This is a genomic window from Clostridia bacterium (assembly GCA_035628995.1).
GTDB lineage: Bacteria > Bacillota > Clostridia > Lutisporales > Lutisporaceae > BRH-c25.
The window spans coordinates 1-57671 of record DASPIR010000027.1 but is presented as its reverse complement, the minus strand read 5'-3'; the positions used below and the strand labels follow the sequence as shown (position 1 = coordinate 57671).

At 41.5% G+C, this 57671-nt stretch carries 53 protein-coding genes and 1 tRNA gene (1 of these 54 running past the window's edge); 18 read left to right on the top strand and 36 right to left on the bottom strand.

The genetic code is table 11. The annotated features are described in order from the left end of the window. Positions 1 to 712 carry the 3' portion of a DMT family transporter gene (locus VEB00_12320; protein ID HYF83800.1) on the top strand. Its footprint begins 227 nt before the window's first position, so only the last 712 of its 939 coding nucleotides appear in the window; its start codon lies off the left edge, out of view; the stop codon is at positions 710 to 712. Here the strand turns inward: VEB00_12320 and VEB00_12315 are convergent. The 4 genes from VEB00_12315 to VEB00_12300 all read right to left on the bottom strand — a co-directional run bounded on the left by VEB00_12315 (position 707) and on the right by VEB00_12300 (position 5066). Continuing rightward, the gene (locus tag VEB00_12315) at positions 707 to 1576 is read right to left on the bottom strand and encodes a radical SAM protein (GenBank protein HYF83799.1); all 870 of its coding nucleotides are present in this window, start codon (positions 1574 to 1576) and stop codon (positions 707 to 709) included. The two genes, VEB00_12320 and VEB00_12315, sit on opposite strands and share 6 nt — an antisense overlap. A 75-nt stretch (positions 1577 to 1651) precedes the next feature. Next, positions 1652 to 2857, bottom strand: coding sequence for a trypsin-like peptidase domain-containing protein (locus tag VEB00_12310; GenBank protein ID HYF83798.1), 1206 nt, complete (start codon positions 2855 to 2857; stop codon positions 1652 to 1654). Between the two features lie 119 nt (positions 2858 to 2976). Next, on the bottom strand, positions 2977 to 4386 hold the full coding sequence (locus VEB00_12305) for a HAMP domain-containing sensor histidine kinase (protein ID HYF83797.1): 1410 nt from the start codon (positions 4384 to 4386) through the stop codon (positions 2977 to 2979). Then, positions 4386 to 5066: a response regulator transcription factor gene (locus VEB00_12300; protein ID HYF83796.1), complete on the bottom strand. Its 681-nt coding sequence runs from the start codon at positions 5064 to 5066 to the stop codon at positions 4386 to 4388. The genes VEB00_12305 and VEB00_12300 overlap by 1 nt, the downstream gene beginning before the upstream one ends. A gap of 214 nt (positions 5067 to 5280) precedes the next feature. On the opposite strand from VEB00_12300, the gene VEB00_12295 reads away from it, so the two are divergent. After that, positions 5281 to 5574 (top strand): YmaF family protein, encoded by a 294-nt coding sequence (locus VEB00_12295; protein HYF83795.1) that lies wholly within the window; start codon positions 5281 to 5283, stop codon positions 5572 to 5574. A 36-nt stretch (positions 5575 to 5610) separates the two neighbouring features. Here the strand turns inward: VEB00_12295 and VEB00_12290 are convergent, their stop codons facing one another. After that, the gene (locus VEB00_12290) at positions 5611 to 6162 is read right to left on the bottom strand and encodes a hemerythrin domain-containing protein (protein ID HYF83794.1); all 552 of its coding nucleotides are present in this window, start codon (positions 6160 to 6162) and stop codon (positions 5611 to 5613) included. A gap of 25 nt (positions 6163 to 6187) precedes the next feature. Next, entirely contained in the window at positions 6188 to 6322 is a 135-nt protein-coding gene (locus VEB00_12285; protein HYF83793.1) for a hypothetical protein, read from the bottom strand. Positions 6323 to 6683: 361 nt separating this feature from the next. On the opposite strand from VEB00_12285, the gene VEB00_12280 reads away from it, so the two are divergent. Next, positions 6684 to 8819, top strand: a complete 2136-nt coding sequence (locus tag VEB00_12280; GenBank protein HYF83792.1) for a CocE/NonD family hydrolase — start codon at positions 6684 to 6686, stop codon at positions 8817 to 8819. A gap of 336 nt (positions 8820 to 9155) precedes the next feature. On the opposite strand, the gene VEB00_12275 is transcribed toward VEB00_12280, so the two are convergent. Further along, entirely contained in the window at positions 9156 to 12209 is a 3054-nt protein-coding gene (locus VEB00_12275) for an AAA family ATPase (GenBank protein ID HYF83791.1), read from the bottom strand. 360 nt (positions 12210 to 12569) lie between these two features. Here VEB00_12275 and VEB00_12270 point away from each other — a divergent pair, with 360 nt between their 5' ends. Further along, positions 12570 to 13061 (top strand): prolyl-tRNA synthetase associated domain-containing protein, encoded by a 492-nt coding sequence (locus VEB00_12270; protein ID HYF83790.1) that lies wholly within the window; start codon positions 12570 to 12572, stop codon positions 13059 to 13061. A gap of 31 nt (positions 13062 to 13092) precedes the next feature. Here VEB00_12270 and ftcD read toward each other — a convergent pair whose 3' ends face one another. The 12 genes from ftcD to VEB00_12210 form a co-directional block, all read right to left on the bottom strand. Further along, positions 13093 to 13989: a glutamate formimidoyltransferase gene (gene ftcD / locus VEB00_12265; protein HYF83789.1), complete on the bottom strand. Its 897-nt coding sequence runs from the start codon at positions 13987 to 13989 to the stop codon at positions 13093 to 13095. Between the two features lie 22 nt (positions 13990 to 14011). Continuing rightward, complete coding sequence (locus VEB00_12260; GenBank protein ID HYF83788.1) at positions 14012 to 16039, bottom strand: urocanate hydratase; 2028 nt, start codon at positions 16037 to 16039, stop codon at positions 14012 to 14014. A gap of 52 nt (positions 16040 to 16091) precedes the next feature. After that, complete coding sequence (locus tag VEB00_12255; protein ID HYF83787.1) at positions 16092 to 17774, bottom strand: formate--tetrahydrofolate ligase; 1683 nt, start codon at positions 17772 to 17774, stop codon at positions 16092 to 16094. 130 nt (positions 17775 to 17904) lie between these two features. After that, a tRNA-Val gene (locus VEB00_12250) sits at positions 17905 to 17981 on the bottom strand. Between the two features lie 75 nt (positions 17982 to 18056). After that, positions 18057 to 19229, bottom strand: coding sequence for an ABC transporter permease (locus tag VEB00_12245; GenBank protein HYF83786.1), 1173 nt, complete (start codon positions 19227 to 19229; stop codon positions 18057 to 18059). Continuing rightward, entirely contained in the window at positions 19192 to 20577 is a 1386-nt protein-coding gene (locus VEB00_12240) for an ABC transporter permease (GenBank protein HYF83785.1), read from the bottom strand. Before VEB00_12240 ends, VEB00_12245 begins: the two co-directional genes overlap by 38 nt. Positions 20578 to 20588: 11 nt before the next feature. Next, positions 20589 to 21518, bottom strand: a complete 930-nt coding sequence (locus tag VEB00_12235; GenBank protein ID HYF83784.1) for an ABC transporter ATP-binding protein — start codon at positions 21516 to 21518, stop codon at positions 20589 to 20591. An 18-nt stretch (positions 21519 to 21536) separates the two neighbouring features. Beyond that, on the bottom strand, positions 21537 to 22535 hold the full coding sequence (locus VEB00_12230) for a hypothetical protein (GenBank protein HYF83783.1): 999 nt from the start codon (positions 22533 to 22535) through the stop codon (positions 21537 to 21539). A 385-nt stretch (positions 22536 to 22920) separates the two neighbouring features. Continuing rightward, the gene (locus VEB00_12225) at positions 22921 to 23568 is read right to left on the bottom strand and encodes a response regulator transcription factor (protein HYF83782.1); all 648 of its coding nucleotides are present in this window, start codon (positions 23566 to 23568) and stop codon (positions 22921 to 22923) included. A 40-nt stretch (positions 23569 to 23608) separates the two neighbouring features. Beyond that, on the bottom strand, positions 23609 to 24835 hold the full coding sequence (locus VEB00_12220) for a sensor histidine kinase (protein HYF83781.1): 1227 nt from the start codon (positions 24833 to 24835) through the stop codon (positions 23609 to 23611). Between the two features lie 144 nt (positions 24836 to 24979). Next, on the bottom strand, positions 24980 to 25420 hold the full coding sequence (locus tag VEB00_12215; protein ID HYF83780.1) for a hypothetical protein: 441 nt from the start codon (positions 25418 to 25420) through the stop codon (positions 24980 to 24982). Between the two features lie 239 nt (positions 25421 to 25659). Continuing rightward, entirely contained in the window at positions 25660 to 30054 is a 4395-nt protein-coding gene (locus VEB00_12210) for a M6 family metalloprotease domain-containing protein (GenBank protein ID HYF83779.1), read from the bottom strand. Positions 30055 to 30386: 332 nt separating this feature from the next. Between VEB00_12210 and VEB00_12205 the strand changes: the two genes are divergently transcribed. Then, positions 30387 to 31325: an alpha/beta hydrolase gene (locus VEB00_12205; GenBank protein HYF83778.1), complete on the top strand. Its 939-nt coding sequence runs from the start codon at positions 30387 to 30389 to the stop codon at positions 31323 to 31325. On the opposite strand, the gene VEB00_12200 is transcribed toward VEB00_12205, so the two are convergent. The 3 genes from VEB00_12200 to VEB00_12190 form a co-directional block, all read right to left on the bottom strand. After that, a complete protein-coding gene (locus VEB00_12200) occupies positions 31300 to 31503 on the bottom strand; it encodes a DUF3006 domain-containing protein (protein ID HYF83777.1) in 204 nt (67 codons plus the stop codon). The two genes, VEB00_12205 and VEB00_12200, sit on opposite strands and share 26 nt — an antisense overlap. Before the next feature lie 102 nt (positions 31504 to 31605). Further along, positions 31606 to 32691, bottom strand: a complete 1086-nt coding sequence (locus tag VEB00_12195) for a ComEC/Rec2 family competence protein (protein HYF83776.1) — start codon at positions 32689 to 32691, stop codon at positions 31606 to 31608. 291 nt (positions 32692 to 32982) lie between these two features. Then, positions 32983 to 33267, bottom strand: coding sequence for a hypothetical protein (locus VEB00_12190; GenBank protein ID HYF83775.1), 285 nt, complete (start codon positions 33265 to 33267; stop codon positions 32983 to 32985). Between the two features lie 153 nt (positions 33268 to 33420). Here VEB00_12190 and VEB00_12185 point away from each other — a divergent pair, with 153 nt between their 5' ends. The 7 genes from VEB00_12185 to VEB00_12155 all read left to right on the top strand — a co-directional run bounded on the left by VEB00_12185 (position 33421) and on the right by VEB00_12155 (position 39286). Further along, entirely contained in the window at positions 33421 to 33780 is a 360-nt protein-coding gene (locus tag VEB00_12185) for a helix-turn-helix transcriptional regulator (protein HYF83774.1), read from the top strand. 27 nt (positions 33781 to 33807) lie between these two features. Continuing rightward, the gene (locus VEB00_12180) at positions 33808 to 34359 is read left to right on the top strand and encodes a flavodoxin family protein (GenBank protein HYF83773.1); all 552 of its coding nucleotides are present in this window, start codon (positions 33808 to 33810) and stop codon (positions 34357 to 34359) included. Between the two features lie 346 nt (positions 34360 to 34705). After that, on the top strand, positions 34706 to 35914 hold the full coding sequence (locus tag VEB00_12175) for an ABC transporter substrate-binding protein (protein HYF83772.1): 1209 nt from the start codon (positions 34706 to 34708) through the stop codon (positions 35912 to 35914). A 128-nt stretch (positions 35915 to 36042) separates the two neighbouring features. Next, a complete protein-coding gene (locus tag VEB00_12170; GenBank protein ID HYF83771.1) occupies positions 36043 to 36918 on the top strand; it encodes a branched-chain amino acid ABC transporter permease in 876 nt (291 codons plus the stop codon). Between the two features lie 13 nt (positions 36919 to 36931). After that, positions 36932 to 37834: a branched-chain amino acid ABC transporter permease gene (locus tag VEB00_12165; GenBank protein ID HYF83770.1), complete on the top strand. Its 903-nt coding sequence runs from the start codon at positions 36932 to 36934 to the stop codon at positions 37832 to 37834. Next, complete coding sequence (locus VEB00_12160) at positions 37827 to 38588, top strand: ABC transporter ATP-binding protein (protein HYF83769.1); 762 nt, start codon at positions 37827 to 37829, stop codon at positions 38586 to 38588. The genes VEB00_12165 and VEB00_12160 overlap by 8 nt, the downstream gene beginning before the upstream one ends. Next, a complete protein-coding gene (locus VEB00_12155) occupies positions 38582 to 39286 on the top strand; it encodes an ABC transporter ATP-binding protein (protein ID HYF83768.1) in 705 nt (234 codons plus the stop codon). The genes VEB00_12160 and VEB00_12155 overlap by 7 nt, the downstream gene beginning before the upstream one ends. 217 nt (positions 39287 to 39503) lie before the next feature. On the opposite strand, the gene VEB00_12150 is transcribed toward VEB00_12155, so the two are convergent. Next, positions 39504 to 40316, bottom strand: a complete 813-nt coding sequence (locus tag VEB00_12150; GenBank protein ID HYF83767.1) for an ATP-binding protein — start codon at positions 40314 to 40316, stop codon at positions 39504 to 39506. A gap of 268 nt (positions 40317 to 40584) precedes the next feature. Between VEB00_12150 and VEB00_12145 the strand changes: the two genes are divergently transcribed. From VEB00_12145 to mutT, 4 genes are all read left to right on the top strand, one after another. Continuing rightward, a complete protein-coding gene (locus VEB00_12145; protein ID HYF83766.1) occupies positions 40585 to 40788 on the top strand; it encodes an NAD(P)H-dependent oxidoreductase in 204 nt (67 codons plus the stop codon). 261 nt (positions 40789 to 41049) lie between these two features. Continuing rightward, the gene (locus tag VEB00_12140; protein HYF83765.1) at positions 41050 to 41292 is read left to right on the top strand and encodes a helix-turn-helix transcriptional regulator; all 243 of its coding nucleotides are present in this window, start codon (positions 41050 to 41052) and stop codon (positions 41290 to 41292) included. 11 nt (positions 41293 to 41303) lie between these two features. Next, positions 41304 to 43265 carry a DUF2075 domain-containing protein gene (locus VEB00_12135; protein HYF83764.1) on the top strand — a complete coding sequence of 654 codons (1962 nt, stop codon included), beginning with the start codon at positions 41304 to 41306 and terminating at the stop codon, positions 43263 to 43265. Further along, the gene (mutT, locus tag VEB00_12130; GenBank protein ID HYF83763.1) at positions 43262 to 43654 is read left to right on the top strand and encodes an 8-oxo-dGTP diphosphatase MutT; all 393 of its coding nucleotides are present in this window, start codon (positions 43262 to 43264) and stop codon (positions 43652 to 43654) included. The genes VEB00_12135 and mutT overlap by 4 nt, the downstream gene beginning before the upstream one ends. Before the next feature lie 104 nt (positions 43655 to 43758). On the opposite strand, the gene VEB00_12125 is transcribed toward mutT, so the two are convergent. Beyond that, positions 43759 to 44094: a helix-turn-helix transcriptional regulator gene (locus VEB00_12125; GenBank protein HYF83762.1), complete on the bottom strand. Its 336-nt coding sequence runs from the start codon at positions 44092 to 44094 to the stop codon at positions 43759 to 43761. A gap of 165 nt (positions 44095 to 44259) precedes the next feature. Here VEB00_12125 and VEB00_12120 point away from each other — a divergent pair, with 165 nt between their 5' ends. After that, positions 44260 to 44625, top strand: a complete 366-nt coding sequence (locus VEB00_12120; protein ID HYF83761.1) for a helix-turn-helix transcriptional regulator — start codon at positions 44260 to 44262, stop codon at positions 44623 to 44625. A gap of 54 nt (positions 44626 to 44679) precedes the next feature. Here the strand turns inward: VEB00_12120 and VEB00_12115 are convergent, their stop codons facing one another. Next, on the bottom strand, positions 44680 to 44973 hold the full coding sequence (locus tag VEB00_12115; protein ID HYF83760.1) for a hypothetical protein: 294 nt from the start codon (positions 44971 to 44973) through the stop codon (positions 44680 to 44682). A gap of 116 nt (positions 44974 to 45089) precedes the next feature. Between VEB00_12115 and VEB00_12110 the strand changes: the two genes are divergently transcribed. Further along, positions 45090 to 45308 carry a helix-turn-helix transcriptional regulator gene (locus VEB00_12110; GenBank protein ID HYF83759.1) on the top strand — a complete coding sequence of 73 codons (219 nt, stop codon included), beginning with the start codon at positions 45090 to 45092 and terminating at the stop codon, positions 45306 to 45308. A 369-nt stretch (positions 45309 to 45677) separates the two neighbouring features. Here VEB00_12110 and VEB00_12105 read toward each other — a convergent pair whose 3' ends face one another. From VEB00_12105 to VEB00_12055, 11 genes are all read right to left on the bottom strand, one after another. Next, positions 45678 to 47492 (bottom strand): hypothetical protein, encoded by a 1815-nt coding sequence (locus VEB00_12105; GenBank protein HYF83758.1) that lies wholly within the window; start codon positions 47490 to 47492, stop codon positions 45678 to 45680. 46 nt (positions 47493 to 47538) lie between these two features. Further along, entirely contained in the window at positions 47539 to 48528 is a 990-nt protein-coding gene (locus VEB00_12100; GenBank protein HYF83757.1) for a ParB/RepB/Spo0J family partition protein, read from the bottom strand. A 1-nt stretch (position 48529) separates the two neighbouring features. Beyond that, on the bottom strand, positions 48530 to 50017 hold the full coding sequence (locus VEB00_12095; protein HYF83756.1) for a DEAD/DEAH box helicase: 1488 nt from the start codon (positions 50015 to 50017) through the stop codon (positions 48530 to 48532). Beyond that, positions 50014 to 50427 carry a hypothetical protein gene (locus VEB00_12090; protein HYF83755.1) on the bottom strand — a complete coding sequence of 138 codons (414 nt, stop codon included), beginning with the start codon at positions 50425 to 50427 and terminating at the stop codon, positions 50014 to 50016. Before VEB00_12090 ends, VEB00_12095 begins: the two co-directional genes overlap by 4 nt. A 4-nt stretch (positions 50428 to 50431) precedes the next feature. Beyond that, positions 50432 to 51439, bottom strand: a complete 1008-nt coding sequence (locus VEB00_12085; GenBank protein HYF83754.1) for a ParB/Srx family N-terminal domain-containing protein — start codon at positions 51437 to 51439, stop codon at positions 50432 to 50434. A 950-nt stretch (positions 51440 to 52389) separates the two neighbouring features. Then, the gene (locus VEB00_12080) at positions 52390 to 52746 is read right to left on the bottom strand and encodes a hypothetical protein (GenBank protein HYF83753.1); all 357 of its coding nucleotides are present in this window, start codon (positions 52744 to 52746) and stop codon (positions 52390 to 52392) included. A gap of 347 nt (positions 52747 to 53093) precedes the next feature. Then, positions 53094 to 54287 carry a [FeFe] hydrogenase H-cluster maturation GTPase HydF gene (gene hydF, locus VEB00_12075; protein ID HYF83752.1) on the bottom strand — a complete coding sequence of 398 codons (1194 nt, stop codon included), beginning with the start codon at positions 54285 to 54287 and terminating at the stop codon, positions 53094 to 53096. 25 nt (positions 54288 to 54312) lie between these two features. Further along, positions 54313 to 55731, bottom strand: coding sequence for a [FeFe] hydrogenase H-cluster radical SAM maturase HydG (gene hydG, locus VEB00_12070; GenBank protein HYF83751.1), 1419 nt, complete (start codon positions 55729 to 55731; stop codon positions 54313 to 54315). Then, the gene (hydE, locus tag VEB00_12065; protein ID HYF83750.1) at positions 55732 to 56796 is read right to left on the bottom strand and encodes a [FeFe] hydrogenase H-cluster radical SAM maturase HydE; all 1065 of its coding nucleotides are present in this window, start codon (positions 56794 to 56796) and stop codon (positions 55732 to 55734) included. Between the two features lie 5 nt (positions 56797 to 56801). Then, complete coding sequence (locus tag VEB00_12060) at positions 56802 to 57065, bottom strand: TM1266 family iron-only hydrogenase system putative regulator (GenBank protein HYF83749.1); 264 nt, start codon at positions 57063 to 57065, stop codon at positions 56802 to 56804. 299 nt (positions 57066 to 57364) lie between these two features. Then, a partial coding sequence (locus tag VEB00_12055; GenBank protein HYF83748.1) for a substrate-binding domain-containing protein occupies positions 57365 to 57671 on the bottom strand: 307 nt, incomplete at its 5' end.

The following is a 57671-nucleotide window of genomic DNA, read 5'->3' as shown; positions in this document are numbered from 1 at the left end:
TTTATTCCAGCCAATTGCATACTTTATTTTCGAAACTACAGGTGTAAAGCTTACATCCTCATCGGAAGCAGGAATAATGATTGCTCTGATTCCTGTAGTAGTAACCATTTTTGCTGCAATATTCCTAAAAGAAAAACCAGGCAGGGCACAGCTGTTTTTTATACTGGCTTCTGTCTTAGGCGTTGTATTTATAGTACTGATGTCTGGCAGCAACAGCAGTGCAGGCCATTATGCCGGGATACTCTCACTCTGCGGGGCAGTACTCGCTGCAGGAGTATATAATATTCTTTCCAGAAAGCTTTCCAGCAGTTTTACCCCTGTCGAGATAACCTTTGTAATGATGTGGACAGGGGCAGTTGTATTCAATATGATATCTGCAGTAACAGGTGTGATAAACGGCAATCTGGATAAATACATCAGCTCTTTAGGCTCAGCAAGCACGCTGGTTCCCGTTCTTTATCTAGGCACTCTGTCTTCAGTTTGCGCATTCTTTATGGTAAACTATATGCTCTCGAAGCTGCCTGCTTCAAATTCCTCGGTTTTCTCCAACCTTACCACAGTAATATCAATAATCGCCGGAGTTTTAATAAGACATGAAGCCTTTCACTGGTATCAGCTTGCAGGCGGAATCATAATAATCCTCGGGGTTTGGGGTACAAACCGCTACAAACCCCAACAGGAAATACAGCTTCAGGCTACGGAAAGCTTATAACCGTCTAAAGTATTCATCCTTATAATCATATTCGTTATTCAGCGCGTGTTCTATCTCTTGCAGAAGCCTTTGCTTATCCTGTGGCAGCGTTCCTGCCAGGGAAAAATAATTGGATGCATGGTTGCTTCTAAAGACACATTGGCTCAAAGTCAGCTTTTCAATCAGCAGCCTTGTCTCCTCCATTACCTCCTTGGGACCCAGCAGTTCAAACTCACCTTTTCCAATCTGCTGCTCTATCTCAGTTCCCGGCTCTACAAGAAGCGTAAGAAGTCCCAAATAGTGCGGATTAATATCATTTATAACTCTTGCAGACTCCAATGCATGCTCACGCCATCCACTCTTTCCGCCTATTCCTGAAATCAAAGTAATGGACAGCACTATTCCAGAGTTTATGAGCTTTTTCCCTGCTCTAATCATTTCCGATGAGGTAACACCTTTATTAATGCTGCTTAGGACAGCATCACTTCCGGATTCCAATCCCATATAAACTATGCCAAGCCCCAGCTCTTTCAATTCTCTCAGCTCAACCTCAGTTTTCCGCAATATGTCCTCAGGGCTGCTGTATATTCCCACCCTTTCACATTCAGGCATAACCTCACTTATTTTTAAGAGTATCCTCTTCAAAGCTTCAGTTTTCATTGCCAATGCATTTCCGTCAGCCAGAAAAATCCTGCTTACAATCCTATAATATTTTTTACCTTCCTCAATATCCGCGAGGATTTCTTCCACGTCCCTTATCCTAAATTTTTTGTCCTTATACATGCTGCAGAATGTACACTTATTATGAGAGCAGCCGATAGTGGCTTGGATTATCAAGCTCTGTGCCTCACTTGGCGGCCTATATATGCTTCCTTCATATTTCATTTTCCTATCTCCTTATAGTTTTACTCTATCTCATTATACATTGGAAAAGAGACAGTTTCCTGTCTCTCTCTCAATTTATTCATTGCTTTCATGAAGTTTTACGGAAATCGTTTTATACTTATCCATCTGATCATATAGTTCAACCTGCACAATATCTCCGACCTTGTGCTTCTTTATAACAGCTATTACTTCTTCTATTGTCAAGACCTTCTTGCCATCCAGCTTTGTTATTATGTCCCCCTGCTTTATTCCAGCCTTTTCAGCTCCACTGTAATCTACTACGTCCTCTACGTATACACCTTGAGGCACTTCATACTGCTCGGCTGCTTCCTTGGTTATGTTCCTTCCCTGTATGCCCAGGTATGGCCTTGCGATCTTCTTCTTGCTTATTATTTCCTGAATAATCGGTTTTGCCTCGTTGATTGGTATTGCAAAGCCCATTCCCTCAACTGTAGTCTCTGCAAACTTTATCGTATTGATTCCTATAACCTTACCTTCACTGTTTACCAATGCTCCTCCGCTGTTGCCGGGGTTGATGGCTGCATCAGTCTGAATAAGCTTTATAGAGTTATCCCCAACACTGACTTTTCTGTTAAGTCCGCTTATTATTCCTGCGGTAACTGAACCGGCATATTCTGTGCCCATCGGACTGCCTATAGCAACCGCCAACTCTCCTACTTCAAGCTTTGAAGAATCTCCAAGCTCAGCTATAGTCAAATTTGCCGGATTGACCTTTATTACTGCAAGGTCTGTCTGGGAATCGCCTCCTACCAAAGTTGCCTGAAGCTCTTTCCCGTCGTGGAGTATTACAGTTATATCCTGCGCACCTTCTACGACATGGTTGTTTGTAATTATATGTCCCTGATTGTCGATGATGATTCCCGAGCCTGTTCCCTGACCTTCATAGACCCTGCCAAAAAAATCCCTGGTTCTTGTCTTCAGACTGATTGCGACAATTGAAGGGGACACCTTCTTCGATATGGGTACTACTGGAGATACTGATTTGTCAAAAACAATTTGGGTATTCTCTACTCCCGATGCGTATACTCTGTTTGAATCCCCAACAGGGTTGGGAAGGAAATTATCCAAGCCAAATCCAAATACAGTTCCTATCAAAAGACCTGCTGCAAGCACCAGTGCAATAAACTTCCTAGGACTCTTTTTGGGCTTTCTTTCGATAACTTCTCTGTAAAAGGAGCTATTAATCTCATTATTTTCATTGTTTTCAGTACTTTCAATGATTTCGCTGATTTCATTGTTTTCATTAAAAAAATCGCTCATATCCTATTCCTCCTTAAAGGTAAATTTGAAATTAGATATTCTTTTTTCAAACCACCGATTTAAACTATATTTTAAATATATCGCAAATATTTGAACAAAATATGAACGAATTGTAAACTTTATACTTTTTCAATAGTAAATGTGAATTTTATAAAGCCTTCCCCGCTTGCAACCCAAATCTTTTCATCCAGCTGGTTTATTATCTCCTTTACAATGGCAAGTCCCAGCCCATAACCGTTTTTATATGTTCCCCTGGATGCGTCCCCCTTATGGAATCTTTCCCAAACTCTGTTAAGCTCCTCAGCACTGATTTCAGCCCCAGTGTTAGCAACCTCTATGCATATGCTGTTCCCTTTACCTGCGGTCTTTATCTCTATGCTGCCTTTCTCTGGTGTGAACTTCACAGCATTATCCATAAGATTGGACAGCACTCTCTCTATAAGCAGCTGGTCAGATAATACGAAGCTTTTCTCCTCATACATGTTGAAGGACACATTGAGCTGCTTTTGTGTTATTCCTCTCTCATAGGATATAAGCTTCCTCCTGATTGTCTCATTGAGTTCGAAGGCTTCCTTTTTTATTTCAAGCTTTCCCTGCTGTATATTATTAAGCTCCAAAAGCTCGTTTGTTATTTTGATTAATCTTTTGCTCTCTTCCAAAACTATGTTCAAGTAATGCTCTCTCTTTTCCTCCGGAATGGTACCGTCTACGATGCCTTCTATAAAACCTCTTATAGAGGTCATGGGTGACCGCAGATCGTGGGATATGTTGGCTATGAGGTTCCGCCTGTTCTCTTCTATCTTTTCCAGTGATTCCGCCATGTTGTTGAAGCTTCTCCCCAGCTCTTCTATCTCATCTCCGGTATTTATATCCAGACGCTTCTGGAACTCCCCCCCTGCAATTACCTTGGCTGCTTCATTTATTTCTTTTATAGGATTTGAAATTCTCCGGATTTGTAAAAACAAAATTCCATAAGCGACAGCTACAGAAACCAGAATTGCCCATAAAGTCAGACTGTAGATTTCCCTAAAGTTCTTCTGTATCTCCAGCAGGGAAGCATGAACCAGCACTCCACCGGCAAAATTATTGTTCACAAAAACAGGATAGCCCACTGTCAGCGAAGGTTCACTAAGCATCCCGTAAAAGTCACCCCGTGCCTCTATGCTTTGCCCACTTTCAAGTTCTTTAAGCTCTTCTTCCTCTAAGCTTCTCCCTAAAAGCTGCTCGTCGTTGGACCCTGATAAAACTATTATTGTTCCCTGGCTGTTAACCACCCATATATGTGCGTTAAGGAACTTGTCCAATACCTGCAAATCATTTGCCAGGCTCCTGGAATTGGAGTTCCCGGCATAAAGGAATTCTGCCGCTTCCTTGGCTACCTTTCTGCCCTGATCATATAAAAGTTCTTTTCTATTCTCAATAAAATATTGATCGAATATTTTAAGAAGCGACAAGGCAAGTATTGCAAAGCCTATTATTATTGCTATTCCGTAAGTAATAAACAATCTCTTCAATATACTGTTCTTCATCATCTCACCTCGAACTTGTAGCCTACGCCCCAAACAGTCTTTATCTCCCACCGACCTGCTTCATCACTGAATTTCTCCCTCAGCCTTTTCACATGAACGTCTACTGTCCTGGTATCACCCATGAAGTCATAGCCCCAAAGCTTTTCCAATAATTGCTCCCTTGTAAAAACCTGGTTGGGATGGCTTGCAAGGAAATAAAACAGCTCCAGCTCCTTTGGCGGTACATCTGCTTTCTTTCCTTGGTATGTAACGCTGTAATCACTTTTATTAATCACGAGCTGAGGGTAAACAACCTCTTCAGCTGTCTCATCTGAGCCCATTGTCCTTCTGAGTACGGCTTTCACTCTGGCCGTGAGCTCCTTGGGTTCAAAGGGCTTTGCCATATAGTCGTCGGCTCCAAGCTCCAAGCCCAACACCTTGTCAAAGGTCTCTCCCCTTGCAGTCAGCATTATAATAGGGATCCTGCTTACCTTCCGCATCTGCCTGCAAAGCTCATAGCCGTCTATCTCGGGAAGCATAATATCCAGAATGACAAGGTCCGGAGTCCATGAATGGAATGCGTCCAGGGCACTTTTGCCGGAGTATTCGGTCTTTACCTCAAACATCTCCTTTTCCAGGTATAGCCTTATGAGATCCGCTATATTCCTGTCATCATCAACGACCAGTATTCTTCCCTTCATATCTACCCCACCGTTTTCAGCATTTTATTTTAACCTTATGATACATCAACACTAATGAATAGACAATATTAGCACCATAAATAAAAAAAACACAGGCTGCATCCCGCAAGCCTGCATTTTAAAATGTCTGACTGTAAGACTTGTGCAAATTTATATTCCGCAATATCCAAAAGTGCTGCTTTAGCATAGATTAATAAGAGGGGGGGTGCATAGCATGTATGACGAAATGCACACGCACAGCTATGAAAGCAGAACCAGCAAGGCTGCCGGACATTTTCATGATTTTTCTGGAACAACAACCAGGAACCCTGATTTTGGCGGGCATGTCCACTATCTGTCCGGCTATACCACCGAAGAAAACGACCATGTGCATTACTATTCGGTAGTAACCAGCCCGGACATTGAGGTAGAAGGTGGGCATGTGCATTACTTTCAGAGTATAACCACCTTGGACAACGGCCATTATCACTTAATATACGGTTACACTAATATATATACTGACTATTGATTAAGAAGGCAGTTCATATGAACTGCCCTGTTTTACTTATGAATTGCCGCCTAAGCTCTTTGCGAACTCAATATACTTATTCCTTGTTGCAGTATTCTGGCTGTCCTTTTCTACAGCTTCAAATTCTGTATCCAGCTTCTCCAGGGTCTCCTTGGACAAGCGCCTCTCTGCGTGCTTGTATATTGCATTATCTTCCTTGTCTATATGCTTTAAAAGCAGCTGCTCGTAGCCTATAGCATTCGCTATGATATCCACCTTGGCATCCATATTGCCTTTTTGGCATTCCTTCAAAGCATTTTCCAAATCCTTAATGTGAGCCCTGCCAATGTCATGCTCCATAAGCATCCCCGCTATAGGGCCACTTACTACCCCAAGTTCCAGCTGCTCAGCCATGATGTTGAAAAGTCTGTCTTCCTCCTTCTTATGATGATACTTGTCTGCAAAATTCCGCACAAAGTCAATTACGTTGTAAAACAGCTGGAAATCAATATCTTCGCCCCTCACAATTTCTACGCACTGTCTCCTAATTTCCTTAAGCACCATTTTTATATACCTATGCTCTTCTACAAGGATATCTATCGATTTCATTCATCATACCGCCTTTAACTGATAATTAGCGCTTTTTGCCTTTATTCTCAGGTCCTTTTTCAGGGTCTATGAACTCCTGCCTTTCTGCTGCCCTGTTTATATCCGTAAGTGTAGGATTGTGCTTTCTTATCACGTTTTTCTTATTATTATCATTTTTCATAATAATCACCTCTTGATTATTATTTGTAAGCTTAATAATACGTATACGTTCTTAGATTTTTTTGCAGCAAAAACACTTGCACACAGCTTTCTAACCCCTGGTTTTTCTGCATATTATGTATTAGCAAATATAATGACAAGTGTCAAAGACCTCTTCATGTGGGTCAGTCTGCTTCTGCTGCTCCTGGGGCTGCTCATGTACCTCCTCCGGCTGATTGCCAAAGTACTGTTCAGGTAGAGGCAAAAGGCCTTGGGAATTACCCCAAGGTCTTTTAATGCTTGCTAGTATTTCTAGAATGGTTTATATATAATAAAACTTAGATAATTGTTGCTGTCAGCCTTTCAATATTAGGAGGGATCTTATGAAAAACAGTGAGTGGGAATTTCGTTTTTACAGATCGGGAAGCCATACTGCCGATTTTATATTTGGCAAGTCTGGCGTAAAGTATCGCTCAAAGGATATAGAAACCGGTGAATGGCCGACCTACAGTGTGTTTGATCCAGCAAGCAATGAATACGATAGACTTATGCCTGCTGTATTGCAATGCCTAAATGAGGCTGAAGCCGTGAACTGGGAAACTGATGACGAAATATTGCTTCCCTCCGGCAAAAGATACAGCCGGTATATGAAAGTTGAAAGCAAAGCCCGTGGGCAGAAGGATACAGCCTGGATATGGGCTATGCAGGGCAGCGGCCTGCCTTTGGATATTGTGGAGAGTAATGGCTCAATTATAGGGTTCATAATGACAGCAAGAGACCGCTGCAATATGCTGGTAAAACCGGGATATGAAGCCCTGACCCCTTTGAAGCAGTGGGACGACCCTTTAATATCAAGAGACAGCCATAATGTGAAGAATATAGGTACATTCCATGTAATAACAAGAGATGGAGCGAGTTTAGCCACAGATATATGGCTGCCTTGTCCTTCTGATGACTCCAAAAGATATCCAACTGTATTAATAAGAACACCCTACGGAAGATACAGCAGCATAGAATTCTGGCACCGCTTCGTAAGAAGAGGCTATGCTCTGGTAATACAAGATGTACGTGGCAGAGATGATTCCGACGGGGAATGGGTTCCGTATAAATATGATAGAGAAGATGGGAACGACACCTTGAACTGGATAGCCGAACAGCCTTGGTCTGATGGAAATGTCGGCATGACAGGCGCCTCGTACTTGGGCAATGTCCAGTGGGCAACGGCAGCAAGCGGCAATCCTCATCTGAAAGCGCTGGTATCTATGGTTACTTCAGGGCCTACCTTCATAGACATTGAGAGAAGGGGTGGCATATATTCCTCCGGCTCACTTGCCTGGGCGTTTATGATGGCGGATAAAAGCTCCAACAAGGAAGCCTTAAAGCGTGATGATTGGGCTGAAGTGGCTGCCATACGCCCTATTAAGGATATTCCTCAAAGAGCTTTGGGAAGAAATATACACTTCTGGGATGAGCATATGCAGCATCCTAATAATGATGAATTCTGGCAGAATATTGACTGGACCTTAGATTCTCACAAGATAGATGTTCCCTCCATTATAATTTCCGGCTGGTATGACGACAACGGCATGGGATCCACGGCAGCATGGGAAATGAATGAGCGGAACAAGAGGAAGAATCAGAAACTCATCTTTGGGCCTTGGTTCCATCAGTTCAACAGTACAAGGGATATCCATGGGGTTGCCTTTGGGAATACTGCTATAAGATATGACCTTGATGTGCTGTGCTTACGTTGGTTTGACAGGTTCCTGAAAAATATCGATAACGGCGTGGAGAAGGAACCCGTAGTGCAGTACTATATGGTAGGAGCCAATCAGTGGGAAAAGGCTGAAAAATGGCCGCCTGAACAAGCAGTATATAAAAACGCTTACATTCATAGCTCTGGAAATTCAAAGACCAGCAGTGGGGATGGAAAACTTGACATGACTACTGCTGGGGATGAGCCTTATGACACCTATGTATTCGACCCTAAAGACCCCACCCCCTTCCTTATCGATGTCTCTGAAAACGAGATGAACGTCCCTGAAAATTACAAGGACGTAGACAAGAGAGACGATGTGCTGGTTTACACCTCCAGTCCTTTGGAAAGCGATGTCGCAATAGCAGGCAATATATTTGCAGAAATATATGCTGCCAGCTCTGCCAGGGATACCGACTGGATCGTACGGCTGGAGGATGTGGATGAGGAAGGGAATTCCATACGTCTTACAGATGGAATATTAAGGGCTAGATATAGAAAGTCCTTTGAGAAGCCGGAACTTATAGAGCCAGGTGCAGTTGAAAAATATGAGATACGAATGGCAAAGACAGCAAATGTATTTAAGAAGGGGCATCGAATCAGGGTAACAATAACTTCAGGAGCAAAGAACCTCGCCTTCCCCAACCACAATACCGGAAATAATGTGCCCGATGATGTGGAAATGGTGTGTGCAGTGCAGAAAATATATCATAATGGACAATACCCAAGCCATGTGAAGCTGCCGATAATTACTCATTTGTAGAATAATGTGACACAGGGGAACGAAGGAACGGGTACCACTGAACACACGGATGTTCCACGGATTCCTACGGAATTGCACGGTTAATTTTATATTTGTCATTCTGAACGCAGTGAAGAATCTTATGTTTTATGTTGACCCAGACTTATAGTTTCAAGTATTGCTTGAGGGTCTAAGATCCTTCGCTTTGCTCAGGATGACATATTAGGCTGTAGATGGTTTCATTAATGGATATCCTCCCAGCCGTGTAATTTAGTGGATTTCAGTGTTTTTCCGAAGGAAAACCGTGGTACCCGTTCCCCCGTTGCTTAAGACGCAGTCTTTATATTATATGAATCTTTATCCCTTATTCTTTGCTAGTACCTCTAATATTCCTCTTTCGTAACAGTTCCTGACACCGCTCAGATGCTTAATCCCTTGACTGCAGTATTCGCTGACCGTCAGAGGAAGATGCTTTTCGAAGATACTCCTGGGCTTTGGATTCCTGTCCAGCTTCATCTTTATTTCCGCTTTAACCCTGCAGACCAAGCCCAGCTCATAAGGACTTTTCAGCTTCTCAGAGTATATCTCGCTTCTTTGCATATACTCCAGCGCTTCTTCATATCTTGTTTCCCTTATAAGCAGAAGTGCCATATAGCCTTCTGCAGTGGAGCGTCCCAGCAGCGTATCCATCTGGTTGTAATCCTTTATTGCTTTCATAAAGTAGCTTTTCGCACGATGGTAATCCCCCATATCAAAAGCGGCCTTGCCCGCATTTGTACTAAAAACTGCTATTCCCCTGAAAATTCTCTTTTCATCACATATATCCATCGCCTTATCATAATATTTCAGTGCCTCTGAGAATCTCATATTGTAGCGGCGGATTTCCCCCACATAGTTATATGCAGCTGCGATATTCAATGAATACCGGTCTTCCTGCCTATTCAGTGCTTCAAATACTCCAATGGAATGCTTCAAAGTTTCTTCAGCCTCTTCGTAGTTTTCTGTCATAAGCCTTTGTAAGCCCTTCAAGCGCAGTAATATGCCCATTTCCTTCATTTGGTTATGCTGGCCTGCAAGTTCTATCCCTTTTGTCAGATACTCCTGCATCAGTTCGGTGTTGTGAACCTGAATCCCATAATATATCATCCGCCTGCAACCCTTCAGCACATATCGGAAGTCACCGCTTTCGCAGGCACGCTCCAGCATATCCTTGATTGCTTTGACTCCCAGGCCGTATTCCCCTTCCTGTATGCAGTAACTGCCTTTAGCATAGTATAAAGCAAGCTCCAGCTTGAGTATCTCCTGGTTATTCTTGTCCTGTCCCTTGATTTCCTTCAGCTGCTCCTCAAGCTCCTCCAGGTATTTGATAGATTCCTCCTGCTTGATAAAGGACTGTCCCCCTGCTTCTACATCGTCGTATTGTACGGGGAAAAGCTCATGACTGAAATCAGAATATATATCAAGGTTTTTAATGCGGTAGTTCAACCCGGCCAGCTTGTTTCCCCCATTTGAGAAATGGTATATCAGTTTTGGGTATAAGAACCTATCCTCGAAGCCTCCTGTAAGCCGCTTCTCCAAAGCTTGTCCGATACGATTATGCAAAATTTTGCGTCTGGAGGTGGACTGAAGTCCGTATATGAACTCTCTAAGCTTATTGTGTGTGAACTCAAAGCTTATATCCTCGCCATTCTCTACTTCTCTAATGATATATCTGCCTTGCAGCTCCTCAAGTGTGTCCAGAAGCTCCGATTCATCCCTGCCGCTTAGGGTTTGAAGCATATCCAGGTCAACCCTGTCAAAGAACATGGATGTGATATTAAGAAGCTTCATCCCCTCTTCAGGTATGTCAATAATCCTGCTCTTCAATATGTCCTGGGCTTTGCCGGAGATTTCACCTATAACCCCCTTCTCCTTGACGGTATTCAGGAGCTCTATAAGAAAAAAGGCATTTCCCTCTGTTTCCTCGTATATACGTTTCCTCATCTCCTGGGATAGCTGCTGCTGAGGCAGAAGCTCCATAATGAACCCTTCTACCTCATCCCTTGTGAACCTTGAAAGCACAAGCTTTTCCACCAGCCCATCCTTTACCATGGCGGCAATAAACTGCTCTATCCTTTTTTCATAGCTGTTGCGGCAGGTGGCAACCACCATAACCCCGCTGCCGCCCAGACGCCTGAGCACAAAGCTCAATAGCCTGATACTGGTGCTGTCCATCCAGTGCAGGTCCTCGAAGACAATTGCCAGCTTCTTTTTCCTGCTTACCTTTTTAAGCACCTCCAGCACCGCTTCCTCAACTACCTTGTATTTCACCTTGTCTGTACGCTCAATGAGGGTATCGGCAGCAGTCTGTACCTCAGGATCAAAGGCCGGAAAAAGACGTACAATTATGTTTTTCCATAGCTGAGGTATTTCTATGTTTTCTTCCTTTATTATCTCTGCTAAGGTCGAAAAGACCTGATTCCACGGCTTAAGTGGATAATCCTCCTCAGCTTGATAGCAATTGGAGTTAATTACATATAGGCTGCTTTCATCCACATTTTCAAAAACGCGCTCCTTAAGCCTTGTCTTACCTATTCCTGCCTCACCAACTATCAGGATTGACTTGTTTCCCTTCTGAAGACTGAAGCTTTCAAACTGCTCCCTTATTATGTCCAGCTCCCTGGACCGTCCAAAGAAAAATCCCCTGGCGCTGTCCCTCTTGTTATCCTCTATACTGCGCCTTGCCAGATTATTCTTATGCAGCTTCTCGGTTTTACTATCCGGTGCTATACCAAGCTCCTGTCCCAAGGTGTGCTTCAGCCTGAGATAAAGCTCCTCAGCCTTATGATAAGCCCCTATGCTGCCATAGCTCTCCATGAGCAGTCTGTAAGGTCTTTCATCCAAGGGATCCTCGTTGATAAGCAGCTTTGAATAGTATTCAAGCTTACTGTTCTCACTTTTCATGCTGCATTGATTAAGCTTTTCATATAGCCCGGCTATATACTTGTCTCTATAATAATCCCTGCATTGGAACATCCATTCTTCATACTTCTCCCCATCCTTAACCAGAAAGCCCTTGAGGAACTCACCGCCATATGCCTCTAAAGCACTTTCCTCCTCCTGGAGGAAGCTTTGCAGGTCTGTTTTTATTTCGATGTCAGGGTTAAGCAATACAGTTGATTTCTGGGGTGATATGATAATTTCCGCATCGAAAGCCTTTCGTATCATGTATATGGCGTGGCGCAGGTTTTTTCTGGCCGTTTCCTCATCAGTTTCCCCCCAGAGAAGATCCACCAATTCATCCCTTGAAGCCTGCTTGTTTACAACAAGATAGTAAAACAGAGCCTCAGCCTTCTTAAAGGGAAATACAATCTGCTCACTGTCTTTTAGAACCAGCGGAGCCTGAAGCAGCTTAACCTGTACGGAACTCATCCTACCACCTTCTTTCATTCCATTTCTCATATCGTCAGACATACATTCATTTTACCATATCTTTTTGTTTAAGTTTATATATAGGTTGCATTAAAGCTGCTTCAAGGAAGAAATAGGCAACCTATGAAACCAAGGAAAATGTTTTATGCAAAACATCTGGTACAATAAATTCCTTAAAGCTTGTATAATTTCTATAATGTGGTAGGATAATTATTAGTAATCCGTTTCGATATTGAACGCACAAAGGCATTCCTATTGGGTGTCGTGCGAATTCAATAAAAATTAAGGAAACATTTACGCGAAATTTGAATTAAGAAGATGAAATGTTTTTCGCGAAATGTATTGGAGGATAAAGACATGATGTCCGAAAATGAAAAGAATGTTTACGATGCATTTAAAAAATTGGAAATCCCGTATACACGATATGAACATATACCCGCATATACAATACAAGACCTTGATAATATGAGACTGAAAATGGAAGGCCGGCACTGCAAGAACCTCTTTGTCAGGAATCACAATGGGGATAAGCACTATCTGGTCCTTGTGTCCCCGGAAAAAAAAGCAGACCTTAAGAATCTTTCAGCGCAGATAGGCAGCACTCGCTTAAGCTTTGCTTCATCAGAAAGGCTTTCTAAATATCTGGGCTTGACCCCTGGCTCCGTCACTCCCCTTGGACTGTTGAATGATGAAGGAAAGGAAGTCACAGTTCTTATAGATGAAGCCCTCAAGAATTCAAAGCATATATGCCTTCATCCCAATGTCAATACAGTTACTGTTTCAATACTGTACGATGACTTTATAAAGTTCCTGAAATGGCGAGGCAACAAGTTCGAATATGTAAAGATATGAAAAAAGGGCGATTCGTGAATCGCCCCTACAATTATTCCATCAACCTGTTTTCAAGAATCTGTTCCATGGAGAAGTCCTCCACGCCCAAGTAGTACACAGCTGTGTCAATGAGCGCTTCCATAGGCAGCAATCCTATTATCTCACTGCCCACTATGCTCACACCGTATCTTGCCGCTTCTATCCTGACGAGTTCAAAGGATCTGTAAAGCGCTGTTTTTGTATAGTCTGTCATATTCATGGAAATCTGTACTATTCCCCTGTCCTTAAGCTCGATGCCTATTGCCTTGCAGTATCTCAAGCCACCGTTTAGGAATCTTACATTCCTTGCAATCTTATTAGCGATATCCATGCTGTTTGTACTCAAGTTAACATTAAATGCTACAAGCGGCATTCTAGCGCCGATTACTGTTGCACCGGCTGTAGGATGTATCGCTGCTGTACCATAGTCCGGTTTCCACTCAGGCAGCTTTATCTTTTCTGCCATACCTTCAAATTCACCTTTGCGGATGTTTGCCAGGTTCTCTCTTTGTGGGTCCGTGGCTGCCTTCTCATATAAGAATATCGGAAGATTGTACTTTTCTGATGCTTCCTTGGCTACTTCCTTTGCAAGCTCAACTGCTTCAGTCATACTCACATTTTTTATGGGTATGAAAGGCACTACATCTACAGCTCCCATTCTAGGATGCTGTCCCTGATGCTTTGTCAAATCAATCAGCTCAATTGCAATACCCATGGCTTCAAGCACCGCATTCTTAACCGCCTGAGGTTCTCCTACAACTGTAACAACAACTCTGTTGTGGTCCGCATCCCTTTTGTAGTCCAAAAGCTTGACGCCGTCTTTTCCCCTGAAGGGATTTACTATTTTCTCTATTTTGTCCAAATCCCTGCCTTCGCTGAAATTCGGCACACATTCAATTAGTTTGCTCATACTGCTCATTTTTTGTCTCCCCCTATTTTTTAAATGCCTTTTCGACCAAGCCCTTAACCAACTCTTCCTTTGGAATATATGGTATGGTTATATGGTCTGTTTTTTGATTATCTTTGTTGTATTCCATACTTGTAGTAATTGAGTTTTCATTTCTCGCCCAGGCGCGCCTAGCAACTCCACCCATTACATCCCAGGGCATAGCTGTTTTCAGTATGTTGTCAGCTCTTTCGCTGCCATCCAGAACCATTCCAAAACCGCCATTGATGGATTTTCCTATACCTACACCGCCGCCGTTATGGAGTGCTATAAGGCTCATTCCCCTTGCCGCATTTCCTGCGAAGCACTGAGTAGCCATATCAGCCATTACATTGCTGCCGTCCTTTATGTTTGAGGTTTCCCTGAAAGGAGAGTCAGTGCCGCTTACGTCGTGATGGTCACGTCCCAGCATTATCGGCCCTACTTCGCCCTTTCTAACCATTTCGTTGAATTTCAGCGCTATTTTTGTTCTTCCCATAGCATCCTGGTACAATATCCTTGCTTGGGTGCCAACAACCAGCTGGTTCTTTTCTGCATCCCTGATCCATACATAATTGTCCCTATCCTGCCCTCTTCTATCGGGGTCTATGCAATCCATAGCAGCCTTATCGGTTTTTATCAGATCTTCATGCTTGCCACTGAGGCATACCCATCTGAAGGGTCCATAGCCATAGTCAAAGAGCTCCGGCCCCATGATGTCCTCTACATAGGAAGGCCATATGAATCCATCCTTCTCGTCTATTCCATTCTTGGATATCTCACTAACTCCGGCATCATAAACCGATTTCATGAATGCGTTGCCATAGTCGAAGAAGTAAGTCCCCTTTGCTACCAATGCCTTTATCATTTCGAAGTGCTTTCTCAAGGACTGGTCAACCAGCTTCTTGAAGTTCTCCCTGTCAGACTTCAGCATCTGTGTCCTCTGCTCGAAAGAAACTCCCTGAGGACAGTAGCCCCCTTCATAGACTGCGTGGCAGGAGGTCTGATCTGATAGAAGCTCTATCTTAATATCATTTTTCACTGCATACTCAAGAAGATCAACTATGTTTCCATGATAAGCAATGGACATAGGCTCCCTCTTCTTCATATACTCATGTGCAGCTTCAAATACTTCCTTAAGATCTGAGGATACCTTTTTAACCCAACCCTGATTGAGTCTTGTTTTTATCCTGGAGTAATCCACTTCAGCAATTATTCCTACTCCATTTGCAATCTCAACTGCCTTTGGCTGAGCTCCGCTCATACCGCCAAGTCCTGAGGTAATAAACAGTCTTCCTTTAAGGTCCTCATCCTGAGGTATCCCAAGTATTTTTCTGCCTGCATTCAAGAGAGTGTTGAAGGTGCCATGTACTATTCCCTGCGGTCCTATGTACATCCAGCCTCCGGCAGTCATCTGCCCGTAGTTGGCTACCCCCATCTGCTCTGCAATATCCCAATCCTTTGGGTTGTCAAACATACCTACCATAAGAGCATTGGTTATTATTACCCTTGGAGCCTCAGGCTTGGATCTGAATAATCCTACCGGATGGCCTGATTCCACAACCAAAGTCTGCTCATTTGTCATTGTTTCAAGGTACTTTGTCAATAATCTGTACTGCATCCAATTCTGGCATACAGATCCGGTCTCCCCGTAGGTAACCAGTTCATAGGGGTACAGCGCTATATCAAAGCTGAGGTTGTTGTTTATCATTACCTGGAATGCCTTGCCTTCAATGCAGTTCCCTTTGTATTCGTCTATACCCTTCGCCTTAAGGTCTCCCTCAGGTCTGAAACGATATCCGTATATTCTGCCCATTATCAGAAGCTCTTCCAAAAATTCAGGAGCTACTTTCTCGTGGAGTTCTTCCGGTATATAACGAAGCGCATTCTTAAGCGCCGTCTCGGTCTGGGCAGAGGTAAGCTTAAAGCCTCTGTCCGGAGCCCTGCGGATTCCTTCAACAAATTTCTGATACTCCGGCAGCACATTATCAAGTTTGACTATCATTGCTTGTGCTATTTCGCGGTTACTGACCATTTTTAACCCTCCCATAAAAATTCTGTATAAGACACAGCATTTTACATTATATTTAGAATAATCCTGTGATTACGCCATTCTCATCGATGTCAATTTTTTCTGCGGCTGGTACCTTTGGAAGTCCCGGCATTATCATTATATCTCCTGTCAGACATACTATGAAGCCTGCTCCGGCAGATACCCTTACCTCTTTTACATTTACCTTGAAGCCCTTTGGAGCACCTAAAAGACTTGGATCATCAGACAGTGAATACTGTGTCTTTGCCATGCATATAGGCAGCTTATCCAAGCCTATTTCCACCAGCTTCTTTATCTCCTTTTGAGCTTTAGAAGAGAAAACTACGCCGTCTCCACCATAGATTTCTTTTACTATTGCATCTATCTTATCTGCTATAGGCATTTCAACATCATAAAGGTACTTGAAATCAGGCGCTGAAGCCTCTACCATCTTCACCAAGGTTTCAGCCATATGTATTCCACCTTCTCCGCCTTTTTCCCAACACTCGTTCAGTGAAACTTCCACACCATAAATTTTGCACTTCTTGATAAGGAGTTCAATTTCTGCCTCTGTATCACTTACAAAACGGTTTACAGCAATCATTGCAGGCAGTCCGAACCTGCGGATATTTTCAACCTGTTTTTCAAGGTTTGCAAAGCCTTTATCCACTGCTTCAAGATTTTCTTTGCCCAACTCCGCCTTTACTACTCCGCCATGCATCTTAAGAGCACGAATAGTTGCTACTATTACAACAGCTGAAGGCTTTAATCCTCCATAGCGGCATTTGATGTCCAGGAACTTCTCTGCTCCAAGGTCAGCACCGAAGCCTGCCTCTGTAACAAGGTATTCACCAAGCTTAAGTCCCAGCTTGGTAGCCATTATGCTGTTGCAGCCGTGAGCTATATTGGCAAAAGGTCCGCCGTGTATAAGTGCTGGTGTATTCTCCAGTGTCTGCACCAGGTTAGGTTTTATTGCATCCTTCATAAGCATTGCCATTGCTCCCTGAACCTTTAAATCAGCACATGTAACCGGTCCGCCCGCAAAGTTATATGCAATAACCATTCTCCCGAGTCTTTCCTTCAAATCCATCAAATCATTGGAAAGGCAGAGAATAGCCATTATTTCAGAAGCCACAGTAATCATGAAGCCATCCTGTCTTACAAAGCCGTTGGCTTTGCCTCCAAGGCCTACAACCACCTCACGGAGCGCCCTGTCGTTCATATCCATTACTCTTTTCCAAACTATCTGTCTTGGGTCTATATTCAGTGAATTTCCATTATTGAAATGATTGTCTATTATTGCAGAAAGCAGGTTGTTAGCTGTTGTTATAGCATGCATATCACCAGTAAAATGGAGATTGATATCCTCCATAGGCACTACCTGGGCATAGCCGCCGCCTGCAGCTCCGCCTTTCACCCCGAAAACCGGGCCCAAAGATGGTTCTCTTAAGGCAATTACTGTTTTTTTGCCTATTTTGTTAAGCGCCTGGCCTAAGCCTACTGTAGTTGTTGACTTGCCTTCTCCTGCTGGAGTTGGAGTGATAGCCGTAACCAATATCAGTTTGCCATCAGGCTTATCCTTAAGTCTATCAAAAATGCTGAGGTTGATTTTTGCCTTATATTTCCCGTAAAGCTCCAGCTCATCCTCTTGTATTCCCCACTGTTCTGCAATCTCTGATACAGGCTTCATTTTCGCCTGCTGAGCTATTTCTATGTCGCTAGGTACTTTATTCTCCATATTAATCATCCTTTCACCGCGTATTTTCTAAATTCATATACATTTATTCTATCCCAAACAGCGTCACAAAAACGTCTAAAAATACAAAAAAATAGAACAGCCTCACGGCAGCTCTGCAATTTCATAGGAATGGTGGGGGATACGGGGCTCGAACCTGCGACTTCCACCTTGTGACGATGGCACTCTAACCAGCTGAGTTAATCCCCCACTCAATAGATATATATATATTATAACTCTGCTTGTAAATATTATCCATAATATTTTGACTTTTTACTAAAGAATTCAATCGAACTTCATGACCTTCACCCCTGCAGCAAAGAAAACCATCCCCATTGCCAAAAGCACAAGTGTCGGTAAAACCGCCGCTTCAAAGCCCATGCCCTTGCTAGCTATGCTTTCCATACCCTGTACCGCCCATTTCTGAGGTGTAAGCTCAGCCAAAAACAACATCAGCTTTGAATTGACTATCTCTAATGGCCACATGCAGCCTCCGAGCATTGAAGTGCTGGTAAGCACCACCGGAGTTATCGCAGAAAGCTGAGCGTGGGTCTTTACCACACCTGACAGCAGCAAGCCCATTGCGGTAACAGTGAATACAAATGCTGCCGCTACCATCAAGACTCCCGGTATACTGCTTCCCCAGTCTATTCCCAGCAGATATTTGCCTCCAAGTATCAATACTCCTATTTGAATGGCACCGGTGATATATGCCACCACCATGCTGCCCCCAAGTATCGACGCCTTGGATACGGGTGAAATGAGCATCCTCTGCCAGGTCTTGTACTGTCTGTCATTTAATATTGTACCTATTCCAAACACCATTGTGTACATCGAGAAGAATAAAGAGAAGCCAATCATCGAATGCTTCAAGTTGTTATAACTGCTGCTTGATCCAGTTTCAGCAACAGAAGATGTTACCTCTATAGGCCTCTTGTATTTCCAAGCGTCCATCACATCTCCGTATGCAGCTGCCGTCACAGCCTGCCGCTCAACTTCAGGCTTCTGAGCCTGTATGAAATCTGCTGTGATATCTGCTATCCTTGTTCCCCCTGCCATTTTCTGCGCAATCCCGGATACCAGCTTCTGAAGGGTGAGTATCAAAGTATCATCTTTAATCTTCATTACTCCCAGCGATACCCGCTCACCGCCTTTTATATCCTCACTAAACCCTTTCTGTATTACCAATGCAGCAAGTACCTTGCCCTCTTCCACTTCTGCTGTTGCATTTTTCATATCTGAGGCTGCGAAGTTAATAGCGTTATTATCCTTTAGCTCATTTATGAAAACCTCCGAATAGCTGCCTTTATCCTCATCTACAATCAGCACTGTAGGTCTGAACCCATCGAAGGAGGCCCCGAATATTGCGGTGAGGCCAAAGGCCATGACAGTCATCAGCACAAATACCACTATCTCGTCCTTAAGCCTTAAGAGTCTTAACCTGATTATACTTAGCATCCGCAATCCCTCCCTTCTCTCTGAGTATAATCAACGATAACAGTGCAAACAAAACCCCGATACTTGCTAGTATGGCAATGTGACTCATTACCTCCGCTGTCCCATATCCCCTCATGATCTTAAGATATGCTTTCAAAACTACCCCATTAACTGATATAACACTGAGCTTCTGAAATATTGATGGCATAATGTCTATTGGGAAGAAGCTGCCTCCCAGTAGTGCCATAGTCTGTATAAACGCTGTCTCAAATATGCTGGCCATTTTATAATTTCCTGCCTTATAAGTGGCTGCTGCAAGAGCGCTCCCTATCCCTGCAATTGCAAATGCGGCGCTGAGACTTATTAGTAAAATAGGAGTTGTGCCGCCCCACTGAACCTTCAAAACAAAATGTGAGAATGCAATCATAATACCCATCTGAAGCAAGGCAATCAAGAATACAGTAAAGAACTTGCCTGCCAGTATTCCAAGTTTCGTTGTGCCGGCTATTATCATCCTCTGGTAGGTTATGTTCTCCTTTTCCTCCAGAAGCATTCTCCCGCCGTGACTTGCGGCAAAGAGTATGAACATCGCCAGCATAGCCACAGCATAATAATCGAAACTGGAAATATTCTTCCTGCCTTCCACCGAGATATCATTAATGTTTATCCTGATACTCTTCATTACATTGGTGATTCCGTCCATTGCGTCCTTCATGCCCTTGAAGCCGTCGCCCGCAAGGTCCTGCTCCATAGCAGCCTCAATAAGAACATTCTTGCCTATTACAACCGAAGTCATTGCATCAGAATAAGCCTCCACAACACTCTGAACCACCTGACCGCTTATGCTCCTGTCCGGATGCGTCATTACTTTGATATCCACCTTATTCCTGAAGGGTGTGAGCAGATTTATCTTCATATCATATACAAAATTCTCAGGAAGAAGAACAGCCGCAGAAACTTCTCCGCTTTTCAGGAGCTCAAGAGCCCTGTCCTCCTCCTCTATCCTGTATGCTATTATTTTGCTTACCTCTTCACTGCCTAGAAAATCCTCAAAAAATATTTCCTCCGGATCAACGTCGTCACTGGTCGCTCTTAGCTCCTCCGCAGCCTCGTCACCCATTCCCTGAGCAAGGAAACCATTGCTTAAGGTGCTGTCAAACCTCTGGGAGTCATATTCCCTGTCGTATTGCTTCACAACAGCTATGCTTACCTTTGTCATATCCCCTGCGCCTCCGCTAATGAAGTTCCCTTTCAAAGCAGAACTCAATATCACCATAAGCACCAGGGGCATGAATATGATTACCGCCAAAGCCTTCTTATCACTCAGTATCGTTTTTAAATCCTTTGTTATAATGCTTATAAGCTTCATACCCATTCTCCTTAATCCCTCAGAGCCTTTCCTGTCAAGTGAAGGAAAACAGCTTCGAGGTTTGGCTTCTTGACGTCAATAGAAGAAATGCGCCTTCCATTCTCTGTTACCCTGGCAATAATATCTGCCAGTATTATATCAACGTTTTCACCCGATATAGCTATTTCATCCAGTACCAGCTCCGCCTTGGCTACTTCCCTTATCGACCTAAGTCTTTCAAGTATATCCTTATCCAGCTTATCGAGCTTCAGGCTTACTTGTGTTTCCCCTTTTATAAGCTCCACCAGCTCCTCCTGGGTTCCGGAGGCTATGATCCTTCCCTGATCCATGATGCAGATGCGGCTGCACAGGTACTCCACCTCTTCCATGTAGTGGCTGGTGTAGATTATTGTCATCCCCTGCCGGTTAAGCTCCAGCACTGTATCCAATATATGATTCCTTGACTGCGGGTCTATGCCTACGGTGGGTTCATCCATTATAAGCAGCTCAGGCTTGTGCAGGAGTGCTGCCCCAATATTGAGCCTTCTCTTCATCCCTCCGGAGTATTTATCCACCCGATCCTTCAAACGGCCGTTCAGCCCTATTATTTCTGCCACTTCACCGACTCTTTTCTTTAATCCTTCGCCCTTCAAGCCATACATGCTCCCCCAGAATCTCAAATTCTCATAACCAGACAAGGTGGGATACAGGGCTATATCCTGAGGCACCACTCCAAGCTTCTGCCTGAGCGATTTAGTTTCTGCAAAAATATTCCTGCCTTCAAAAAATATCTCTCCTTTTGTTGGAGCTATCAGAGTGGATACCATTGAAATAATCGTAGACTTCCCAGCTCCATTGGGGCCAAGCAATCCGAACACTTCCCCCTGCTCCACATGGAAGCTGACTCCATCCACTGCCTTTGTACTGCCATAATCCTTATGCAAGTCTTCAACCTTTAACAGCGTCATATCCATCACCCTCTAATTCTTATTATTGAACAGGTCTTCCATCATGAACGGCATGGTTTGCTCCATCTGATCCATGTCAAAAGTGTTTTCCTCTGTCAGCACGGGAAAATCAAACTTCTGTTCCTTGTTAATATCCCAGTTCTTTATATCCAGCCTGTAGCTCACCATACTGACCGGCATCTCAGCATCTTTAAACTTCGGTGCAAACTCAATTATTTCATTGACTATATACCCGTCAATATCTACATAAGCAGTATAACTGAAACCTTCAGATGTATAATCCTTCATGTTTTCCTTCATATCGGAAAACAGCTTTTCAAAGGATGTGTCCTTTAGCGGCTCTATATTCTTTTTAATACGCTCTTCGTAGTTATCTTTGAGCTTTTCATCTTTTGAAAGTATATCCATTGTGTCCGATGCCAGTTTTTTAATCTGCTCATCATTCAGCTTTATGGTGTATTCCGTTGTCTTTACCTCACCGTCAGGAGTGGTGAGCACTATGTCCTTACCCTTGAAAATGTCTTCTTTTGTAAGCATTCCAAGCCATTTTGCATTAAGTTCATCCAATGTTTCCTTGGAAATAAACTCCTGTTCCCCGTCAGCCTGCTGCTCGGCAATCATTTGAGTCTGCATTTCATCAAGCCTTATATATTTGCCTACTATCGGCAGCTTCATGAATACTTCTTTTCCGTTCATGAATAGGTCAAAATCAAAGCCCAGTCCGCCGAAATTCAGGTAGCTTCTGATTATTCCCTTTCCAGCATCCTCATCTAAAGCTGCGTTGAAGCTTCCTTTCATGTCCTTAAAGTAATTTATCTCTTTTATCTCATCTTCCGTCATTCCTTCAGTTTTAAAATCCACCACAATTGAGAATTCTCCTGATGTCTGGCCTTTTTTTATTTGCTCGGTTTTTTCTACCGCCTTCTTGTAATCTCCCAGACTGTCGAAGCTGCAGCTTGCCAATGGCACTGCAAGAAGAAGTGCAAATATAACAATCAATATCCTTTTCATTTAAATCCCTCCAAAGTTATCTTACAGTATCATTTTACATTTTCAGAAACTGCATTTCTTGTGTCTTAAATCACATATTGTGCAGCTTACCCCATGACTTTTCGCACAAAAAATAATGACTGCGTCAGATACGAGATACAAGACTCGAGACCCGAGACAGTCAGGGTATTCCTTACGGGTAAAGGTACGGGAACCACTGAACACACGGATGCTTCACGGATTCCTACGGAATTACACGGTTAACTTTTATATTCTGTATAGCGACTTAGTGAATCTAGATACTTACCTTATTATCGATTATTACTTATGTTTCAGAATATTTATCCCGCCGTGTATTTCGTGGGTTTCAGTGTTTTTCCGCAGGAAAACCGTGTTACCCGTTCCTCTATAGATCATTCTTTATTGTAAATACCGCCAGCTGCGTCCTGTCCCGAAGTTCCAGCTTTATAAGCACCCTTGTAATATGGTTCTTTACAGTTCCTTCACTTAAATACAGCTCGCCTGCGATTTCTTTATTATTCTTTCCTTCAGCTATAAGGCGGCATATCTCCATCTCCCGCTCGGTCAGAAGCTCCACTCTGGGGTCCGAATGTCTCTCCAAGTTCCCTTTGGCAAGCTCTGAGAATCTGTCCAGCACCTTAACAGCAACCTCAGACTGTATAAGTGCGCCTCCATTATAAACAGTGCGTACAGCACCGGCAATCTCTGCAGGCGAGGCATCCTTCAGTAGGTAGCCTGAGGCACCGTTCTTTATAGCCTCATATATGTATTCATCATCGTTGAAGGTGGTAAGTACAATTACTTTGACACTTGGAAAGTCCTTTTTTATCATCCCGGTCGCTTCTACCCCGTCTAATTCCGGCATCTTTATATCCATCAGCACAACATCAGGACGGTTCCATTTGCATGTCTCATAGGCCTTCCTGCCATTGTTGGCAGTTCCGCAGATCTGTATGTCCTCTTCCTTCCCCAGTATCATCTTGAGCCCTTCCACCAAAATATCCTGATCATCAACCAACAGCACTTTTATCATTTTTTCCCTCCTAGTGCTTTTTAACACAACATATTTCCAATCATTCAAGTGTTAAAAATGCATATCCTAAATGTTGTGCCTCTACAGGATTAGAATTGCATTCAGCCAAGAGGCACATATACATGATACCCTTTATATAAAACCCATCCTCAGCACCGAATTCGACTTTCCCACCAAAGGCTTCAACCCTTTCCCTGATACCCTTCAATCCATAGCCTTCATTTACTTTTTCCGCACCAGAACCGTTGTCTGCCACGCAAAATTCTATGGAACCGCAGTAATAATCAAGCTTCACCGATATGCTAGTCGCTTTCCCGTGCCTAACAGCATTGGTCATTGCTTCTTGTATTATACGAAATACTGCAATATTTGCCGCCGAAGCCTGTATGTCAGCCTCCCCTGTAATATCAAGTCCAATCTCCACCCCGGTCTTTATTGCGAACTCACTAATCAGCTTCTTTATAGACTCTGCAGGTGAAAGCTCAGTGTCAACTCCTCTCAGAGTCTCCACAACCTCTCTTATTCCTGCCAGACTGTCCTTCGCAGTCACAACAGCATTCACCAGCAGTACCTCTGCCCTGGGGGCATCCTCCTTCAGAAGATGCTCTGCCATCTGCAGCTGCATTATAAGTGCTGTCATATTGTGCCCCAAAGTGTCATGTATGTCCCTTGCAATGCGGTTCCTTTCCTCCACTACAGTGAGGCGGTTGACCTCATTGGTATACTGCTTCAGCTTCCTATGGGCATCCAAAAGCTCCTTATAGAGCACATCCTTCCGTTCCTTTTCTTCCTTGCTGTGCTGTGCAAAACCCGCAATAACCAGTATCAGCACATTGACCATCAGGAAGAACGCCAACTGTGATACATTTGAAAGGTTAAACTTATAGTAAATCAAGTATATGTATTTTATAAGCGATGCCAGTACTGCGGCAGCCCCTATGGTTATTCCTCTTCTGAGCCCCAGGGTCAGCGCCGCTTCAAGCAATATGGTTATATAGAAGGAGTGAAAGAAGTAGTTTATCAGAAGTCTTGAATTGTGTTCCAGTGTATACACCAGAGCTATATCAATAATAAAAGATAGGTAGTATGGTTTACTTTCATGGTTTATAAAACCTCTTCCAAAGCCTGCCGCAAGATATAATACAAACACAGCAACTAGCACAAATAGCCTCTGCTGCTGCGCATTTTCGAAATACACCGCAGCACAGAACAATATGGTAAGTATGATTGCTTTCAACAGGTATAGTAATCTTCTTCCCTTTTCCATACCTTTTTCCTTTCCATTTTCTTGTATTCTTTGAAAATATTATACAATACATCATGCGCAACATCCACAAATTAAATAAGAGCCCCCGCTTTAATCGGGAAGCTCTTATCATCCTTAATGCTATTGAAACCATCGGCGATTATTTTAATACATATTTGCCAGGTCGTCCATTTGCTCCTTAATCTCCTTAAGCTGGTTTAGTGTCTTCTGATTCAAGCTTTCCTTGGCATAAAGATTCGGCGCATGCTCATGTATATAGTCTACCAAGCCTTTGGCCATCTGGGAATCAGCCATTGTCTCATATTCCGCTATCTCTTCATCAGTATTAACTATATTTATTATAATCTTACCTTCAGTGTCGTTAACTGCAATTTTCTTGTTCAGGGGATAGTAGGTAACTTTAGGACCTATCTTGATTTTTACCCTATTGCCGTACATATGGCTTATTTCAACATTCCATATGTCATCAACAACAACTTCGGAACCTTCATTTCTGATTATTACAGTTCTCTCACTAGTCAAAGCGAGCTGCTGGCCTTCTATTTTGCCCTCACCCTTGTAAAAAAACAGGTTATTACTACTCATACGTTTCACCCCTTCGCAATATATCCTTTAATTAGATTTTATTATCATTCTTGATATAATACAATGATAATAAACCTACAATCTTTGTTAATAAATAAATAACAATCTTTTCTGAATATTTCATCAATTTGTTTCTGCCATATATTTTTGCTATAATAAGTAATTTAGAAAACATTTTTCCGGGATAACTAGGAAGGACTCCCTCCATATGGAGAAAGTCCTTCATAGTTATCAGAATCTTATTTCAGATTTAGAAGCCTGTATATCATGACAATTGCTTCAGCACGTGTTGCACTGCCTTTTGGTGAAATCAAGGTAGGGATTCTGCCGTTTATAATTTCTTTCTCCATTGCTATTGCAAATGGCTCTCTTGCGCTTTGCGATATCTGTCCATAATCACTGAACTGCTTAAGCCTCTGAGTGATTTGATCTTCACTGGGTTTACCTGCTATACCCTTATATTGTAAGCCCCTCGCAATCATTACAACTATTTCTTCCCTCGTGATTGCTATATCCGGTCTAAAGTTAACTCCATCTTCCTTCTTTGCTATGCCCGAATTATATGCCTTATTGATTTCAGGGGCATACCATTTTCCTTCAGTAATATCTGAATAAGAAGCTTTTGTACCTTCCTTACTTTCCTTCAGCTCTAAAGCACGTACCAGCAATGCTGTGAACTCAGCTCTAGATATGCTTGCCTCCGGTTCAAATCTACTATTTGTACCTTGTGCTATATGCTTTGCTGCCATCTTTTCTATGTAGGGTCGTGCCCAATGTTTCGCGATGTCTTGAAAGGTCTTCTCGTAACTCATAACAGCAAAGGAGCTGAAATGTGTTGTATCGAAGCTTATTACTTTTGCAGCAGCGTCAAATTTACCACCTATATAATCCCAAGTCTTTGTTGTTTCATTGTAATAGTATACACCCAGCTTTTCAGCATCAATATTACCAAGCTTAGAGTCTTTCAAGCTGATTGTTATTCTAATAGGTGCATTGAAGCTGCTTACCCTCTGATGCATGTCATTCGTGACAAGAGCAGCGTTGAATTCAAAGATATTGTTATCCGTCAAAGTCAGCCCGTTATTGGCGGCTTGCTTCAACAAATCTGCCTTCTCCTTGGTTTGCTGCTCATTGAGTACTCCGGTAACCAGCTTAAAATATGTGTCCTTCCCATCCAGGTTTCTCTGTTCATTTCTTAGAACGTCAGATGATAAAACCATGGTAAGATTTTTACCATTTATAACCAAGCCCTTGCCTTTCTCCGAAAGCATGCTGAAAATAGTCGTATCTATCGCTGCAGACTGCTCAGTTGCTTTCTTTGGGATGTCAACAATGACATTTTCATATTTTTCATTATTTAAATATGCATTTGCAGCTGTTCTACTCACTATTACTGCAGCCTCAATCATGGTTAAAGCAGATGGATCCGGAGTGGCAGCCGACGTACCGCCACCACCTCCGCCGCCTCCGCTCCCGCCTCTTCCACCACTGCTAGGTCGCGATGCAGTGAAGACAAAGGTGGATATAGGCCCCGGAAGAAGTCTGTCATTGGCTGCATATCTCACATAGATAGTTATATTACCGGTTAAATCAGGTAAGTTATTATTATACATAACCCAGTTTATGCCATCAGTGCTGAATTCCATTTCGCTATCTATACGTTCTATTGTATTATGAGTATTATCACCAATTACTCTAAATAAAGCTTTTTCTACACTGATAGGTATGATATCACGTACTCCTGCCGGTTCGCTCTCTGTTGCCCTCACTCTTATCCTGATATCATTTTCTACTGTTATGCTTGCTATTTCAGCAGCAGTAAGCAGCTGATTGTTCTCAACGGCTGAAACATAGCTTGCCCCTCCATCAAGACTGTATTCCATTTCAGGAGTAATGCCCATGAGCCTTCCTGCATTAACACCATCAAAACTGAATCTTATATGTGGGGGAGACATTTCCGGTTCATATGTTTCCACTGTACTAAAATATGGATATGCACCGCCTTGAAGCCTTGATCCTCCAACTGCATATATTTTCACTCCGGAGGAAGCGGCACCCAGATATGCTCGCTCTGCTTGCATGCTGGTTTTTTCTATCCAATATTCTTCAATGGGGTCGTACTCAAATATCATAGCGCTAAAGCGAAAAAAGTCTGAATACCCTCCCATAACATATATCTTATCCCCTAATACAGTAGTGCCGAAGCTTGAAAGTTCCTCAGGCATATCATCAGCGAGGAGCCATGTATCATCTTCCGGGTTATATACCTCCACTATGCTTAATGTATATATGGTATTATCTTCGTCTGTTGAAAAACTGTCTTCACCTGTGCAGCCCCCTATGGCATAAAGCATGCCATTAACTGCTGCAGCCCCCAGATAAGCCCTGGGTGTAAATTCACTTTCTCCACAGAACCTGGACTCCCATGCATCGGCTGAAGGATCATATATTTGCAGCTGATCCGATAATAGGCCATCCTCATCGACTCCGCCGACAATGTAAATCTTATCTTCAAGGACCGCTATTCCAAAGCCTCGCACTCCCAAAAGCATGTTTGCTTTAGTGTCCCACGCGTCCGAAGCCGGATCATATTCATATACTGTTCTAACTGAATCTGCTCCTATATCGCCGCCTATAGCATATATTTTCCCATTAACTGCTGCAGCACCCAGATCTGCCCTTGCTCCAAGCATATCCGCCAAAGTATCCCATGTGTCGGTATCCGGGTCATATACCTCCATCTTGCTGCTGGCGCCATTTTCATTGAATCCGCCTATTGCATATATCTTACCATCCAATCCAACAGTAGCAAGTCTTTCTCTTGGAGTAGGCATATCTGTTCCTACTTCTGAGATATTCATGCCATCAGCTATCGTACTGAAATTATACTCTGTTGTCCATTCTAGATTTCCCTCATTGTTTAAACTATTTACACCGACTATGCGCAGATTATAGGATGTATCCTTCGCCAGTTCATCACTTTCCGGTAATGTAAAAGTGAAGGCATCACCCAAGTAATTGAGTCCATCTTCCCCTGTGCTTAATACAAATTCCATGACATCCGACTCAAAGCTGTCATCCTCCGATATTTGAAGCACATAGTACTCAGCCTGGGAGGATACATTCCATGAAAATGTCGGCCTTGTGCTTGTGTTGCTTCCATTATTCGGAAGATAAATATGCGGTTTATCTGGTACGTCCGGCTCAATAATATATTCTGCATATGCTCCACGGATATTGGTTACTGCTACATAGCTGAATTCACCGTCTATGTTGCTATAATTGAAGCTGTAAGGCACTGCTGTGAAATTGGCATTCCAGCTTGAACCCGTAAACGGGTCACCAGCATCACCTCTATTGCTCATTGTCCATAAATCCAATTCACCGTCTGCCTGCTCCAGTTCTACTCCAAGCCTGTTCTCATCTGCATTTAGTGTATTTGCAGCAATAGTGGCATTTACTTGCTGCTGATCAATATGCCATATCAGCAAGCCTTCCCCTGGAAGACCCTCATCATAACCCTGTTTTATTCTATATTCTGAAAGGTAATATTCATTCCCTGATTCGTCGCCCGCTGTCCAGAACTTTAGAACCTGGCTTATTCCATCTGAACTATAGATAGTAGCGCCTTCATTCTGAGTTAAGGTGCGGAGTTCTGCCCAACCCAAATACATCCTGCTCCAGGCTGACAGATTGGCAGGGCAAGTCCCCGGATCCTCTCCATCCCTGTGATTCCATGAGCCGGAGCCCATAACGTCCCAATCTCCGACTCCCTCTGTCATGCCATAATCTAAATCATTTGTATCATATAAGTCAGGTAATCCAATATCATGGCCGAATTCGTGGGCAAAGGTTCCCAATTGTCCTGTCTCTGGCACCATTGCGTAGTTAAAAGCAGTTATCCCATCATCCGTATCCTCGCCACCGGCAATTGCCCAACGATGGGACCATATTAATTCGTTTTCTGGATCTAAATTCTCTTCCTGTCCTATTCCCGCATGGATAATAAAAAGGTGATCAATTGTACCATCACCATTGGTATCATAGTCCCTAAAATCAACTGTTGCATCAATCTTCTGCACAGCCTCTCTAGCAAGCTCACTAATATCGCCATTAGCATCATCTATATCTGAACCATCCTCACCATAATACGCCATGGTTTGGTCGCTATATACCGCTTCAACTACTGTAGCTGCAATTGACATTCCTTTTGCTTCTTCATCGTTATATTGGGAGTTGGCTTCAAAATAATCCTGCATCTGAAGCATTATATTCTCAAAATAAACGCTATCATGCCCCAGTTCAAACTCTTCATCTGAAAAGTATACTGGTATTACCAGCACCTTTTCTATTGCTCCCCCAACAGGTATGCTTTCCGCTCCTCCTACTCTTTCAATCTTTGGTACTGAGTACTTCGCTGAAGCTCTCATAATATCCGAAATATCTCCGTCTTTCTCATAAAACTCCGGATACACTTCAGGATTCGGAGGCATGAAGCTTATTTCTTTATCCTGATTAAACGCAGCACCTTCTCCACTGCTTGTCCCGGCAAATGTGACATACCCCGGGAGCACTAGATTGCAACAGAATAACAGTAAAATAAAAAAAGAGAACCTAGACATTAATTTCCTCATTTTTTTCCCCCTCTTACGTTTTTATATAATATCAATATCACATAGATCCAACATAATTCATCTCATTTTTATCTTCGCAGGTTGAAGTTCATACCAAATAATCATCACATTTAGAAAATAATCCACTATTAATTTTATAGAAAAAACGCGAATTTTGTCATATAGATTATATGAAATGGCCATATTTTTATATAATCGGTAATTTTTGTCATAATAATGAGTATTTTATAAAAAATTGTCTATGCTTTATTCTTTCATCGAATATAATATGTTAACCTTCAACTTCCTCCTTGTGCTATAATTATATCGTTTAGAAAACAGGGGGTATTACTATGTATTGGTACATTGCATTATCACTATTGCTTATTTTATTTGCAGCTTCCGGCTTTTATCTTTCCGGGGTTGTCATTTACCCTCGTATAAAGACCCGTGAGAAGATTCTCCAAATGGAATGCGATAAGGGAAATATGCACGAGGAGTACTTTGACAAGCTTCTTAAAGAAGAGGTTAGGATAAGGTCTCAGTATGGCTATGAGCTGCGTGGATTTTACTTCCCTAATGGCAACTCAATGAAAACTGTTATAATCTGTCATGGCATAACCTATACAATATATGGCTCAGTGAAGTATATGGAAATGTTCATGAAGCGGGGCTTTAATGTACTGATTTATGATCATCGCAACCACGGAGAAAGCGGTGGGAAGAACACTACCTTCGGATATTATGAAAAGTATGACCTAAAGAGCTGTACTGACTGGGTATTTGAAAAGTGCGGCAATGACTGCACGGTGGGAGTCCACGGGGAATCCATGGGAGCTGCAATTGCACTTCAGAATATTGCTATTGACCCCAGAATATCCTTCTGTGTAGCAGATTGTCCTTTCTCTGATCTTTCAGAGCTTTTTAAATACAGATTCAAGGTAGAATATAAGCTGCCCCCGTTCCCTGCATTTCAGATAACCCGATTATTTACCAGGCTGCGTACAGGGATGATACTCAAGGACATATCTCCAATAAGAGACATAGCCGATGTGGAGACCCCGATATTCTTCATACACGGCAGTGAGGATTTATATATACCTACACAAATGAGTATTGATATGTACAACAACAAGAAAGGGATAAGGAAATTATACCTTGCCCCCAATGCCAGACATGCGGAATCAGTAGTAAAAAACGGTGATGAGTATGACAGGCTTGTTGGAGAATTTCTTAGTGATATTGCGACCAGGCAACCCAGCCCGCTTATTTTTCCCATACATCGTCCATAAGTTTTTTTATTTCTGCCTTCATCTTATTAGTCTCATTAACATCAAGCATAATAAGGACATCCAATACATCTCCCTCGTGGGCTTCCACAGGCAGGAACACTTTCGGAAGCTTCAGCACCTGCTCATAATACTCTACAACCGCGTAATCTCCTTCAAATCTGTCAACAATACACTGCATAATTTTACCTCCAAGCTTAGATTTATTAAGCATACCTTATAATAGTCCAATCGTGCGGTGAAACCGCATCGCTGACAGGCAATCCTTTGCCTGGAAGGGGCATTATTTACTAGATGGCCTAAAGCCGGCATCCTGTGCCTCCTGCTCAGTCTTAAACCACTTCTCGGGAACGGTCTTATCATAATAAGCGCCTCCCGGAAGGTGATATATCTTCTCACTCCTGCTGTTTATGTTTCCCTTTATTAGTCCATTACCTGTGGAGTCAGTATAAAGCTTCTGAGTATTTGTTTTTTCTGTGCCATAGTTGTGGCTGTCCGGTTTCACATTGAATGTTATGCTTTTTCCATCACTTTCTGCGACAATTGTCCCTTCCTCGTCAGTTCTGTATATCTCTATACCTTTGCTCTTTAGAAGCTCCATCGGCTCTTTGTGGGGATGTCCATAATCATTCCCTTTGCCTGACATAATAACTGCATATTTCGGATTTACCTTTGCAAGATATTCAGGGGTTGTAGCGTTATAGCTTCCATGATGCCCCACCTTCAGCACATCCGCCTTCAGCTTGCTGCTCATATCGCTCTTTAAAATATCCTTCTCACTTTCTACCTCAGCATCTCCCTGGAAAAGAAAGCTGGTCTCTCCGTATGTCAATTTAAGAACTGCACTATGATTGTTCAGGTTTTCATACTCTGAGCCTACCGGGCCCAGGAACTCAGCAGTCATTCCCGATAAAGGTATGCTTACCCCCTTAACAGCCGTTGTGACCTTTAAACCCTTGTCGCTGACCGCCTTCAGTACATCCCTGAAGGTATCCGTTGTATGCACTGCCTTGGGCAAATATACCTTATCCACATTAAAGCTCTTGATTACAGCATCAAGACCGCCTATGTGATCCTCATGGGGGTGCGTGCCTATGACTGCATTAAGCTCCTTAACTCCTTGCTTCCTGATATAGCTTACTACCATTTCGCTGTCGCTATTGTTTCCCGCATCGATAACTATATTCTCACCCTTTGGTCCTTGTATAAGTATAGCGTCTGCCTGCCCCACATCGATGAAATGCACTTTGAGCGACTGCCCATTTCCGGCATTTACATACCCCCCCGCTGCTTCCGGGCTGCTGCATGCAATAATACCCATGCACAAAACCAAAATGAGCAGCAGCACTAGTATCCTATGTTTCTTCATATACTGTAAACCTTCTTCCTGCAATGTTTTCTACTTATATGGTATTTATATTGCTGTGAAAAAATACTTGATTTGAATTAATATAAAGAGTGCATATATTACACATTTCTACATAGTTCGACATTATCCTTCATATAAGTAAGCAAAAAACTTGAGGGATCCATTCATACCTGAATGAATCCCTCAATTCCAATACTTCTTTATTTCAGCATAAGCATAAAGTCCATAATCTGCTTCTTCGCTTCCTTCGTTTCAAAGTTATCCACATATCCACAGGATCAAATCGCATAACTAATCCAGCTTCTGATGATCACATACCTCTTTATCTATGAAATTGCACTTAAAGCGGCATTTCTTGATATCACAAACCTTACAGCATATATTATTCTTGTCAAAGCAGCTTGAAATAGCACATCTAAGCTGCTTTTTCACAATATGTCCATCGGACTCCTTGTCCACATTTTTACTGAAGAAGAGCCGATCTGCGAGTTTCCTTAATGAGTAAATAAGCATCTCTACTATTGTCATTTCTGGGCCTCGCTTTTCACTTTCACACTTATAATACTCCGAGCCCATATCATCACCTCCGAGTTTTACTAGACGCATAGTCCACTTTATTCAATACTACTGGACTTACAGTCCAAAGTCAATAGAAATTTTTCCATTTAGTCCAATGAATTTTTCATTTGGACATATTGTGTTAACATTATACTAAAGAGGTGCATTTTTATGGAATTTGGTGAGCGACTGAGAGATTTAAGAGAAGAGAAAGACATAACAAGGTATGCCCTTGCGAATATGTTAAACGTATCATACTCAACCATATCAAAATATGAGATCAATATCAGATTTCCTGATAAAGAAGCATTGATAAAAATGGCCGATTATTTTGACGTGTCCATCGATTATTTATTATGCAGAAGCAATATCCGAGAAACAGCAGAAAAGATCCTTAATAAGTCCAAGGAGAAATTCTTAATCCGCTCCCCAGAGAACACATATAGCACCGATGAGGACTTATCCCCCGAGGCTATCGAAGAGATTGAGAAATTCAAGGAATTTGTACAGCATAAGTATGGGAAGAAGTAAAAGAAATCACACACGGAGGTTTTAGATATGAAAGTACTGGCGCTGCTTGGAAGCCCAAAAAAGAATGGCAACACCAGCTTATTGTTGAATGAATATCTTAGAGGAATAAAAGATTCTAATAAGGATGCAGAAGTCACAAAGGTTTTCCTGCAAGAAAAAAACATCCACGGCTGTTCTGCATGTGAAGTTTGCCACAATGTTAACATAGGCAAATGTGCAATAAAGGACGATATGCAGGAGCTCTACCCCCTCTTCCGCCAAGCAGATATGGTAATCTATGCGACTCCAATATACTGGTGGAGCGTTTCTGCCCAGCTTAAAGCATTCATGGATAGATGCTATGCATTAGGCTCGATCAAAGATAGCTTTACCGGCAAAAAAGCAGCCCTCCTTATGACATATGGAGGCGAACTGCCAAACAAAGGCCCTGAGCTTGTCAAGACAACCTTTGAAGAAATCTGCGATTATAAGGAAATGGACCTGGTAGATGTGTATAGCGTTTGTACTGACGACTATATGCCAGCAGGAGAGAATGCTAAGGCTCTTAAGGATGTATATGGGATGGGTTTGAAGGTTTAGGCTGCTTTGATCCTTCCCCCTGCGTATTTCAAGCAACTCACTTCCAATGCTTTTACAGAATCATTTTTGGAAATAACTTCATATTTAGTACTCATTTTTAACTTCCTTTCTATAAAAGAATGAAAACCATATTCGATTGTTCAATCGACTTTAATATCATTAGGTGTTCCGATGTCGAATATTGCAGTTTTTTAGCGTAAAATCTGCAATATTCAGAAAAATAGGACGAAATGCATTTGTAATTCCAGCAAAAAAGCTTTATACTTTCTTTATAGAAATTTTCTGACTGCATTGAGCTACAATACTTATCATTAGCATCATAATAGTCTAAATGGAGGGGAAAGAAATGAAAAAATTATTAGTTCTGTTACTGTCACTGTCGATGATCATCGCCTTTACTGCATGCTCACCGAATAATACACCGGTGACTTCCGAGCCTGGCGCTACGGAAAAACCAGCCAACACCGAACCGATCAAGATAGGTTTCTTTGCACCCGTAACCTCACCTGCCGCTTCTGCTGATGGTCTCTCTGCGGAAAACTCCGCGAAGCTCGCTGTCAAGCTGGTTAATGAAGCCGGAGGCATCAACGGACGCAAGGTAGAACTGGTAAATTACGACGATGGTCTCGACACCACTCAGGCTGTCAGCATCGCTGAAAAGCTTACCACCAAGGATGGCGTTGTCGCCGTGGTCAGTGGCAGCTACAGCGGTCCGACCCGTGTTGCAGCTCCGATTATCCAAAACGCAGGTAAAGTTATGGTCTCAGCTTACGCAGTTCATCCTGACGTTGTAAAAGCTGGTGACTTCATTTTCTCCCAGTCCTTCCCGGGTAAGGTTCAGGGCAAGGCCGGCGCTGAATTCGCCGTCAAAACTTTGGGTGCTAAGAAAATTGCCATCATCGCTGTGGACCTGGACTTCGGCACCGAGCTTTCTAATACCTTCACCGCTCATGCTGAAGCTAACGGCGCAAAGGTTGTTTCTTTAGACAAGGTAGCCATTTCCGACAACGAATTTACTGCCATCATAACCAAGCTGAAAGAGAAAGTTCAGCCAGACCTCATATATATTGCCAACTACTATGCCCATGCGGCAGAAATTGTTAAACAGTGCAAATTGCAGGGTCTGGATGTTCCGATACTCGGAACCGAAGGTGCTGACTCCTGGCAGTTCCTACTCACCGCAGGCGAACATGCCAACGGTGTATACCTAACTACCAACATGAACCGTGATGACGTTTCTGAAACTACACAGAAATACATCACCCGCTACAGAGAAGAATATAAACTTGAACCTGACATGGTAGGCGCTTCCGCTTATGATGCATTCCAGGTAATCTTCGAAGCCATCCGTCAAGTTGGCACCGATGATCCCGCCGCTATGCGTGACACCATTGCAGGTTTGAAAGACTTTACCACCGTCACCGGCAAGCTGATCAAATACACCGAAAAGCACGAAGCTGTCAAGGCTGTCCAGATTCAGCAGGTTACAGATGGTAAATTCAAATCTTACGGTGAGATCACCGATTTGGAAATCATTACCCCCGTTGCAAAGTAGTCCTTAGCGACATCGCATAAGCAACATGTTATAACCAAAGATTCCCGGAGGCGCTGCCCACTGCACGGTGCGATGGGCAGCGCCTCCGGCTCTTTATCGATTCAACTTATAAAAAAAGAGGTGACCCTATGTTTTTACAGCAATTACTTAACGGCATTATGATAGGCAGCGTGTATGCCCTGACCGCAATGGGTGCGACACTTATATACGGTATCCTGCGCATCCTGGATGTCGCTAATGCCGGTGCATATGTAGCCGGAGCTTATATTGGCTGGTTCATCTACTTCAAGACAGGCAGCTTGGTTCTGGCCTTTCTTCTCTCCATGGCGATTACCGGTCTGATTGGAGTACTGCTGCACAGATATATTTATGCACCGATCTTAAGCAAGCCGCGCATACTGCCTATCGTACCACTGGTTGCCAGCGTTGGACTATTTACACTCTCCGGAGACCTGGCTCGTCTGATCGCAGGCCCGGGAACGAAGGCTTATAATATTGATTTTGGCACCGACGTAATCAAAATCGGAAAGCTGACGGTCGTACCTGCGTGGATTCTGATAATCGTTCTGACCACGCTCCTCTTCACCGTGTTATGGCTAGTCCTCAACAAGACCAAACTTGGTCTGGCCTGGCGTGCCACGGCGGAGGACTCCGATATTGCACAGGCTATGGGTGTTAATACCAACTCCGCTATGGCCCTGAGCTACATCCTTGGATACGGCTTTGCCGCCGCTGCCGGCATCATGGTTGGTATACTTTACAATTCGATCACACCGGCATTGGGCGAGGTTCCCTCATACAAGATGCTGTCTATAATTGTCCTTGGCGGTCTGGGAAGCCCGGTAGGTACAGTAATCGCAGGATTGTTCATTGGTCTGGCAGAAACGATGCTTTCCGCATACGACCTCACTTTCATCCCCAAGGACTCCGTTGCATTCATCGTCTTGATTCTGGTCTTGCTTATCAAGCCCTCCGGTTTGATCAGCAAGGGCAATAAAATATAAGGAGGGTGGTAAGATGGGTAATTATATAACGACAGTTGCAGTCAACATTGCAGTATTTTCGCTGCTGGCCCTGAGCCTGAACATCATCATCGGCTATGCCGGTCAATCGATGATGGGCCATGCCGCCTTCTTTGGCATCGGTGCCTATACAGCCGCTATCTTAACCAATGCTGGTGTCAATTTCTGGCTGGCGCTGCCAGTGGCGATGCTTGTCACCGGAGCACTGGGCGCCATCCTCGGTGTAATAAGTCTCCGTTTGCGTGATGACTTCCTGGCCATCACCACTATCGGCATAAACTTTGTCATGGTAGCTTTATTTCAGAATATGGAGATCTTTGGCGGTTCCCTGGGTATGGCGGTCAAAACACCCTATTTCTTCGGAAATAAGATGACACCCACCCATTTCCTGGTACTGCTGATAATCCTGATTGTGCTGGTATGCATGCTGATCCGTAAGATGAACAATTCCTGGTTCGGTCTGGCGCTGGCCAGCCTGCGCGGCGATGAAGGCGCAGCGCTCTCCTTCGGCGTCAATATCAGCCATTATAAGGTCCTTACTTTCATCCTCGGCACGGCTATCGCCGGCCTCACTGGCGGAATATATGCGCACCGCATGACCTTTATTTTCTCAAGCAATTTTGCCTTTGTCATATCCATCAGTGTCATCTCCATGGTAGTGGTGGGCGGCGTCGGAACCATCCGTGGCCCATTGATCGGAGCGATACTGCTTGGCGCGGCACCAGAGCTTCTGCGCTTTGCCGCCGATTACCGCATGATTCTGTACGGAGGTGTCATTGTTCTGATGATGCGTTTCCAGCCACAGGGGCTGCTCGGAGAAGACAGCTTCCTGCTGCGCAAATATAACCAACTTATAACCATAATACTCAAAAGGAAGGGCGGTGAATCACATGCGTGAGATCCTGCGAGTAGAAGGTCTGAAAATGTATTTCGGCGGCCTAAAGGCGGTTGATAACCTTAATATGTCAGTCTTCGAGCATGAGACCCTCGGTATTATCGGCCCTAACGGCGCCGGTAAGACCACCCTTTTCAACTCCATCTGCGGCGTATACAAGCTTACAGATGGCAAGGTCATTCTGAATGGACAGGAGGTGCAGAGCTCTCCACCTTATGAGATGGCGCGCAAGGGCATAGCGCGAACCTTCCAGATTAGCAAACCCTTGCACGACCTGACAATACTCGATAACGTAGTCGCCGCCTCCGGAATCCACGAATATACCGGTGTACGTTCCTTTTTCAAAAAAAGCCACACCAAAGCAGTAGTGGAAAAGGCGGAAGCCGTGATGGAGCTGGTCGGTCTCACTGAGATCGCCAATAAAAAAGCCCGAGATGTCAGCCTCGGCTATCTGCGCCGGCTGGAGATTGCCCGGGTGCTGATTACAGACCCGCAGCTCATCATGCTGGATGAACCCTGCGCCGGTCTCTCCAATTTCGCCATCAACGAGATCACAGAGCTGATCCTCAAGCTGAAAGCACAAGGCCAGACCATAATCCTGATTGAGCACAATCTTCCCCTCACCATGAAGGTATGTGACAGAATCCTGGTCCTGAACTACGGGCAAAAGATCGCTGAAGGCTCACCGGCAGAAGTACAACAGGACAAAAAGGTGATTGAGGCGTATTTAGGAGAGGAGGATGATGACCAATGCTGAAAATCGTAGATCTGGAAGTTGCATATGGCCAGATGGAAGTTTTGAAAAAGGTCAGTCTTGAAGTCAGAAAGGGAGAGTTGGTCAGCGTAATCGGTCCCAACGGTGCCGGTAAGAGCACCTTGATCAAGACTATCATGGGCCTCAAAGAAGCAAAGTCCGGGCAGATTTTACTGGAAGGCAAGGATATCCTCGGCTTACCGGCATGGAAACGCGCTGAAATGGGCGTAGGCTATGTGCCGGAAGGTCGACGCGTCTTCGGGAACCTCACTGTGGAGGAAAACCTGCGCGTGGGCTGCTACCGTCTATCTGACGCCAAGAAGGTACAGCCGAATATCCGAAAGGTATATGAGCTGTTCCCTCGCCTAGAAGAGCGCCGCAACCAATTGGCACGTACTATGAGCGGCGGCGAACAGCAGATGCTGGCCATCGGTCGAGCTCTGGTACTGGAACCGCGCCTGCTGCTGATTGACGAGGTCTCCATGGGCTTGATGCCAATCATGGTCCAGACTTGCTTCAAAATCATCAAGGACCTGAACAATCAGGGCATCACAGTAATGGTTGTGGAGCAGAATGCCAACAAAGCGCTGAAGATCGCGCACCGGGGCTACGTCCTCGAGACCGGCAACATCGTGCTGGAAGATACCGCGGAAAACCTCCGTATGAACGATGTAGTGCAAAAGGCATATCTGGGCAATTAACCTCACAACAAAAAGGGTACAGGATACCGTAACAGCGGATATTCTGTACCCTTTATTAAATCCTACAAGCTTCTTTCCTATTGCTCTTGGAATTTCAATACTAAACCCGCTCCCACTTCTACAACGTTAGTAAAGACCACCTTTGAAGAGATATGTGATTATAAGAATATGGACCTGGTACAAAAAATTCTACCCGGTACATTATTTCCCGTTACTCCTAAGAAAAATACTTCTGATTTCTGCTTTTCGGCTTATTCGGTATTGTTAATTTAAGCAAACTTTGTTCTACTAACGGCATAACAAGGGTTTTCATAGTATAGTATTGTGTCCGACCTACAAATTTAGCTATTTCTTCACGAGTTTTGGGAGTTATGCAAAACTTCAATAAATCTGATTGTATATCTCCTGTTCTTACCATACCGCTTTCAATTTGTGTTTCCATTCTATTCTTTAAAGTAACAATAAAGCTGCCTCTTTTATTTTCAAAAATAGGCTCAGGAAGATTATGCTCCTGCATCTCCATACGAATGGTAGGGATGCCAGAGTATCTGTTCTCAGCAATTTTCAGAATTTCAAGTATGTTGGTTAAAGTTTGATTTCGTGTATCCGTATGAATTTTCCCAAGGCTGTCAATAGTGAGCTTCCCATATAATCCGCCTTCATTTATGATTTCCATACGGTCGCTATATATGATTATTCTTACAGGGGTACCCTCTGTGTGAATACTGTAATCCCTATGCATTAAAGCGTTAAGCACCGCTTCTCTAACAGCCTTTACAGGATATTCAGGCTTATCATTTCGTTTGCCATTTTCATCAATTATTGTTTTCTCACGCATATTTCGTTTCACAAAGTACATAGCTTCGTCAAGCATTTGGCTTATTATCCCCTCAATACGCTTATTGGCAATAAAACGTTCGCCATCAATGCCGGTTTCTCCCATTTGAGTACCGGGTACAACTACCGCTGTAATACAAAGCTGATGTTTTTTTGTTAAGTTATAATATAAATTTTGCTTAATTGCAAGCATTAAACAAAATATTTTCTTTAATACTTGCAATTAAGCAAAATATTTTTATATATTGCTCCAAATTAAAGCATCTGTTTCTTAAATGAGCTGGCCAATATTTGCTAATACCCGAAATAACGCAACCGTAAAGCCGCTCCTTAGATGAGAAAACACCTTTTCCAGTCTTGCTGAATAATCCAGATCGATAAAATTAAAACCCTAGTAGCTCCTTCGGTATATTTACCGAGGAGACATGCAGGAGCTCTATCCCATCTTCCGCTAGGCAGATGTGGTAGTATACGCAACTCCAATCTATTGGTCGAGCGTTTCCACCCAGCTGAAAGCATTTATGGATAGATGCTATGCATTAGGCTCGATAAAAGATAGCTTTAAAGGTAAAAAAGCAGCCCTCCTAATAACCTATGGAGGCGAACTGCCTAACAAAGGCCCTGCTCTTGTAAAGACCATAAGTGTCAGGTGCAAAGGTTATTAGGTTATGTTTTCTAGTAGTATTGATAACCTAATAACCTACGCACCTGGCACTGTAAGTTCTGTAAGTTTTTGTCAGGTGCAAGGGGTATCAGGTTATTTGATTTACTTGACTTGGTAAGTTAATAACCTTTGTACCTGTTACTATAAGCTCTACATACAGGCACTTTACCATCTAACGATCAAATATACGATATATCCCACACGATATGTCCCACAAGCTGCTAAACTTGATTTGGGATATATCGAAAGAGAGGGATATCATATGAATGTAAAAGAAGCTGTTGCAAAAAGAATTGTTGAACTCTGTGAACAGAGCAAAATTGCCATAAACACCTTAGGCATAAATGCAGGGGTTTCGCCGTCAACAATTTACAGCATGCTGAACAATAAGAGCCAAAACCCCGGTGTTGTTTCAATTAAGAAAATCTGCGATGGTTTGGATATTTCATTACGCGAATTCTTTGATTCCCCTCTGTTTGATAATCTTGAGCAAGAGATCAAATAGGGGGTGTAGTAATGGCACGTGCGTATTATGACCATTCTGTGGGAAATTTTTTACATGAAGATCCCAACTCAATCTTGGGAATACTGGCGGCCAACAACCAGTTTGACTTGAACGATCTGCAACGGAACACATGGCAGTTTGAGATTGACATTCTTAAGCGGTCTCTGATGGGTCTGGAGGATGGCTATCTTATCTTTGAGTACACTATACCCCGAATTGGCCGCCGCATTGATAACGTTTTGATCATTCAGGGACTTGTTTTCTTGTTAGAATTCAAGGTTGGTGAACATGCTTTTCTTCGTGATGGTATCTACCAAGTCACAGACTATGCCCTTGATTTAAAGGACTTCCATAAGGAAAGTCATCAGCGAACATTGGTGCCTATCTTAGTAGCAACTGAAGCGCCAGATGAAAGGCCTACTGTTTCTATGCTGAAAGAAGGTATCACGAATGTACTGCTATGTAATCAAAACAACATACGGGCTGCGATTGACGCTGTACTTCATCAGATGTCAGATATCCCGCTCGATCCGATTGTCTGGATAAACTCTATTTATATGCCGACACCAACAATCATCGAAGCGGCTCAGGCGCTGTATCACAATCATACAGTTGCAGATATCTCCCGCAATGATGCCAGTGCAATTAATCTGTCCCGCACCACTAAAGCGATCAACCAAATAATTGACTACAGCAAAAGCCATGGTAAAAAGTCTATATGCTTTATCACTGGTGTACCCGGCGCAGGAAAAACTTTAGCGGGGCTGAACATTGCTATCGAGCGCCAAAATACTGATGCTACTAAAAACGAATATTCAGTTTTTCTTTCCGGGAATGGGCCATTGGTTGATGTATTGCAGGAAGCACTAGCTCGTGATGAACACCAACGAACTGGAATTAGCAAAACAGAAGCACTGCGCAAATCAAAGGAATTTATCCAGATCATACATCACTTCCGGGACGAAGCAATATCTGTAAATACCCCGCTAATTAATAAAGTTGCAATATTTGATGAAGCGCAACGTGCATGGACGAAAGAAATGCTGTCTGACTTCATGAAGAGGAAAAAGGGTAAGCCAAACTTCAATATGTCCGAACCTCAGTTTCTGATCAGCATTATGGACCGTAACGAAGATTGGGCAGTAATTATCTGTCTGATCGGTGGCGGTCAAGAAATCAACACAGGTGAAGCTGGGCTTCTGGAGTGGTTCGATACACTAAAGGCTCATTATCCAAAATGGGATGTTTATGTTTCCGACCAAATCTCCGATAGTGAGTATTCTCAGGGTATATCTGTCCCAGAATTGCTCACCGGTATGAATTATCATGTGGCTAAAGACTTGCATCTGGCCGTATCTTTACGGTCATTCCGCAGCGAAAACGTAGCTGGGTTTGTAAAGAGCTTACTCGATCTCGATAAAGAAAAAACAACTGCTTTATATCTAACGCTAAAAGAGGACTATCCAATAGTTATCACCCGAGACTTGGAAACCGCTAAAAAGTGGGTGAAAAACATGGCAAAGGGAACGCAACGCTATGGTATTACGGCCAGTTCTGGGGCACGACGGCTAAAAAAATATGGCGTTTGGGTCCAGAGTAAGGTTGATGCGAAAAACTGGTTTTTGAACGGTTTTGACGATGTGCGTTCTTCCTATTTCATGGAAGATACCGCTACCGAGTTTGACATTCAGGGATTGGAATTGGATTGGACTATCATCTGCTGGGATGCAAATTTTCGCTATAACGGTTGCGAATTTGAATATTATAGTTTCACCGGTTCTGCCTGGCATAATATCAACAATGTAAAAAATCGCAATTATCTCAAGAATGCTTATCGTGTACTACTCACCCGAGCTCGTCAAGGTTTTGTTATTTTCGTTCCAGAAGGCGATAAGAACGATGAGACTCGCCAGCCAGAGTTTTATGACGGGATTTATCGTTATCTTAAAGAACTGGGGGTGAAAGAGATATGATTGATGTGACTGCTGCAATAATTCGAAATGGCGACAAGGTCCTTATATGCCAAAGGCCAAGAGGTAAAAATTGTGAGCTTCTCTGGGAGTTTCCCGGAGGAAAAATTGAACCTGGCGAAACAGATGAGCAGTGCCTTATTAGGGAATGCCAGGAAGAATTGGGCATAATTATTAAGGTGCTCTCCTTATTCTCGGAGGTCACTTTTGATTATCCTCAGCGAACCGTTCACATAAACTTCTACATTTGCGAGATAGTTGATGGTACTCTTCAAAAGAAAGAACACAATGATATTCGGTGGGCATCACCAGATCAATTTTACAAATTTGATTTCTGCCCGGCGGACAACGAAGTAATATCAAGTATTAAAAACGAAATATTAAATCTGTAAAAAAGCACTTCAGAGACGGTTCTTAACAAACCCTCCCCCTATGTGTCTTAATTATTTTACACCTGATAAGTTGATTAGTTGACAGACTGTCAACTTATCTAAGATTAATATCGATATTCACATTTCCTATTTTTTGAATCATCACATTTAAAGCTGCACTTCATTTCTTCACAATATTTGCAGCAAATATCTCCTTTATCAAAGCAAGAAGATTTTGAACAATGCTCAATAGTTTTGCTAACTGCAAAAGTAGCGGGCAAAAAAATATCATCTCTTTCAATCTCAAGAAGCCGCGCAATCCCCGAAGCAATTTTCTCTGGTACTTTTCTTTTCCCCTTTTCATACATATTGTAGGTTGATACTGCAATCCCCAATTCTCCAGCAATATATGATTGTGTTATTCCCCTTTCGTTTCTGATTTCATTTATACTTTTTTTCACCGCACCGCCCCCAACATTTATCATTATTGTAAATTATATATTTAGTATAGTTTTGCTAATTGTGAATGTCAATACTAGATTTCACATTTCGTGAAATCAATTTATATAGTACCATTTATATGATATAGTATATTTAATTCACAAAGTGTGAAAAGAGGGTACATAGTGAAAGACAACATATTTGGTAATAGAATTGCCCATCTCCGGCGGAATAACAGTCTTAGCCAGATTGAATTCGCCAAAATATTAAATATATCAAATACGACACTATCCCAATACGAGTCCGGTAAGAGAATCCCCAGTGACAACATTAAGATTCAGATCGCGGATTATTTTAACGTTTCCTTGGATTATCTCTTTGGCAGAACCAATATAATAGATACTGCCGACAGCATACTAAATAAAGCATCCAGCCCTTCACAGCTCAACACCATCTACCAAGACAACGATATTCCGCCGGAAGCTGCGGAAGAGATGATAAAATTCAAAGATTATTTAATTCACAAATATAATAAAGCTAAGGATAAGTAATTTACCAGAATCACTCCTTAGCTTTATTATATTATCAGCATTATATTACAGATTTTAATTTCTTCCACGTACAAGTTCTTCTTTTCCGGCCAATACTTCAGTCATGATCAATGCACCCAGCCTAAATCCATATATAAACGATTCCGAAGCTTCCATTGAACTCAATTGAGAACGCAAATCCAACAGTGTTTCAAGTTGATTGTAATCATTTTCTGAAAGCTTCTTTTCCCACATTTCCAGGATATCAGATATTTTTTGACTTAATGGACGGTATTCAGGGTCCTTTGATATAATCAACTCATCGGGGTATATATTACTCGCATACAGTTCTTCCAAAATAGATTTCATATTCCACCTTCTTTCTAACTTTCAATTTCATATCCCAAAATAATTTTAGCGATATTTCCGCTAAAAGTCAATAGCGAATAATTCGCTAAATTATAATTATCTTGAGGTGATTTCATATGTATGAAAGAATGCGGAATCTGCGGGAAGACAAGGATTTAACGCAGACACAGGTTGCGGCGTATCTCAATTGCAGCCAAAGGATTTACAGTAATTATGAACGCGGCGATGTGGATATACCTACCGGAATTTTAATCAAACTGGCGGACTTGCATAATACAAGCACGGATTATCTCTTGAACAGAACAAACAGGATAAAGCCCTATCCAAAAGACTGACAAAGAAGGGACATTGTACCTGTCCCCTTGTCCCTCTTACAAGCCTACTATCTGGCTGTCAACGCTTAATATATGGGATTACTCCCACATATTCATGACTCGCTACTGATGACTTGGTTGAGTCTTTTCAGGCAGGGTTTCCACCTGCTAAACTATTCGGCATTTCCCAGCCGCACCGGAGGTTTCCCTGGCACCCCTCATTTTTGTTGAGACAGTTATGTTTTGACTTTCCTACATTTGCTGCCAGCAGACAACGAGATAATATCAAGGTTTAAAAACGAAATGTTCAATCTATAAAATAGCACCAGAGACGGTTATTTTCAAACCGTCCCCCTGTGTGTCTTACTTGTTTTGCACCTGATAAGTTGATTAAAAATTTTTATGCAAATACGACATAATATCTTTGATATTAGCTATATGTAAGGCTATTAATTTTCTCTCAAAGGTAACATAATCATCTGCCATACGAATATAATGTTGTACAGAAGGTAATCTGTACAAATTTCTTCTCCAAATATAATCTTTATCTTTTTCTCCCATTTTCACAAATTCCTGTCCGAGCATTGATAATGATACTGTTCCATTTTTGTTGTCTCTGCTCAAAACAATAAAGTCAAGTAATGCTAATATCTTTAAATGTTCCATTAATATGGATCGATCTTTCTGTTTATCAATACCAACAATTCTATAAATATTCTTAATACTAATAGAATCATACAAAGTGCCAGAAAAGATTTTATTCATCAAGTCAACATAATACTTTTTTGAATATCGAGGTACTATACAAACATCTTTGCTTAACTCCTCAATATCAGTGGCATTACAAATTATATTGCAAATATTATCTTCACTTAAATTGATAATGAACTTAGCCAAATATTCTCCAACTTTATTTGAAGTTATTTCACACTCAGCGTTTTTATATCTCAAGCAATTATAATCAATTTCTTTTAGATAGTATAAATTCATTACCTGCTCTTCGCTTAGCTCACCATTCACAACTGCATCCCACTGCTGCTTTTTCAACTTACACTGACTACATTCCTGTTTATTGTAAAATCTTCTACCATAGCCATAATTTATTCTATAAATATTTTCGTTCATCAGCTTAAGATCAAAATATTTTTTGGCAATTGCCGGATGTTCTGTTTCAAATTCAATCATCGCACGATAAGCTGAGCATAGAGTATTCGGATTTGGATGATAATATTGATTCCTTTCACAAAATTCTCTAAATGACATTTTTTTATAGAATTGAGGTTGATTGCACCATCTCGCAATCTGTATATAAAGACCTTTATATTTGCTGTTTTCATAATCTTCATAGCGCATAATATATGGCAAGCATCCATATCTCATAAGGATATGAATTCTCTCAAACACATTTTCAATATCATGTTCATCTTGTGAGTTAAATGCACTTAGAACATACATTTTGGGATGCTTGTTGGTATATTTTTTCCACAATTGTACTTTACTAATGATATTATCTTTATCACTCAAATGATCAAAAGCGAAAATAAAATCTCCATAATATTTAACTTGATTAAATCGATATGCTTTTCTATCTGTCATTAATCTTAGATCTAGTCCCTGCCTAAACTGAAACGGCTTATCCGTTTCAACTAATTCATTAATAACATCCTCCCAATCAGTACATCCAAGAATATTATCATCCCATAAATAGATCTTGGATCGGCTCTCATCTAAAAATTCATACACATGTGCATGTTTTTGTACTTTATCATACTTCTTATTTACACAAAATTCACATTTGCGAAAACAGCCTCTTGTTGTAAAACCGATTGAAAAATTCAAGTAGTCAGAATACCTTTGAGCATCTTTTCCTCTTGAAATTTGTAAATCTACATATTCTTTATACAAATCATAGTATGGCATATGATGCTCTATCTCATACGGAAGATCAGTTCCTCCATCTGCAAAAAAGCCAGTACCACCAAAACTTACATTAGGTTCAGCCATCACCGACTCTGGTATATATGTAAAATTGAACACCTTAGAAATATACACATGATCGAACTTTTTTGTATTATCATACGAATCGTATATTAAACTTATTTCGTCACCTATTTCCCTATGGTATCCTGCTATTTTCATGAGTGCTAAATTTGGGTGACGTGTTCCATTATCCATTAAATCAGCATCTACAATACCTATTTTCATATTTTTCTCCAACTATCCCTAAGTTCTATTGGCTATTCAACTTCGACTACTCTTTTATCTCTTTTAATATCTTATCAACTGCCATCTTGATTTTTTTGAGTTCAAACGTTATCTGTTTAGGATCTTCCCTTTTCACTTGTACCTCAAAATCATCTTCGCTAATTTTGCTTCTAAACTTATATAATATTTGGTATGCATTACTTGTTTTCCCTGTATCTTGGATCCTGTCAAACCCTTCGTAAATATCGATTTTCCCTTCGCAAATTCCAGACATAATTTTATTAGCAGTTTTCCCGGATACTTTTGCAATGACACCAAGTTTGTTTCGTATATCAATTGCTTGTGAAATTTCTTCATTTTTTATCTGTGTCACAATTGTTTCATCCAGATTGGCATATGTTTCTCTGTATTTTTTAATACCACGATTTTTTAAGTACTCATCATAATAGCTCCAATGGCCTGCCTTCAAGTCATCTTTTTCTACCATAAAAGAATATACCCTATAGTAATTTTGTGCTGTTGCTTTTTCTAATCCCAACTCTTTTGCCATAATATCTACTGACAATCCAGATCCATAGACGTTTACCCTTCTATATAAATATCCAGCTTGTTCAAATGGACTCCAATCTTTTCTTCCTATAATATGATATTGTCCCAATAGAGTAAAGATGCTAGACTCTGGTATGTCAGAAGGTAGTATTGTGCATTTAACACGCCCCCACTTAGCAGGGTCCTTCTTTGCCAATAATCTGTATGCAGCTAATCTACTATTCCCCTCCAATACTACGTTATCCTTTGCACGCACTATTAATGGATCTATAAGACCGCCATTTGCCTCAATAGATAGTCTCAATTGCTTGACATGCTCCATGTTCATTAACTGCTCTTCAATTTCATCTTGTTCAGGAATTCCGTTTGCTACATTTAATACAGAATAAATACGAGGATTCTCTGGATAGAACTTTAGGTCAACCTGTAGTAATTCCTTTTCCTCGACTTCAAATTCTTTTTTGCCAATTGTCATTTTTTTACTCAAATTATACCTCCTCATCACCGTCATTAAGATTTAGAATTTGCTTTACAAGGCTGCCAAAACTGTAGTCTGCTACATCCTGATATTCCATCTTATTGATATCACCTTGCGCAAGATGCGCCGAATTTTGCTTTGCCTTAAGCAGTGTATCTACCCATACATCAATACTATCGTTAATCATTATGTTGTAGACATAACATGTTTTTACTTGTGATATTCTATGTATTCTATCTTGAGCTTGTAGGTAATCATCCAAACTGAATCCTCTATCATAAAAGATTACATGATTTGCCATTGTTAATGTTAATCCTTCCTTAGCAGATTGAGGTGTTGCAAACAAAATTTTATACTCATCTTTTCTAAATCTATCAATAGACTTATTTCTGTCAATAATAGTCATGCCTCCATGAACCTTAACCGCATTGTATCTTGAATATTTCTGAGTAAAATAATTAATATTTCCAATGAAGCTCGACCAAACAATGCATTTTTCACCTTTAGCAATAATTCCATCTACCAGTATCTCCAACTCTTGTTCTTTACCTGAATTTCCAAAGTACATATCATCAATTAATTTTGGATTGGATGTTACTTGTACTAATCTTAATAGGCGCTTAAGTGTTGCTGTTGAATCGTCAAATATAGACTTGTCCCCTTTTTGTACCAAAATAGCCATTTCATCTTTTATTTTATCGTATATTTCTTTTTGCTGTGGCTCAAACTTTGCCCAGACATTCATATACTGTTTATCTGGCAAATTGATTATTCCGCTGTCTTTGGTTTCTCTCACTGAAAACTTATTAATCTTCCTATAAATATCCGAAACGGCATCCTCAAATATTTCTTTTTTATCATCATCTTCATAAAGCTTATTTGATAAATCAGTTATGTTTTTGAACGACTTAAAATCAGTTCCCAAACTTTCACCGCTATCCAAAAAAAAGATCTGGGACCATATATCATATGGTCTATTAGCAACAGGAGTTCCCGTCATTATTGTTTTAATCACAAATTTAGATGAGAGTTCAAAAAAGTCCTTTGATAATTTAGATTTTGGATTTTTTAGTTTAGCTGACTCGTCAATTATTATGGCAACATTTCTCGATTTGAGATACAGATGAAATCTTACTTTTTCGGCAGGTATTGTCTCGAAATTCGTAATAACAACTCTAGCTGGTCCATTAAACACATAAAAGTTTTCTGCCCTATTATTAGTTAAAACGGCAGGCTTAATGTATGTGTGAGACATAAATTCGGTTTTCCAATTCTGTATCAGTTGCTTTTTTGTCACTATTAGCACTGTATCCACATCTTTATATTCTAACCAATATAATAGTAAATCAATAGCTATTTTGGTTTTACCTAAACCTTGCTCATGAAAAATTGCTGAATATGGTAAATCTTTAACTGCATCAAAAGCATCTTTTTGATATGGAAATGCACTAAGCTTTGCAATAAGAATAGGCTCGTTTTTCAACTTAACTTTTCTCATACCAGTCCCACCTGCCCCACATCATCAATCACTTTAATATTCAAATCAAATTCATTATTTGATTTCATCCGCCTCAACATATTTTTAGCCGATCTACATTCAGTCCATGGCACAGCAATAATTAAATACGCCGTCCCTTCAAACATGGAACATGCTTTCATATAAGATAAATACTGTTGTTTGCTATGCTTCCTTTCAAAATCAAAAGAAGTTTTTGCTTCACCTATTACCATTATGTCATTATGGCAATAATATAGATCTGGCCGGTAACCTTCAGCCGTTTTCGGAGGTTTTTCTTGGCTTTCAGAAATGTCCAGTAAAATAAAACCTCTAAACTTTTCTGGTACGATCTCCGAAACTATGTGCATAATATTATGTATCATTTTAATGTGCTGTATAGACTCTCCCATTTTTCTATTCCTCTTTTATCTCCTCAGCTACCGCCATCAATTCATCTAATAAATCAAATAATATTGCTTTTTTGTCATCATAATCCGGATCAAACCTAAGGCTTCTTATCTCTGCGTATTTAATATTTCTTAGCTTTTTAGTTAATTCAGATGCTAAAATTCCATACGAAACATCTTTTATCGGTCCTGCGTCAAATTCTTCAATTGCCAAGACTTTCATTGCTTCAGAAATATTTTCCTCAAGAAATACCTTCGTTGCTTCTTTGCTTTTTAATATAACAGGAATCTTTCTGACATTTTGCGCCGTATCAATATTACCATCTATTACCCATTTTGCAAAATCGTTTCGGTCATATTTATGTATAACTATTGCGTCTTTTATACCTCTATTTTGAAGCTCCATAAATTTAGAAAATTCTCTCTGGTCAAATTCACTATCGTCATCTAAGTTAGAACGATAATAATTTTCTATATCGTAATACGCATCTATCATTTTTTTAACTTCTGCTGATTTTCCTCCACAAAACGATATAATTTGTAGAATTGGAAGCTTTTCTTTATTACTCAGGTAATTTAAGTACTTAGCTTTTGAATATGGATCCCAATCTCTCGGTCCAACCAGATGCGACTGAAGCCTAATAGCATGGATTTCTTCATCTGCTAAATCTTTATAAACTATTGAACTAATAGTCTCCCATTCACCTGGAACACCAGCCTGATAAAACTCTTTATATATTTGAACCCTTGTATTTCCTTCAATAACTACCAGTTTGCCGTTATCTAACTCATTGACAATGATTGGGTGTATAATCCCTTGATTTGCCTTTATTGATTCCTTTAAGCTGCTATATGATGGTCCGGATTTTTCATCAGTTCCCGCTCCTAACGCCATTGAAATAGTTTCACTCGATATTTGACCCTCACCATATATTTCTAAATATTTCGCAATCCTAGGATTTTCATAATCTAACATGATCTCACTTACACGAATCTCACGATATTCAGATTTCATTATCAAATCTCCTCTTGTTTATTTAGTGCTCTATTACAATATGTAATGTTTCTATCATTTATATATATCAATTAACCATGACATCATTCAATTCAATCTTATTAAATCACCCTTTTAGTACCATCGAGGCTCGAAAATCATCTAAATATATTACATGATATAACTCCAGACTATCTCTATATCCGTTATGGTTAACTGCTGTACAAGAGCCTGTTTAAATCCTCATGATGGAATTCACATAATAAGACATTTTCTCATCCAATAATGTTATAATTTGACATGGAATTAGTATATCCTTCAATAACTACAAAATAAATATATTCATTTCATATTCCATGTTTATTTGGATTACGACTCATGAGATTATGGAGATTATGTGCAGTCTGTCAACTTGTCAACTTACTTTCTTTATAACTTCAAATAGAAATGAATACGTAAACTATCTATAAGCTTTGGTATAACTTACCTCTGTGCACTTCCGCACTTAATTATGATACGGTTTACTGTAATAAATCTTATGTATGTTAACTTTTTAAAGCAACAGAGATACAATATATAAGTCACCAAACTTATCAGCATATTCCACCTAACCCAACTCAGCCCTCCTACTTCTCCATACCCGCTTCCTTTACAACTTCATAAAGACGTTTATTAGTATAAATCTTCTCTCTTCCAATTTTCTACGACTCCAAAAATTCGCTCTTTTCAAACTCAACTAAGTACCCAGAAGCAGTTTTCCTTGTCACTTTAAGACCCGCTTCTATATATGCGATTTTGGTATAAAACTCGAAAAAAGCAATTCCACTAATTCTCTGGAGTATATCTGGGGCTGGGGTAGAATCTTAATATGTGTTGGTATTACCTATGTAAAAATAATATGCGTGAAAACTAGACATTTTTACCCATATTGAAAAACCTTCCTGTCAACGACGGGAAGGTTTTTGTATCAATTATTTTGCACCCTTTATTACTCTGATTTCTACATCTTGCTTTTCAACCTTAGAGCTAATATCATCAACCTTTTTTTCAAGCACAGTAAGTTTTTCATAAGTCTGACTATATCCGTCAAACAATGCTTTAGAGTTGGTATCAAGCTTATTTTCAATACGCAACACATCTTTGCGTATATTTCCAACATTTGTATCCAGGCTTCCGACCTTTGTATCCAGGCTTCCGACCTTCGCATCTAAGCCTCCAATCTTTGCATCCAGGCTTACGACCTTTGCTGTTATATCTCCCTTAAAATCCTTGAATTCTATATACATCTTTTCCATTAACTCAAACATTTTATCTGCCAAGGCCTTCACTCCCCTTTTGGATTATTATAGCATATGTTAGAAGCAAACGAATATAGTTATTTTATCCAATTTTTGGTTTAATCAATACACATGCCCTAGCAACAGGGTATTTACAATAATTATGTTGTTGGGCGATTGTGGGGCTTAGCTAGTGTTTTAACATACGCATCGCATTATCTATTTTTTGAAATCCGAATTTTTCATAAAAAGTGTCTTTTTCTTCTGTATATGTTAGATAAATAGTAGTATGTTTAAACTTCTCCATAAGTAATGTAACCAGTTGTTTCCCTATTCCTTTGCCTTGAAACTCCGGTACTACAATCTCTCCTGAGAGTTATTCTTTCTCCCCGATAATTTCAAGGCAAATCTATGTTCCCCAAAATCCCGGATAAATAGGCAATTACAACACCGTAATTTGACATTGGAACATGAGCTGCTCGGGCTTTTTCAATACGCGACAGTACATATTTCCTGTTAAACATGCACCCCCCGCAATGTATGATAAGATCGTAGCCGGAAACATCCTCCGGAAAATCCGTACCGCTGACTATATCTATCCTCAGGCCCTCGCCGATTCTTTCACGCAGAAAGCGGGGAATTTTTTCTCTCCCGATATCTTCTGTCAATGGCGCATGGGTGCAGGCTTCGGCAATCAATACCTTAGACCTTTCTGTCAGCTGCTCGATAGCATAAGCGCTTTGGACAAAATAATCCAAGTCCCCTTTATAACCCGCCATCAATACGGAAAATGATGTGAGCATGCTTTCTGCAGGCTTTTTTTCATAAACTGCTTTGAATACCTGTGAATCGGTAATAATCAACTTTGGCGGATGCTTCAGGCTGTCTAACGCGGCCTCAAGCTTATCTGTTGTCACGCTTATTACGATACATTTTTTATCAAGCAGCTCTCTTATAATCTGCACTTGCGGCAGGATAAGTCTTCCCTTAGGTGCTTGGATATCCTGAGGCATGACAAGAAGAACAACGTCATCAGACTTTGCCAGATTTGACACGATGCTTTCGTTTTCATAATCCGCAGGAAGCGCACGGATAATTTCTTTTCGGATTTTATCGACGCCTTCCTTTGTGAGGGCACTGACCAATATAGCCGGTATTTTGCATTTTTCTTCTACCGACTTACGTAAAGCCTCGGCATTGTGAATAATATCGATTTTATTGATCACGGAAATGACTGGAATATGTTTTCTTTTTAATTCTTCCACCCATTCGATTTCATCTTTTGTAATATCCTCACTAAACATCATTATGGCAATATCTGTCTTCTCCATCGCCTTTTTGGTCTGAGAAACGCGCAGCCTGCCTATCTCACCAATGTCATCAAAGCCTGCCGTATCAACAAACACACATGGTCCTACACCATGTATTTCCATTGATTTATAAACAGGGTCGGTAGTCGTACCGGCAATATCCGATACGATAGCGATATTTTGATTTGTCAGTGCGTTTATCAATGATGATTTCCCGCTGTTTCGCTTCCCGAAAATGCCTATATGGAGTCGGTTCGAGCGGGGAGTATCCTGTAAACTCATAATGAATTCTCCTTCTTCATGTGGATTAGAATCTAAAATCCCGTTTTCCGCTGCCGACCTCATAGAGATACTTAACTGCGGCAGCTTTTACCTTTTCATTCGGAATATGGTTAAGCTCCTCCTGGATCAGCTTTTCGCCCTTTCCCTTTGTATCGGGTGAAGCATAATCCTCCAGGTACTCCTTAAGAGTAATTAAAGCATTGGGCTGGCAGCAGTTCGCAATCTGCCCTGATTTAACAAGTGACATAAAGCGGTCTCCGGTTCTGCCCTCACGGTAGCAGGCAGTGCAAAAGCTGGGTATATATCCAAGCTCCAGGAGCCAGTTTACTACTTGATCAAGGGTACGTGTGTCGTCAACTTCAAACTGTGCGGAGTTTTCCTCCTCCGGCTCCGGCTCGGAATATCCACCGACACTGGTTTTTGAGCCGCCGCTTATTTGAGAAATCCCAAGCTGTAAAACACGCTCACGGGTCTTTTGGGATTCACGTGTTGATACGATCATGCCTGTATATGGCACAGCAATACGGAGCACGGCAACTATCTTCTCAAACATGGAATCAGAAATGGCGTTAGAGAAATTTGCCGGATCAATATCGTCGGCAGGACGAATGCGCGGAACACTGATCGTGTGTGGGCCGACTCCCATTGCGGCCTCCAAATGCTCAGCATGCATAAGCATGCCTATAAAGTCATATCTGTACATATTCAGCCCAAACAGCACGCCGATGCCTACATCATCAATGCCGCCCTCCATGGCACGGTCCATTGCCTCTGTATGATAAGAGTAATCATGCTTCGGTCCTTTCGGGTGCAGCTCCTCATAATTCTTTTTATTGTATGTTTCCTGAAACAAAATATATGTGCCTATTCCTGCTTCCTTCAGTTTGTGGTAATTTTCAACGGTTGTTGCCGCAATGTTCACATTTACGCGTCTGATTTCGCCGTTTTTGTGTTTGATTGAATATATTGTCTTAATGCTTTCCAGTATATATTCAATCGGATTGTTTACGGGGTCTTCCCCTGCTTCAAGAGCTAAACGCTTGTGGCCCATGTCCTGCAGCGCAATAGCTTCGTTTCGTATTTCCTCCTGTGTGAGCTTTTTGCGATAAATATGCTTGTTTTGATAATGATATGGACAGTAAACACAGCCGTTTACGCAATAATTGGAAAGATAAAGCGGTGCAAACATAACAATTCTATTCCCATAAAATTTCTGCTTTATTTCTCTGGCAAGCTTATACAGCTTTTCATTTACATCTTGAATCTCGCATTCTAAAAGAACGGCGGCCTCGCGATGAGAAACTCCCTTTAATTTTTTTGCCTTTTCTATAATGCTTTCTATCAGTTCGCGATTGTTTTTATTTTTTTCTGCATACTCAATTGTATCCAGTATTTCTTCGTCATTTATAAAATCTTCCGCTTTTTTGGATTTTACATCATACATTTATATTACCCCCTTCTGATTGTTATCTGCTGGTTTAAAATCTCCTCTGTCAGTAACAAGTTCATATCCTATGCTCTGCATACGATTTTGCAGGCAGAACCTGCATTCTGCGGCTTCTTCCCCGGTGCAGATTTTGTTGTCATAGAGTTCATATTTTTTTCGCACCTTTACAGGCGAAAGATTTGGCATTACTACATTTGCGCCTGCAAGTATACCCTTTTCGCGGCCTAGAGGATTAATTGTTCCAAGGGCTGTTGTTGCCGGAATAAGTGCATTCGGTATCATAAGACGCAGTATTCCGATAAGAAACAGAGTAAGCTCAAAGGATCCCTGCGCTTTATCCGCAAAGGGTGTGTCATGGTGCGGGATGAAGGGTCCGATGCCAATCATCTCTGGAGATAATTCTTTTATAAACATCAAATCCTCTGCAAGGTTCTCAACAGTTTGAAAGGGTGAGCCTACCATAAAACCCGTACCCACTTGATAGCCTATACTTTTAAGTGTCCACAGACATTGTTTGCGGTTTTGCAGGTTTAGTATTTTAGGGTGAAGCATCCCATAATGGCCGGCATCGGCAGTTTCATGGCGGAGAAGATATCTGTCAGCTCCTGCGTCATAAAATGCTTTATAGGATTCGGCGCTTTTTTCTCCGATTGATAAAGTCAAAGCGCAATCCGGGTAATTTCCCTTAATTTCCGAAATAATATCAACCATTTCGCTGTCGCTATAGAAGCTGTCCTCCCCACCCTGCAGAACAAAGGTGCGAAAACCAAGAGCATATCCCTCCCTGCAGCAATTCAGTATCTCATCCTTGCTGAGGCGATAGCGCTCCACCTTCCGGTTCTCTGCTCGTATACCGCAGTAAAAGCAATTATTTTTGCAGTAATTCGTAAACTCAATCAAGCCTCTCGTGTATATGCGATTTCCAAAATATTTATTTGCCATTTTTCTGGATTTTTCAAACAAATATTCAGAAAGGGCCGGAGAGGTGTGACTCAAAAGCTGTACAAACTCCTCTTTCGTAAGTGAACCTTCAGCCTCTAATTTATCAACTAAGTATTCCATATTCATCACCTTTCCGTAACTACAGGCAGCTTTGAAAAGATAGTTTTGGCACTCACCTGCGGCAGCATACCCAATTTCCCCGAAAGAGCACTTATGGTATCGTTGGGCGCGTCCAAAACAATGCTTATCACTGCAACACCTTCTTTTGCATTAGGTATTCCCATTCTTCCGATAATATACTGCGAATATTCATGGAGAATAGCATTTAATCTTTCTACTGATTCTTTGTTTTCTATAATGATGCCAATCAGAGCAATTCTTGTTTCCATTTCAACCCTCCCTTTCAACGTAAAAAATCCTTGTGTCAAAAAGGCACAAGGATAGCAAGCATAAAACTTCATCTATTCTCTCGCCTTCTTGCTCGGGACGAACCCTCACCACTTCAGCACGATAACTTTTTCATTTTTGGTTTGCTGCAAGAAAATCATTGATATAATATTAACAATCACCAACTGTAATATAGCATATCACGTTATAGCTTCAAACACAAGCATATTATAAATGGCAAAATGAATGAGAAAATGCCTTGCTTTTAAGAGCAAGGCATTTTCTTAATTACTAATTTTTATTATTTCTTTGTAACTAATTGAAGATCTACTGGAATAGCCTTCTCAATAGTTTCGCCCTTGATAACCTTTACTGCATTCTCTACGCCCAGGGAGCCAATCTTTGCAGGCTGTTGAGCTACAGTAGCAGCCATTTCGCCGGCTTCTACAGCTTTTACAGCATCATCAGTTGCGTCAAAGCCAACTACCATTATTGTCTTTCCTGAAGCCTTTATAGCTTGTAATGCGCCTAATGCCATTTCGTCATTATGAGCGAAAACTGCATTGATTTCCGGTTGTGCTTGAAGGATATTCTCCATAACTGATAAG

Bases quoted from the DNA above. Each gene is read 5' to 3' on its own strand.
- VEB00_12315 (HYF83799.1), bottom strand. From the start codon at position 1,576: ATGAAATATGAAGGAAGCATATATAGGCCGCCAAGTGAGGCACAGAGC.
- VEB00_12310 (HYF83798.1), bottom strand. From the start codon at position 2,857: ATGAGCGATTTTTTTAATGAAAACAATGAAATCAGCGAAATCATTGAA.
- VEB00_12305 (HYF83797.1), bottom strand. From the start codon at position 4,386: ATGAAGAACAGTATATTGAAGAGATTGTTTATTACTTACGGAATAGCA.
- VEB00_12300 (HYF83796.1), bottom strand. From the start codon at position 5,066: ATGAAGGGAAGAATACTGGTCGTTGATGATGACAGGAATATAGCGGAT.
- VEB00_12295 (HYF83795.1), top strand. From the start codon at position 5,281: ATGTATGACGAAATGCACACGCACAGCTATGAAAGCAGAACCAGCAAG.
- VEB00_12290 (HYF83794.1), bottom strand. From the start codon at position 6,162: ATGAAATCGATAGATATCCTTGTAGAAGAGCATAGGTATATAAAAATG.
- VEB00_12285 (HYF83793.1), bottom strand. From the start codon at position 6,322: ATGAAAAATGATAATAATAAGAAAAACGTGATAAGAAAGCACAATCCT.
- VEB00_12280 (HYF83792.1), top strand. From the start codon at position 6,684: ATGAAAAACAGTGAGTGGGAATTTCGTTTTTACAGATCGGGAAGCCAT.
- VEB00_12275 (HYF83791.1), bottom strand. From the start codon at position 12,209: ATGAGTTCCGTACAGGTTAAGCTGCTTCAGGCTCCGCTGGTTCTAAAA.
- VEB00_12270 (HYF83790.1), top strand. From the start codon at position 12,570: ATGTCCGAAAATGAAAAGAATGTTTACGATGCATTTAAAAAATTGGAA.
- ftcD (HYF83789.1), bottom strand. From the start codon at position 13,989: ATGAGCAAACTAATTGAATGTGTGCCGAATTTCAGCGAAGGCAGGGAT.
- VEB00_12260 (HYF83788.1), bottom strand. From the start codon at position 16,039: ATGGTCAGTAACCGCGAAATAGCACAAGCAATGATAGTCAAACTTGAT.
- VEB00_12255 (HYF83787.1), bottom strand. From the start codon at position 17,774: ATGGAGAATAAAGTACCTAGCGACATAGAAATAGCTCAGCAGGCGAAA.
- VEB00_12245 (HYF83786.1), bottom strand. From the start codon at position 19,229: ATGCTAAGTATAATCAGGTTAAGACTCTTAAGGCTTAAGGACGAGATA.
- VEB00_12240 (HYF83785.1), bottom strand. From the start codon at position 20,577: ATGAAGCTTATAAGCATTATAACAAAGGATTTAAAAACGATACTGAGT.
- VEB00_12230 (HYF83783.1), bottom strand. From the start codon at position 22,535: ATGAAAAGGATATTGATTGTTATATTTGCACTTCTTCTTGCAGTGCCA.
- VEB00_12225 (HYF83782.1), bottom strand. From the start codon at position 23,568: ATGATAAAAGTGCTGTTGGTTGATGATCAGGATATTTTGGTGGAAGGG.
- VEB00_12220 (HYF83781.1), bottom strand. From the start codon at position 24,835: ATGGAAAAGGGAAGAAGATTACTATACCTGTTGAAAGCAATCATACTT.
- VEB00_12215 (HYF83780.1), bottom strand. From the start codon at position 25,420: ATGAGTAGTAATAACCTGTTTTTTTACAAGGGTGAGGGCAAAATAGAA.
- VEB00_12210 (HYF83779.1), bottom strand. From the start codon at position 30,054: ATGAGGAAATTAATGTCTAGGTTCTCTTTTTTTATTTTACTGTTATTC.
- VEB00_12205 (HYF83778.1), top strand. From the start codon at position 30,387: ATGTATTGGTACATTGCATTATCACTATTGCTTATTTTATTTGCAGCT.
- VEB00_12200 (HYF83777.1), bottom strand. From the start codon at position 31,503: ATGCAGTGTATTGTTGACAGATTTGAAGGAGATTACGCGGTTGTAGAG.
- VEB00_12195 (HYF83776.1), bottom strand. From the start codon at position 32,691: ATGAAGAAACATAGGATACTAGTGCTGCTGCTCATTTTGGTTTTGTGC.
- VEB00_12190 (HYF83775.1), bottom strand. From the start codon at position 33,267: ATGGGCTCGGAGTATTATAAGTGTGAAAGTGAAAAGCGAGGCCCAGAA.
- VEB00_12185 (HYF83774.1), top strand. From the start codon at position 33,421: ATGGAATTTGGTGAGCGACTGAGAGATTTAAGAGAAGAGAAAGACATA.
- VEB00_12180 (HYF83773.1), top strand. From the start codon at position 33,808: ATGAAAGTACTGGCGCTGCTTGGAAGCCCAAAAAAGAATGGCAACACC.
- VEB00_12175 (HYF83772.1), top strand. From the start codon at position 34,706: ATGAAAAAATTATTAGTTCTGTTACTGTCACTGTCGATGATCATCGCC.
- VEB00_12170 (HYF83771.1), top strand. From the start codon at position 36,043: ATGTTTTTACAGCAATTACTTAACGGCATTATGATAGGCAGCGTGTAT.
- VEB00_12165 (HYF83770.1), top strand. From the start codon at position 36,932: ATGGGTAATTATATAACGACAGTTGCAGTCAACATTGCAGTATTTTCG.
- VEB00_12160 (HYF83769.1), top strand. From the start codon at position 37,827: ATGCGTGAGATCCTGCGAGTAGAAGGTCTGAAAATGTATTTCGGCGGC.
- VEB00_12155 (HYF83768.1), top strand. From the start codon at position 38,582: ATGCTGAAAATCGTAGATCTGGAAGTTGCATATGGCCAGATGGAAGTT.
- VEB00_12150 (HYF83767.1), bottom strand. From the start codon at position 40,316: ATGCTTGCAATTAAGCAAAATTTATATTATAACTTAACAAAAAAACAT.
- VEB00_12140 (HYF83765.1), top strand. From the start codon at position 41,050: ATGAATGTAAAAGAAGCTGTTGCAAAAAGAATTGTTGAACTCTGTGAA.
- VEB00_12135 (HYF83764.1), top strand. From the start codon at position 41,304: ATGGCACGTGCGTATTATGACCATTCTGTGGGAAATTTTTTACATGAA.
- mutT (HYF83763.1), top strand. From the start codon at position 43,262: ATGATTGATGTGACTGCTGCAATAATTCGAAATGGCGACAAGGTCCTT.
- VEB00_12115 (HYF83760.1), bottom strand. From the start codon at position 44,973: ATGAAATCTATTTTGGAAGAACTGTATGCGAGTAATATATACCCCGAT.
- VEB00_12110 (HYF83759.1), top strand. From the start codon at position 45,090: ATGTATGAAAGAATGCGGAATCTGCGGGAAGACAAGGATTTAACGCAG.
- VEB00_12105 (HYF83758.1), bottom strand. From the start codon at position 47,492: ATGAAAATAGGTATTGTAGATGCTGATTTAATGGATAATGGAACACGT.
- VEB00_12095 (HYF83756.1), bottom strand. From the start codon at position 50,017: ATGAGAAAAGTTAAGTTGAAAAACGAGCCTATTCTTATTGCAAAGCTT.
- VEB00_12090 (HYF83755.1), bottom strand. From the start codon at position 50,427: ATGGGAGAGTCTATACAGCACATTAAAATGATACATAATATTATGCAC.
- VEB00_12085 (HYF83754.1), bottom strand. From the start codon at position 51,439: ATGAAATCTGAATATCGTGAGATTCGTGTAAGTGAGATCATGTTAGAT.
- hydF (HYF83752.1), bottom strand. From the start codon at position 54,287: ATGAGTTTACAGGATACTCCCCGCTCGAACCGACTCCATATAGGCATT.
- hydG (HYF83751.1), bottom strand. From the start codon at position 55,731: ATGTATGATGTAAAATCCAAAAAAGCGGAAGATTTTATAAATGACGAA.
- hydE (HYF83750.1), bottom strand. From the start codon at position 56,796: ATGGAATACTTAGTTGATAAATTAGAGGCTGAAGGTTCACTTACGAAA.
- VEB00_12060 (HYF83749.1), bottom strand. From the start codon at position 57,065: ATGGAAACAAGAATTGCTCTGATTGGCATCATTATAGAAAACAAAGAA.